Below are 51,653 nucleotides of genomic sequence, written 5' to 3' on the forward strand. Positions count from 1 at the left end.
TTGTAATGCATAGCAAATAAAAAAGCCTCCCGTTTTGCAGGAGACTTGATTATATGGATGGGTTAGTAAGTATCGGGAATTAAATTTCCCAACACAATATTAAAAATAATTTTTTCTAACAAGAAAAATTTTCGATTAATTTTTATACACATTTTCATTCACGGGCTTGTGGATATCAGTAATTTCTTAAAAAGGCGTTAACGGATATCTTCAGTTCTGCAATTTTTGTCTTCCTCTTTTCCCGGCTATAAATACGCCCCCTGAAAAAAAATTCCATCCTCTTTAAAAAAGCACTGCTTGTTGCGATTTGATTTTACTTTCATTGTAACCATTGCTACTACTGCGTTACCGGCAGTTTATGTATTATCGTACGCAATTGAAAAACCATTAAACAGACTGGCATAATTAGTTTAGTGAAGTTGTATAAGCTGCTTTACTTTTGCCAAAACTTCGCTCATGAAATTTCCATCTCCCGTTTCTGTTCAATGGATAGCTTCATTAATTGACGCCAGCATAGCAGGTAACATTAACGGTTCAGTAACGGGTATAAATGAAATTCACAGGGTAGAACCCGGCGATATTGTATTTGTAGATCATCCCAAGTACTACGATCAATGCATTCATTCTGCGGCAACCTGCATCATCATTAATACTATAACGCCCTTCCCTGACGGGAAAACTTTACTGGTAACCGAAAATCCCTTTGAGGCCTATCTTACCATCGTCCGTCATTTCAGACCCTACACTCCGGCTGTTAAAGCGATTAGTGATACCGCGGTAATCGGACAGGGAACATCGATAGCGCCGGGTGCGGTTATTGGAAACGAAGTAACCATTGGAAATAATTGCATCATCCATCCCAATGTTACGATCCTTGATCATTGCACCATTGGTAATAATGTAATTATACAGCCGGGTACGGTCATTGGTTCTGACGCGTTTTACTATAACAGCAAAAAGAACCGTGAAGTATGGTATAAGAAAATGGAAAGTTGCGGAAGGGTGGTAATAGAAGATGATGTGGAAATTGGAGCAGGCTGCACCATTGATCGTGGCGTAACCAATGATACCGTAATTGGCCGCGGCACCAGGATAGATAACATGGTGCATATTGGGCACGATACCATTATCGGTAAAAATTGTTTGCTGGCAGCGCAGGTGGGTATAGCGGGTGGCGTGGAAATTGGGAATGGCGTAACATTGTGGGGGCAGGTAGGTGTAAGCAAAACATTAACTATAGAAGATAATGTAACCGTACTGGCACAAAGTGGTGTTGGTGGCTTATTAGAAAAGGGAAAAACCTATTTTGGTTCTCCCGCAGATGATGCGGGGATAAAAAAACGTGAGCTGGTTTGGATAAAACGCATACCTGAAATATGGAAGAAGGTAATGAATAACAATGAATAATGTTGTTAGCTATGTGGTGAATGGGCAGTAGGCAATAGTGAAACGACAACGATTCACTTTTCACATCTCACGTTTTTCCTTTCACCACTTCTCACCCGGCATTAGTTATTGGCTGTGGGAATATTTTCATTTTCTTCAACCTTTTCTTCTTTTGCTTTTTCGGGTTCTATGTTCATATCTGCATCTATCTTCCCGCCAGTATCGGTATCCGGGTGATAATCATAGGGCAGGGAATCGGCCATTTTTTCCCAGGCCCAGTAGCCCAGTGTAAGCACATCTTTCTGATCAAAATAATAACCGTTTTCTTCAACAATAATTCCATTGGCAATATCCAGTATGGATATTTGCACCGGTGTGTTCATGGGCAGTTTATTTGCAGCAAGGTAAGCAGGGCCCGGCTTTTCTTTTGCATATACCACCCTGAGCTTGCCCGGAAAGAAAAGTTCCACTCTTTTAAACTGAAGGGTATCGTAATAGAGCGTATCATAAGGGTTATATATAGGCGAAGACTTACTGTTGCCATCGCCAATAAGCTCAATCCTGAATCCATCGCCATTTAATGTACTGTCGTGGTATGCCCGCAAAAATTGCAGTACAGATCCGTTATACGCTGTTTTTCTCTTTTCTTTCCATACCAGCATTTCCTCCTCACTACCTTCCATTTGCTCGTAAAAGGGATAGCCGGCATACAGCGTTTTGCCATTATCATATTCATGCACAAAAGAATCCAGTTGGTATTTAATAACATAGCCCAGCGCTTTGTTATTAATGATCAGAACGGAATCGCCTGTAACTTTCAGCCGCTTTCTCTTCCTGCTGTAAAAAAAACGCAGTATTTCGGGGTTTACAATTTCACATTCTTTACTATTAACGGTTTTGCCTATAAAATTGTCTGTAAGAAACTGCCCGTATTTTTCCCAGCCGTTCGCAACTTCGTTGGTAGCAACAATAGCTACCTCTTCAAGGCTTTTTTCCTTTTGGTGTAGTGCTATGGTAAGATGGGCTACTTCGGGCATGGTATTACTGATGCGGATGGATTGTGTTTCAAGTCCCATGAACGAAATCACCAGGTCATACCCGCCATTGCTTAAATTAAGCCGGAACTCCCCATCGGCATTGGTAACTGTACCTATCGTAGTGTTTTGGCAAAACACCGAAGCGCCCTGCAAGGGTTGTTGGGTGAGGGAATCTATTACTTTTCCGGCTACGCGAAAGTTACCCTGTGCCATTACAAAAAAGGGTAACAATAATACCGGTAATAATTTTACTATTCTTATCATTAGCTAATAGTTATGAAGCGCAATGTAATTTATAACGAAAGAGAACCTGTTGCATCCTACCCCCTTTACAGGTTATCAAATGACAAATGCCCTGCCATTTCAGCTTTTCTGCAAAATATATACATAACATTAACGTCGCGAAATTATTGCATGGACCTGTATTCATCGCAATATTCCTGAATAGTTTGCTGCAGCGGCCGGTATGCAAAATGCGGTAATACTTCCAGGAGTTTGCTACTGTCAAAATATACTTTCCGTTGTGCGGTGTCTGTGGCTGTTTTGGTAAGCAACGGTTCGCCTCCGGTAAACCATCCTCTTATCTTTTCTATCCGCCACAATAAACCTGCCATATAAGGAGATACTTTTTTATAAGGAGGCTTTTTGCCAAAAGCCATTGCCATTGCAGTAAACAATTTTTTGAATGACCAATTTTCGGCGCTGATGATAAACCTTTCGTTAGCGATATTGCTTTCCATGAGCCATACCATGGCGGTGGCAACATCAGCGGCATCTACCATTCCGCTAATGCCTTCGGTATACCAGGGAAATTGATTCCAGGCTTTTTTAAAAATGCCGGAAGAGCCCGTTTCCCAGTTTCCTACGCCCAAAATAAGCGTGGGGTTTACAATAACGGCATTTAGTCCTTCGCTTATACCCCGCCATACTTCCAGCTCTGCGAAATATTTGCTGCGGCCGTAGTCGGAGTTATTACTGTCTTCTTCCCACCTGGTGGCTTCTGTTACCTGCATGTTATCGCGCTTGCGGCCCAGCGCCGAAACAGAACTTACATGCACTAATTTTTGCACGCCTGTTTTGAGGGCCGCATTCACTATATTGGCGGTGCCCTCCGCATTTACCTTAAGCAGTTCGTACTTTTTTTTAGGGTTGAAAGATACCGTAGCGGCGCAATGATAAACCTGCTGCACCTGCTGCATGATTTCTTCCAGCAATACTACATCATGAATATTGCCTTTTATCCATTGTACCTGGTTGGAATAACTGGTTTGCGGAATTTCCTTCCTGTAAAGCGCAATTACTTTTTTTCCACGGGCAACCAGTTCGCGTAAAAGATAACTGCCTAATAACCCTGTGCCACCCGTAACAAAAACCATTTGAATTTATGATTTGAGATTTATGATTTGAGATTCCAACATCCCCATATTTTCATATTAGCATTAAGGCAGTCGGCTATCAGCAGTCAGTTGAATAACTACTAATGATAGGCTAAATCTCCTTCTTTTATTTTACTCCTTTCGCCTTCTCTTCTCCTCTCAGCAGATTTCTGACCTCAGATTTAAAATTTGTATGCTATCAGGTACGGCGGACAGATTTGATTTTTGATACTTTGTATTTGTTCCCTTGCAACCTGTAACCATTTCCCTCATTTTCAAATTTTCACATCTCCACATGCTTCAATCCCTACACCAGCCCTGTAAACTGCCTTAAAAACCTGACATCGTTTTCACTAAACAGGCGGATATCATTAATGCCGTATTTTAAAAGAGCGGGACGCTCAACGCCCATACCAAAAGCGAAGCCCGTATATTTATCCGGATCAATATGGCAGTTTTCCAGCACCTTCGGATGCACCATGCCGCAGCCCAATATTTCAAGCCAGCCGGTGTATTTGCACACATTGCAGCCCTTGCCTTTACATAACTGGCAACTAATATCCATTTCGGCACTGGGCTCGGTAAAAGGAAAATAGCTTGGACGGAACCTGACTTTTATATCATTGCCATACATTTCTTTTACAAAAAAGTAAAGGGTTTGCTTAAGATCAGCGAAAGAAACGTTTTCATCAATATACAACCCTTCCACCTGGTGAAAAAAGCAATGGCTGCGGGCACTGATGGTTTCATTACGGTACACTCTTCCCGGGCATATAATACGCAAAGGCAGAATGCCTTTTTCCATTTCCCTGATCTGGATATTGCTTGTGTGGGTGCGTAACAGCCAGGCTGGATCGGTTGAAATATAAAACGTATCCTGCATATCGCGGGCAGGATGATATTCGGGCAAATTGAGCGCGGTAAAGTTATGCCAGTCGTCTTCTATTTCGGGGCCTTCGGCAACCGAAAAACCCAACCGCTGAAAAATGGAAACAATGCGGTTGCGCATCATACTAATAGGATGGCGGCTGCCAACGGGAATAACATCGCCCGGCAAGCTCAGGTCAATAGCTGCAACAGATGATCCCTGGCTGTTTGTCCCGGCTTCTTTCAGCGCATTATACCGCTCTTCTGTAAATTGCTTGAACTCGTTTAATATTTGGCCAAACTCCTTTTTCCGGTCTGCAGGCACCTGCTTCATTTCACCCATCAGGTTTTTTATCAAACCTTTGGTACCCAGATAAGTAATGCGAAACTGTTCGGCAGCTTCTGCTCCAGTGGCTGTATAGGCAGTTATTTCCTGGCGGTACGCCTCAATTTTTTGTAACAACGCTTCCATTGCGCGAAGATAAGAAAAGGAAAATCTTTAATACAGATCATCCAGCTTCATCTTCAGGTATTTGGTTACGCTCCGGTGGGTGCTAATGAAGGTAATAACGATTCCAATGATAATGAGTCCCAAAAAAAGAAAAGCTAAAAGGGTGTAATCGCGCAGCGCCTTAATTTCGGGCAGCCACTTTTCAACGCTAAAAATAAAAATAAGTACCACCGCTATTGCTATGAGGGCGCTTACAAAACCGTTTACCACAGCTTTTAAATCAAAAGGCTTGGAAATAAACCAGCGGGTAGCGCCTACCATTTGCATAGTTTTAATCAAAAACCGGTTACTGAACATAGCCAGTTTAATCGTATTATCAATAAGTATCAGTACTAATATACCCAATAAGGTTACCGCCCCCAGCAAAACCCAGCCCACTTTGCGCACTACATTATTAAGGTTGCTCACCACTTCATCGGGGTACCTGATATCGCTGACAATAATATTTTGTGAAAGATCTGCCGTTATATTGGTAAGGGTGTCTTTGTTTACGTACTCCGACTTCAGATTAAAGTCAATACTCGCGGGCAGGGGATTGTAGTCAAGCACTTTATTCCAGTCTTCATTACCATCCTTTATAAATTTCTCCCTGGCTATTTCTTTAGTAATATGTTCCGTGGCCAAAGCATAGGGTTTTGACCTGATATAAGAAATCAAACTGTCAATATCTGCCTGGGGGGCATTTTCACGTAGGTATACCTGCACCTGAACGCTTCCGCGGAAATACCGTTCCAGCTTGCTACCATTTATAACAAACCAGCCTAAAATACCAACGAGGATCAGCAGGGAAGCTACGCCAAGAATACTAAAGAAATAAGAAGGTTTACTCCTTCTCATGGAAGTTTTACTGATTTCAATCATTGAAACAGGATTAAATAAGTTCTGTAATGATAGCATTTTGCTGAAAAAGAGAGCAGCATTTTTTTACTTCTCATTTTTTAAACATCATGCAAATTTCCATTTTATTACTACAAACGTAGTGAAGGCCCGACCAGAGCCGGGCAAAAATAACAGTTTTATAGCTGCATTCCGTAAATTTGCCCCCCACTTAACGGCCGATTGAATTGAATATTTTTTACAACGGCCATTTACTTTGTACGATAAGGGATTTTTAACATTATGGAATACAATTTCAAAGCCATAGAGCAACGCTGGCAGCAGCAATGGAAAAAGGAAGAAGTATATAAGGTGAGCAATAATGCTTCCAAACCTAAATATTATGTTTTGGATATGTTCCCGTACCCAAGTGGCGCGGGTTTACATGTAGGTCATCCTCTGGGCTATATTGCCAGTGATATTTTTGCGCGCTACAAACGGCTGAAAGGGTTTAATGTGTTGCATCCTATGGGATACGATGCGTTTGGACTGCCTGCGGAACAATATGCTATTGATCATGGCATTCATCCCGCTGTATCTACCGAAAATAATATTAATACGTTCAGGAAGCAGTTAGATAATATTGGATTTTGCTACGACTGGAGCCGCGAGATCCGTACCAGTGACCCTTCTTACTACAAATGGACCCAATGGATTTTTTTGCAGTTATTTAAAAGCTGGTATAACAGGGATACAAAAAAAGCCGAAAGCATTGATAAGTTAACTACCATTTTTGAAGCAGAAGGCAACGTGAATTATGAAATCCCTAATCCTAAATTTCAAATCCCAAATTTCAAATCCCAAATTTTTTCTGCTTCCGCCTGGAAGGGATTTGATGAGGCAACACAGCAGGCCATCCTGATGGAGTACCGTTTGGCGTACTGCGGCTATGGTGAAGTGAACTGGTGCGAGGCCCTGGGAACTGTATTAGCCAATGATGAAGTAATAAACGGGGTAAGTGAGCGCGGCGGATACCCGGTGGTAAAGAAAAAGTTGCGGCAATGGTATCTGCGCATAACGGAATATGCCGATCGCCTGCAGGGCGACCTTGATACATTGGAATGGAGTGACGCTATGAAAGAAATGCAGACCAACTGGATTGGTAAAAGTAGCGGAGCGGAGATTAAATTTCCTCTCGCCTCACCCCCATCCCCTCTCCTCCCGGAGAGGGCCGATGCGGATTCCCCCCGTACAGGCAGGTTTTTCAAAACGGCAGATACAAACTGGCATATTTTGAAAGAATACGGACGGCTGAACCGGCAAAATCCGACAGCAGCCGAAGATGCATTATGGCAGCATATACGCAACAATAAATTGGGTGTAAAAGTCCGGAGGCAACATGCTGTTCAGGGATATATCGTTGACTTTGCTTTGCTGGAAGTAAAATTAATTATTGAAGTAGATGGTGAATACCATAATGTGGAGCAACAAAAAATATATGATGAAGCAAGAACAGGTTATTTAAATGAATTTGGTTTAAATCTCATAAGATTTAGTAATGATGAAGTGTTGAACGATATCCACAGTGTAATTGGAAAAATACAAGAAGAAATACAAGTTCAAAAGAAAAATAGCAGTGATCATGCCGGGTTTCCCCTTGTCAGTAAGGAGAAGGGGTTAGGGGATGAGGCAAAAAGAGAGGCGGAGGTGAAGGTCTACACTACCCGCCCCGACACCATATTTGGGGTGGATTTTATGGTGCTGGCGCCGGAGCATGAACTGGTGGAACAAATAACTACAGCGGAGCAGAAAGCCGCGGTGGAGGAATATGTGGCCTATGTAAAAAGCCGCAGCGAGCGGGAACGCATGGCCGAAAAAAAGATCACCGGTTGTTTTACAGGCGCCTATGCTGCCAATCCCGTAAGCGGAAAACACATTCCGGTATGGATCAGTGAATATGTATTAGCCGGCTATGGTACCGGCGCTATTATGGCCGTGCCCTGCGGGGATGAACGCGACCATAAATTTGCAAAGCATTTTAATATACCCGTTACCAATATTATAGGTGATTATTATAATGGAGAAGAAGCCAATTCTACCAAAGAAGCGGTATTACAAAACAGCGGCTTTTTGGATGGTATGGTAATGAAAGATGCAGGGGAAGTAGTGATACAATGGTTAGAAGACAATGAAGAAGGGGTAAGAAAAGTGAACTATAAAATGCGCGATGCTGCGTTCAGCCGCCAGCGTTACTGGGGCGAACCCTTTCCCATTGTATGGAAAAATGCCGGACTGAATGACGCAGTTGGGCAGGGTATCGCCTATCCGTTGGATGAAAGTGAGCTGCCGTTAGAACTGCCGCATGTGGAATCGTATAAGCCCGGGCCGGAAGGCGAAGGCCCTTTGGCCAATATTGAAACGTGGACAGTGCAACACCTGGAAACCAACACCATGCCCGGTTACGCCGGCAGCAGTTGGTACTTTTTACGCTATATGGATCCGCATAATGATACTGCGTTCTGCGATAGAAAAGTATCCGACTACTGGAACCAGGTTGATCTGTACATCGGCGGCACTGAGCATGCCGTTGGGCATTTGCTGTACAGCCGCATGTGGACAAAAGTTTTATATGACCTGGGCTATATCGGTTTTAATGAACCGTTTAAAAAATTGCTGAACCAGGGGATGATACAGGGGAGCAGCAGGCTTGTGTATAGATTGAACAAAATACAAAGATCAGATCCTTTTTTGCATGGGTCGTCTGAGATTATAGAGTTAACTCAGAAGCCCATTTTCGTTTCATCAAATTTAGTATTTGAACCCCAAGACGAAACAGTAATCGATCCTATATTTGATAGTATCGGAGAAAGGATTATGCAACTTCTGCGGAACTCAAAGGAAAACTATGACTCCTTTTATTTTGATAATAGTTATTGCTCACGTTTGCACGCGGATGTCAACGATGTTGATGGTGCAGCACTAAATATTGAAGCTTTTAAAACATTTAAAGGTGGTGAATATGCTAATGCCGAATTTGTATTAGAAGATGGTTCTGTGTATTCACATGATTTGAAGAAATCTGAAGCTTCTTTTTTGTGTGATGCGGAAATTGAAAAAATGTCTAAGTCAAAGTACAATGTCGTAAATCCGGATGTTTTAGTAGAAAAATACGGCGCCGACACTTTCCGCATGTATGAAATGTTCCTGGGCCCGGTAGAGCAAAGCAAACCCTGGGATACCAAGGGTATTGAAGGTGTACACCGTTTTTTGAAAAAACTATGGCGCTTGTTCTATGATGAGCAGAAAGGAAAGGTTTGGACAGCGGAACAACCCACTGCTGACGAATTGAAAGTATTACACCGTACCATTAAAAAGGTTGAAGAGGATACCGAACGTTTTTCTTTCAATACGGCAGTGAGCGCCTTTATGATCGCGGTGAATGAGCTGTCCGATTTGCAATGCCATAAAAAAGAGATACTGGAAAATATACTGGTGCTGTTAACACCTTATGCGCCGCATATTGCAGAGGAGCTGTGGCAACGGTTGGGCAATAGTGGCAATGTGCTGGATGCTCCTTATCCGGTGTTTGAAGAAAAGTATATAATAGAATCATCTAAATCGTACCCGGTAGCTATTAATGGCAAAACCCGTACCGATATCACTATTGCGTTGGATGCCACCCAGCAGCAGGTGGAAGAAATGATACTTGCAAATGCCGTAGTACAAAAATGGCTGGAGGGTAAATCACCCAAAAAGATTATTTACGTAAAGAACAGGATGATTAACGTGGTGGTGTAGGTAGGTTACAGGTTTCAGGGTGTATCCCTGCAACTCACTATTCACAACTGACTACTCACCACTCACTTTCTTTTACAAACCGTATCATCGCGCTGCTGCCTTCATTGCTTTCGAGCCGGGCCTCATAGCGTTTCTCACCTATATAGGCAACCATAAAAGAGGTATTGGGCGGAATGGATCCGAGGTTTTCGGCCACCATTACCAGTTCATTGCTTTGTAGCAATTCACTCACAGGCAACTTTACAGTAAACGGTTTATCGGTAAGATAAATATGTTGAAAAATGAGCCTGTTGTTTAAAAAGAGCGTAATCGAATCTCCGTCTATTTCGGCATTGTCATAAAAATTCAGTTCAATGGAATCGCCAACTATGGGTATTTCTAATACAGGTATTTTTTGCCGTTGCGCAAACTTCTGTTCAATGGTAAGTGGCGCTGCTATACTTACGGGCGGCGCCTTTGGTTGCACGGCAACTACAGGTGGTGGATTTGCTTTTTCCTTTACAACCGGCGGTTTAAATACCACCGGCTTTTCTGTTTTTACAGGAACGGGATGCCTTGCAATCAACCCAACACTATCTATGATATACGGATCATTAGCACCGGCAGTAAAGTTCTCAATTACAAAATCCCATTCATCGTAAAAAGAAGGCTGATTGGTTTTATCTAAGTGTACTTCTCCTTTTGGCCTGTTTTCGTCTTCTTTCAGGTTGGCTTCACCTTCTAATTTCATAATACCTTCGCCAGGACAATTAAAATCAGCCTGCGAGCGCAACGCTTCTTTGCCCGGCGAACCAATGCCCGCTCTTCCACTTTTTTCCTCTAACAGTTCATCGTCCCACCATATAGCAAGATTGTTCGGTTCATCAAAAAAACCTTTTATACTGTAACGGCGGTAATTGTTGGGCGATTGATAATAATAAGAAGTACCCCTAAGGCTGTCTCCTTTTTGTATGATCTTCAATTCCACTTTTTGCCGGTTGATTTTTCCACGCCATACCCCTGTGATCATTTGGGCAGCAGCCTGCTGCCCAAACAGGGAAATAACAATAATAAAAATAGTATTATTCAGTACGCTCCGTTTCAAAGGCCTAATTTTGGATGTAACGGATAGTAACTGCGATTATTTTGCCAGGATGGCTGGACGAAAACCTTTTAACTAAATATTGTTTTAAAATTAGCAACCAGGCAACTTAAATATACGCCTTATCTTTGCTGCTCCTTACCAATGCCCGCGCAGTAATATTAACTGTAAGGGCGGATTTGATATAAGATGAATTTGAATGTGTTGCTGGAAGCGTATTTAGAAGATACCCGCATTTTTCAGATTGCGGACAGAATCGTATTGTCTAAACCCCAGCGCATTTTTCTTAAAAACCTGTATGGCAGCGCTTCCCAATTTGTTTTCGGATCTGTTTTTCGCCACGACCTGGCTTCCCAGTTAAACCATCTTGTTATATTAAATGACGCGGAGGAAGCCGCTTATTTTCACAATACCTTAGAAAATCTTACCTCGGCGCTCAACGTCTTTTATTTCCCTTCTTCTTTTAAAAACAGGAAGAACTACAAACAGCTCAACGCCTCGCATGTAATGCTGCGTACGGAAATGCTTACCCGATTTTCTACCGCAACGGGCAACAGGGTAGGTGCCATTATTACACACCCCGAAGCGCTGTTTGAAAAAGTGGTATTACCCAAAACACTTTCAGGCAATATCATTCGTATTAAAGCCGGCGACAGTATTAATGTAAATGAATTACTGGCCCAGTTTGTAGATTATGGTTTTAAAAGAACCGATTTCGTATATGAACCGGGGCAGTTCGCGCTGCGCGGCGGTATATTAGATATTTATTCTTTTGGTAACGAAAAGCCCTATCGCGTTGAATTGTTTGGCAATGACGTGGATTCTATACGCATATTTGATCCTGAAACACAGTTAAGCGAAAGAAAGTTATTGCAGGTAACCATTATCCCCAATGTGGAGACACAGTTTGATTCGGGAGAAAAAGTTTCTTTGCTGGAATTTCTTCCTGAAAATACGGTAATATGGGTGCAGGACTGGGATGTAGTAAAAGAAAAGCTGCAGGTGCAGGAAGAAGATCTTGAAATATTTTTCAGGGTACAGGAAACAGTAAAAAAGCCACAGTACGATGATGATGATAATTTAGAAAAGAAAGCGGTAAGCAATGATGACTTTGTACCTGTAGCCGCCATTGAAGCACAATTACAGTTGCGGCATATTGTTGAATTTGGTCATACTCCTCATTTTGGCGGTATAGAAATAGCCTTTGATACTAAAGAACAGCCTTCCTTTAACCGCCAGTTCGATTTTTTAATCAAAGACCTGAAAAACTGGGAAGCAAAAAAGTATACCATTTACCTGTTTGCGGAAAACCCAAGACAATTAGAAAGAGTGCACAGCATTCTGGCAGACCTGAAAGCGGAAATACAGTTTACCCCTGTACCCATTTCCATTCATGGTGGGTTTATTGCGCATGACCTTAAGGTGGTTTGCTATACCGATCACCAGATATTTCAGCGCTACCACAAATACAGGATCAAGCAGGCTTATAATAAAAACAAAGCGCTTACGCTTCGTTCCCTCCGCGAATTGCAGCCGGGCGATTATGTTACGCATATTGATCATGGCGTAGGTATTTACAGCGGACTGCAAAAAATTGAAGTGAACGGTAAGCTGCAGGAAGCTGTTAGAATTATATACAAGGATACGGATATCCTGTATGTTAATATCAACTCGCTTCACAAAATAGCCAAGTATACAGGTAAGGAAGGCAGCGTACCCAAGGTGAATAAATTAGGCAGCGATGTATGGCAGCGGCTGAAAGAAAAAACAAAAATCAAAGTCAAGGAAATTGCCTTCGATCTGATTCAATTATATGCCCAGCGCAAAGCGCAGGTGGGCTTTGCACACAGCCCTGATAATTATATGCAAACCGAGCTGGAGGCTTCCTTTATTTATGAAGACACACCCGATCAGAGCAAATCATCTGCCGATGTTAAAAAAGACATGGAAATCCCGCATCCTATGGACCGCCTGGTTTGCGGCGATGTAGGCTTTGGTAAAACAGAAATAGCGGTTCGCGCCGCTTTTAAAACCTGTTGCGACAATAAGCAGGCCGCCGTGCTGGTGCCTACCACTATTCTTGCTTTTCAGCATTATAAAACATTTAAAGACCGGCTTAAGGATTTTCCGGTAACAGTGGATTATATTAACCGCTTCAAATCATCCAAAGAAAAAAAAGAAACCCTTAAAAAATTACAGGAGGGCAAAATTGATATTATTATCGGAACACATGCACTGGTGGGTAAAGAAGTGAAGTTCAAAGACCTGGGCCTGCTGGTGATAGATGAGGAACAAAAATTTGGTGTAGGGCATAAAGAGAAGATCAAAACGCTTAAAACAAATGTAGATTGCCTTACACTAACGGCAACGCCTATCCCAAGAACGCTGCAGTTCAGCCTGATGGGTGCACGGGATTTAAGCATCATTAATACGCCCCCGCCTAACCGTCAGCCTATACAAACAGAAGTGCAGGTATTTAATGAAGACAATATCCGTGACGCGATATATTATGAAACGGAAAGAGGCGGGCAGGTATTTTTCATTCATAACCGTGTGCTGGGGTTGAATGAAATGGCTAACATTATACAGGGCTTATGCCCCGATTTGAGTATAGGCGTAGCACACGGGCAATTGGAAGGCCATATACTGGAAGAACGGATACTGGATTTTATTGAGCATAAGTATGATGTGCTGGTATCTACCAATATTGTAGAAAGTGGCGTGGATATACCCAATGTAAATACCATTATTGTTAACAATGCGCACCAGTTTGGTTTAAGCGATCTGCACCAGTTACGCGGACGCGTGGGCCGAAGCAATAAAAAAGCTTTTTGCTACCTGCTTGCCCCGCCCATGAGTACATTGCCGGACGATTCGCGCAAGCGCCTGCAAACGCTGGAACAGCATAGCGAGCTGGGGAGCGGCTTCCAGATTGCCATGCGCGACCTGGATATTCGTGGCGCCGGCAATTTACTGGGTGGCGAGCAGAGTGGTTTTATGGCCGAGATTGGTTTTGAAATGTACCAGAAAATCCTGGATGAAGCTATCAGGGAATTAAAACGTACATCATTCCGGGATGTGTTTAAAGAAGAAATTCAGAAACAGGAAGATTTTGTGCAGGATTGTACCATTGATACCGACCTTGAAATACTGATACCTGACGCTTACGTGGAGAGCATCAATGAAAGATTGTCGTTATACACCCGGTTAGACAATTGCGATGATGAAGAGGCGCTGCAATATTTCCATACTGAAATGGCAGATCGTTTTGGCCCCATACCCCCGCAGGTGGAAGATCTTTTTACTACTGTGCGTTGCCGGAGACTGGCGGTAGAACTTGGATTTGAAAAAATGGTGCTGAAAGGAGAAACCCTGAGATGCTACTTTATTAATAATCCCGACTCGCCTTATTTTGAATCAAACACCTTCAATAAGATGCTGCAGTTTGTTCAAACCCTTACGCATAAAGCAAAGTTAAAACAAACGGGAAGAAACTTCCTGCTCGTTCATGAAGATATAGGCGGGATGGAGCAGTTGTATCATTTCCTGTTTAAAATGCATAAGTATACAAGAGAACAGGTTAACGTGATGTAAAATACGGGATAAGCCGACCCGGAATAGATTATGAGATTTCTGTGAATTGAATTATATTTCCATACAAATATAATATCATGGAACAACAAAATTCTTTCCTTGGAACAGATGAACAACCGCTTGTACAGCCTACAAGCGATGAAAAAACATTGGCCATTCTTTCGCATGTACTCACTATAGTGGTTTGGTTGTTTGCGCCACTGATCATTTACCTCATAAAAAAGGATGAGTCTAAATTTGTTGCTGCGCATGCAAAGGAATCCCTGAATTTCCAGATAACGGTTACCCTGGTCTGTATTGTATTGTTTATAACCATTATTGGCATTTTTTTATTGTGGATCGTGGGTATCATTGCTTTGATTCTTGTAATTGTAGCCACTATTAAAGCCAATGACGGGAAATTATACCGCTATCCTTTTACATTAAGACTGATCAAATAATAGCATAGCGGCATTTGATAACGACAGGGCATTCACAACCGGGGGTATTGTGTGTGAAATGACTCCGGCGAATACTGGGTACCGGGGTCTGCTATGAAAAAGTAAAGTGCTTCGGTATGATGAGAAGATAACTACATGAAATTTGTTTAGCTGAACGAATTAAAAAAGCTCCGTCTGCTGTAAGCCGCGCACTTACGATAATTAAGTCCCGCCAGCTTTTGTAATAGCTATAAACGGGTACGCCAACCCACAGAATGTTATTGTATAACCGACCCCGCCGCTGCGTTTTCCCGTTAAACAGTTGAGTATGTCACTAATCGTTCAACTGCGATAAAGCAACAGTCTTTTCAATAAAGACCAGTTTTATACACACTTTTAGGATTGCCTTTTTATTATTTCTACCGGCATGTTTTTATAATACCTAAGTAATGCGGGACTCAGCCGGATGGCTTGCCACGCGGCTTCAATAAGCAGTAGTCGCAGTATCCGGTTACAACGGGGTTAAGTGTCATTGCTATACACCCCGTTCCCACCGCTTCGTTCGGCAGGTACCATCCCTAAACTGGAGGTAAATTCATTAAGTGCCTTATCAAACCGGTTAAGATCACCCGTATCCGCTAAAAAGCCTGTGCTGCTTTGTGCCACGCATGCCCGCCGGGCAGGGCTGGGGACATGCACAAATTATTAACCGGGTTTTCAGTAAAACTATATTAATTCGTGCATTCATGGCGTAATAAATCTAAATAGCGAATAGCCATTACATTTTGTTTATCTTAGAAACCGGATTGATACTATATGAAAAAAAATTATTGGTGGATCATCATAATCCCGATGGTGCTATGCATTATTGCCTGGGTAAATACCGGTAAACCCGCTGAACAGGAAACTTTAACCACAGGGAGCAGTGATCTTTTTTTAAGCCAGGACGAGCAATTGGGTACTATTTCAGTTTTCAGGAAAGGTTCAAAAGAGCCTGTGCTGGTGCAGCATGCGGAGGAAGGCTTCAGACCCTATCTCCATCCCCTTGGCGCTCCCGATGGTAAAGGTGTACTAACCGAGTACAGCCCGGCGCATCATAAACACCAGACAGGTATTTACTGGGGATTCACCCGCGTAAATGGCCGCGATTTCTTTCATAACCCGGGAAATGATTACTGGAAAAAAGTATCGGCCTATATAACAGAAAAGGAAGGAAGCGAAGTAAAATGGCAAACCGTATACGACCTGCTGGATGAGAAGGGAAATGCTATACTTACAGAAACCCAGAAATGGTCTATGCGCAATGACAGCGGGAGGTTTGTGATTTCGCTCGAATGGAGAGGCGAAGCTAAAACCGATATAACGATAGGGGAATATGATTATGGCGGATTATTTATCAGGATGCCATGGAAAGAAGGTATTAAAGGGGAGGTGGTAAATAGCGCCAGGCAACGCAATGGGCATGCGGAAGGACAGCGCGCTACCTGGGTAGATGTGGGCATGCAGGTACAAGGAAGGGATAACCTTGCACACATTGCGGTATTTGATCATCCCGGAAACAAAGGTTACCCGCAGCCCTGGCGTGTAGATTCGCAAATGGGCATTGGTCCGGCACGCTCCCGGGAAGGAGACTGGCAAATAAAAAGCGGGGAAACAGAAGTGATCCGCCACCAGTTGGTGGTGTATACGGGTGATCTTAATGATGTAAAATTGAATGAGCAGTGGGTTGCATTTTCCGGTAACGAAAATCCACTTTATGCCGGTGCGGAGATGTGGAAAATTGCACAGCAGGAAGGGCTTGAGGCTAAATTCCTGGCACCGGAAGAGGCTGTTAAAGCTATGACGGTAAAAGACGGGTATAAAGTAAATGCCTGGGCGGCCGAACCGCTGATGACACAACCCATGGCCTTTTGCTGGGATGACCGGGGGCGAATGTGGATTGCGGAAAACAGGGATTATGAATCAAGAGGACAAGGGTTCTCCAATTCGGGCGACAGCCGCATACTTATTTTAGAAGATACCGATCACGATGGTGTGGCCGATACCAGGAAAGTATTTATGGAAGGACTTGCTTTTCCGGCAGCCATTGCCGTTGGGTTCGATGGTGTTTTCATTGGCGCTCCGCCCAACCTGCTTTTCGTTCCTGACCGCAACCACGATGATGTGGCGGATATAGAAGATATTGAAGTGCGCCTAACGGGGTGGGGCATACGCGACCGGCACGAAACGCTTAACAGCCTGCACTGGGGCCCGGATGGCTGGCTATACGGCTGCCAGGGATTTGCCACACCGTCTAAAGTAAGAAAACCGGAAGGCAAGGGCCGCCTGTATAAACATAAAGACCCTTTTCCTGAAAATATACTGGAAGGAGAGGGAACAGATATCAATGGAGGCGTGTGGCGGTATCATCCAACCAAAGATAAGTTTGAAGTAGTTGCCCATGGATTCAGTAATCCGTGGGGGATTGATTATGATGCCAAAGGTCAGCTATTTATCAGTGCCTGTGTAATTCCTCATATGTGGCACGTTATCCCCGGTGGAATTTACCACCGCCAGGGCGGCCGGCATTTTAATCCCTTTGTGTATGACGATATCAAAACAATAACCGATCATAGCCACAGGTCTGCACATGGCGGGGCACGCATTTACCAGTCTGACGCGTTTCCCGCATCGCAAAAAGGAAGGATATTCATGGCCAATATACACGAGCACGCTGTTCTTTCAGATATCCTGAAGCCGCAGGGTTCAGGCTTCGTAGCCAGTCACGGTGATGATTTTATGATGGCCAATAATGCGCAGTGGGTAGGGTTCAGTATGGAGATAGGACCCGATGGGGGCGTATACGTGCTTGACTGGCATGATGCGGATATATGCGGACAGAAAGTATTGAACGCCGAAACGGGCCGCATATTCAGGATTGTGCCGGAGCAATCGGGAGCAGAAAACTGGCCGGGAAGGTATTCGGATCTTACCAAAATGAGCGATAAGGAACTGGCGGCGCTGCAAACCAGCAAGAGCGACTGGCATGCCCGCCGCGCAAGGGTTATACTCCAGGGCAGGGCCGCCAGGGGGGAAACTGATCAGCAAGCGCACCGTGTATTATTGGAAATATTTCAATCTAATCCTGATACTGATTTTCGGTTAAAAGCCATGTGGGCGTTGCATGTAACAAAAGGGCTTAGCGGGGATATGCTTTTAAAAGCGCTTGATGATAAGGAGCCATATATCCGTGCCTGGGCAATACAGCTATTATGTGAAGACCGCTCCGTATCATCCAAAGTAGCTGATCAATTTATTGCTATGGCAGCGGGGGATCGTTCCCCGGTGGTGAGACTTTACCTGGCTTCAGCGATGCAACGGCTGGAAAAAACCATAAGCTGGAGCATAGCCGGCGAACTGGTAAAGCATGCGGAAGATATCAGTGATCACAACCTGCCAAAAATGATCTGGTACGGGTTGGAGCCCATGTTTAAGGAAGACCCTGCCCGTGCATTGAAAATTGTATCGGAATCGAATATACCGCTGGTTGCCAGCTATACTGCCCGTCGTGCGGTAGATGGCGGCAAAATGAACGAGCTGGTTACTACTATCGGAACCCGGCCGAAAACCCTTGTTAGCTTACTGGAGGGAATGCGGAATGGAATGGAGGATCGTACGGATATTAAACCTCCGCCTGCCTGGCAGCAGGTTTTTGCTACACTTAAAAAAAGGAACGACAAGGCAGGCCAACTGGCTTTACAGGTTGCTGCACTTTTCGGCGATACGGAAGCTACACAGCGTTCGCTGGCTACGCTAAAAAATAAGCATTTGGAACCGGGGCAAAGAAAAAAAGCGCTCCAAGCGCTTACGGCGCAGCAACGAAAGGAGTTGTTGCCTGAACTTCCCGCGTTGCTCGAGGAACCCCAATTACGTATAGAAGTTATCAAATCTATTGCGGCTTTTGATGAGCAGCTCCTGGGATCATTACTGATTAAAAAGTATAAAGGTTTTAATGAAGCTGAAAAATCAGCCGCTGTTCAAACACTTTCTTCCCGTCCTGTATATGGCTGGATACTTAGCCAGGCGCTCAAAGAAAATATAGTTCCCAAAAGAGATGTATCTGCAAATGTAGCAAGGCAGTTACGGAGAGTAGTAGGCAGCGGTTTTGTGGAAATATGGGGGCCTATTGATGATAGTCCGCGTGATGATAAAGCGTATACCCGGTATAAGAATCTTTTAAGCGGCCAGGCAGCAAAAAATCCGGATGTAAACAATGGCCGGCAGTTGTTCATGCGAACCTGCGGAAGCTGCCATAAAATGTATGGGCAGGGCGGAGAGATTGGTCCTGAGCTTACCGGCTCCAACCGGTCGAACGTGGATTACCTGCTCTTCAATATATTAAACCCAAGCGAAGAAATTCAGGATGATTATAAAATGGTAGTGGTTACCACCCGCGATGGCAGAACATATTCCGGGAACCTGGTTGGGGAAAACCAACGCCAGGTAACCATGCGCGTGGTAGGGCAAAATGATGTGGTTATCAACAAATCATCTATTCAGTCGAAGGAAGTAACACCCGTTTCCATGATGCCGCAGGGATTGCTAAATACCTTAACGGATAAAGAAACCATTGATCTGCTGTCTTACCTGCAAAAAGCAGGCAAATGATTTTCAGGATCAGGCAATGACCTTTGTAGAAATAATCATGGTTAGTACTTTTTAAAACATAGGTGTAAAACATGCAGAACATTTGTAGCCTCGACAGGAATCGAACCTGTATCTGGAGCTTCGGAAACTCTTATACTATCCATTGTACGACGAGGCCAAAACAAATGGGAAAATATGAAAATGTGGAAATGTAATTTCTACAGTCTTCAAATATTATCACCAAAGAGCTTTTGTTTGAAAAGGGAACCGGTGTATTTCACTTATCACATTTACACATCTCTCACATTTACACATTACTTAATCAACCCATGCGCGTTTTCCGCGAATATCTTTACGGCAATGGCGAGCAAAACTACGCCAAAAAATTTACGCACCGCAATTAATCCTGCATTTCCTAAAATCCTGGCTATCAAATTCAATGATCTTAAAACCACGTAAATGATAATAAGGTTAATAAAAATACCCAGGAATATGGTGAAGTCGGAAAAATTGGCCTTAAGCGACATAATGGTGGTGAGCGTTCCGGAACCTGCTATCAGTGGAAAAGCAATAGGTACCAGTGTTGCAGCTTTTACATCTTTCTCGCTTTTGAAAAATTCCAGCCCCAGCACCATCTCCAGCCCCAATATAAAAATAACCACAGAACCCGCAACGGCAAATGTTTTGATGTCTAAGCCGAGGATACGTAAAAAGCCCTCCCCTGCAAACAGGAACAGGATCATTAATGCACCGGAAATAAGGGTGGCGCGCAACTCGTGAATACCACCAATTTTTTGTTTCAGCGAAATTAATATGGGCACAGACCCGATAATATCAATTATCGCGAAAAGCGTAAATATAACCGTTACCAGTTCACTAAAACTAAACGACATAATTCCGGGTTTATACAAAGGTATTGTTCCGGCAAGACAGATCACCGCATTAATGCTAAAAGTACTTACTCAGCCCGGGAACAACAGATATTAACCTTATGACTTCCGTAACACCCGTAACTCACTCACCACTTACTACTCACTGCTCCCCCTCATCACACCCTTACATAAATCTTTTTCCTGTCCATCCAGTACCCAATCAGCCAGCATAAAAGCATATAGCAAAGGGCGAAGGCAAGAGAGCCCCAGGCTCCGGGTAACACTTTTTGGAAAAAGGTATTATTAATCCCTTCATAAAGGGGCGTACCCGAACCTGTTTTGATCATATAAAATACGGTATACAATATCTCCGACAGGAGATAAATGAAAAGCGGGTTTTTGCCAAATACCTGGAAAAAATAAGCGCCTTTGGTAATAGCTTTGATTTCCAGGATAAAAAGGAGTACTCCCAATATAGCCAGGTCAAGTCCCACAGTATATAATACAAAAGAGCTGGTCCACAGTTTTTTATTGATAGGAAAAACGAAGTCCCAGAAATAAGCGATACAAAGCAGCCCAAACGCGCTAATTAAGAGTTTGGCTACCGATTCAAAGCTTTTCCCTTTTTGCTGAATAAAAACGCCGGCATAATAGCCCGCTATTACGTTCACAATAGAGGGTATGGTGCTCAGCAGCCCTTCGGGGTCAAAAGCTACGCCTTCACCGTGGTATAAATGGCTTTCTCCAAATAACAGTAAATCTAATTTATGCCCCGCATTGCCCGTCATGCTGTAGTCGCCGCCTGCATATAGTATCAGCCAGTAACCCAGCAAAAAAATAGTACTCAAAGCCCAAACCGCTTTCTTCGGTAAAAAATGGATCATTAATCCGGCGGCACAATAAGCCAGCGCAATGCGCTGTAATACGCCCATGATGCGGGTATTGCTAATGGGAGAAAGGTCGTACCCGCCCCCCTGGGTTTCCTTAAAGAAGGGAAACCAGTACATCAGGTATCCCAGTAAAAAAATAATAACCGTACGTTTAAATATTTTGCCCAGCACGCTGCCCGTACCCAACTGCCTGTATTTGGGCATGGAAAAACTCATGGCGTTGCCTACAACAAACATAAAAGTGGGAAATACCAGGTCGGTAGGCGTAAAACCATTCCAGGAAGCATGCAATAATGGAGCAAATGGTTCGGCGCCGCTTCCGGGATTGTTTACAATGATCATAAAGCAAATGGTCATGCCCCTTAATACATCAAGGGCTAAAAAACGGGGAGAAGCAATTTTGGTCATATAATGAAAGGATTATTATACTTTAATATAGATTTTTCTTTTATCCAGCCACCAGGCTATAGCCCAAAAAATAAGAAGATGAAAAACTGCATACAACAGCGAGCCGTTCATATGGCCAAATAAGGGAGCAAACATATGGTCATACATCCAGCCGCCTAATGCTTTATACACTGTTTTGCCATCCCTGGTTCCATCTGCTATCCTCACTAATCCGTATAGTCTCACCCAAATGCCGCTCAGTACAAAAATGAACAACGGGTTTTTACCAAATACATCAAAAAAATGGCTCCAGGCACCATGCCATTTTTTGATTTCAATACAATAGATCATCACTGCCAGTACAACAATAGCCAGTCCTGAAGTGTATAATACAAAAGAACCCGTCCATATTTTTTTGTTAAGCGGAAAAACGGTACTCCAGCAAAGCCCGGTAAAAACCAGCAGCACGGCGGCAATGAAAAGCTTTGTTAGTAAAGGGTAAAGACCATTTACCGGTTTATTTTCTCCTTCTGCCGCAGCGTCTTTTTTCCTAACAATGAAGCTGCCTGCCCAGTAACCCAGCATTACCTGTACTACGGCGGGCAGCGTACTCATTAAGCCTTCAGGATCAAAAGCTACGCCTTCGCCATGATACATATGACTTTCGCCCAGCACAGCCCTGTCAATACCCGTTCCGAACCAGCCCTGCAGGCTAAAAGGATCATTGCCACCCCAAAGCAGGCACATCATCCAGTACAGCAGCAATAACAGGACGCCCGCTGTAAAAAGCCAGGCAGGGCGTAAATAATAAATCATCACAGCGGCAAAGCCATAACAGAGTGCAATTCGTTGAAGCACTCCCATTATCCGCAGGTTTTGAAAAGCTTTTAGCGCTATAACACCATCCGCATTATAGCTTATAAAAGGGAACGCATTCAACAGGAGACCAATGAAAAATATTAATACTGTTCTTTTGGTTATTTTTTTCCACATCATGGCATCGCCGCCCTGCCGCAGCCGGGGTATAGTAAAAGCTAAGGCGTTGCCTGCCGCAAATAAAAAAAAGGGAAACACCAGGTCTGTAGGTGTGCAGCCATGCCATTTGGCATGATCGAAGGGTGGATATATATACGTCCAGCTTCCGGGATTATTGACCAGTATCATAAAAGCTACCGTGGCGCCTCTACATACATCTAAAGCGTAAAAACGTTGTTTCAAAAATCAGGAATTGAAGAGAACTAAGTTACACATTGTATGTAAAGAACGGATAAGAACAGACACTAAGTGTATTTTCCAGGATGAGATACATGGTTTTTCTTGTGCAACAGGATGCCTGTATGGCTTATATTCCACCGGGAGCAATTTAAGGTTGTTCAGCATTCAAAATAAAAAGAAATAACCCGGTAACATTGGGTATTGGGGAGGGATATTATACTCGTATAAAGAACAAACACGCATTATGCGCGTATAGGAATAAATGAATAACAGTTCTTTAAGACATTTTTGCAAATCATTATGAGTATTTTAGTTTCTTTTTGCTGACCTTTGTATTCAGAAACAATGGCATTGTAATTGCAATTTAATTTTGTATATTACGTTTAGAAGAAAAGTTCTTTAGAAATATTTAACAAAACAGGAATAAACCTTTATTCATCGTTTTGCGTCTTAATATAAAGAGATTGTAAAAACAGTCAATTTTCTCATAAGCAGTTAGTTTTGGTTGCGGCCTCTATTTCTATAGAGGCCAATTTTTTTTATACTACTTCCTGCTTCTTTAAAAAATAATACCGGTAAATCAGCCATCCAGCCATAGAACCGGTTATATCGGCCAAAATATCTCCCGTTTCAAAACCTCTGTTTGCTATCCAGTATAGCTGAACATACTCCATTACGATACCATAAATACACGAAATGAGGAAAATGAGCAAAAATATCCACAAAACATGCGGCGTTTTGATGCGATCAATAAACCTGCACCATAAAAACACCTGTACGCCAAATAAAAAAACATGAATGACCTTGTCGAGGAAAGGAATTTTAGGGCCGGCAGGAAAGTCCTGTCCCGGAATAGTCAATAAAATAAAAATGATAACAGACCACACTATGGCGGGCCATATAGCGTGCAGCAGGTTTTTTTTCATACTCCAATCGCGTTAGCCTTGTACAAGGGCGGCATAAGCATCTGCCTGCAGCAAGGTTTCCACATCGGCGGCATCATCTACTTTAAGTTTAACCATCCAGCCTTCCCCGTAAGGATCGCTGTTTACCAGTTCGGGCTGATTGTTTAATTCCGGGTTAATTTCAATAATGGTTCCTGTTACAGGCAAAAAAAGATCACTTACCGTTTTTACCGCCTCCACTGTACCAAAAACAGAATCGGCAGCCAGGTGCTGATTGAGTGTTTCTATTTCAACATACACAATATCGCCCAGCTCACTTTGTGCAAATTCGGTAATGCCTATTACGGCTACATCGCCTTCCAAACGAACCCATTCGTGGTCTTTGGTATAGCGTAAGTTTTCAGGAAATTTCATGTTTAGTATTTTTGTGTTGCAAAGATTACAAAAAACAGTTGGAATAACCCGGTTACTGATCCGAATCTCACGGCAGCATTAAAAAGAGTAGCACTTCGGCAACAGTGTTATTCCGGAAAATGATTGTTTTCAAAATACAGTAAAACATGGTCCTTCATAAAATTTTCCTGTGCTATAAGGTCCATTACCGGAAGGGGTTTCAATTGTTTGAAATGCGGCCAGCCGTCATCATCCACTTTTTCGAGTTCATAATAGCCGCTTTGCGCAAACAAGCTGCAAACAGCCACATGCATTAAATCCTGCTTTTGTTCTTTTGTAAACTTAGGACGTAGCTCTCCAAATTCCTGTACACCAATCAAAAATAATATAGCTTCCATATCGGGCTTCTTGCCAAATCGCTCCACTAATTGCGCTTCAAGGTTCCACCAACGCGCTTGCAAATCACTTTCAATATTATTCATAGGGGGCAAAAATACGTTGATTTGAGATTAATGGGTAGAAATCGGGTATCAGATATCAGGTATCAGGTTGCCGTTAGATGTGTAATTACTAACAACAGGCTACATAAGCCTTCTTTCACTTCTCTCTTTTCGCCTCTCACTTTTTCTTCTCCTTCGGATTTCCGGCTTTGTATTTTATTTGGCGCTTACCTTTTGGATGCTTGGTTCTTTTGCATCAACAACTACCTTTGCCTGAAATTGCTGTAGATGTTACAAATAAATATAATCAGGCAGGATGTGGCCCGCGTAAAAGAAAAGCTGGCGGTTAAAAATTTTTCCGGTGTTGAACTGGTTGATCAGATCATTGCCTTAGATGATGCAAGGAAAGCCCTTCAATTTGAATTAGAAACCCTCCAATCCCAGGTAAACAGCCATTCCAAAACCATTGGACAACTTATTGCGAAAGGGCAGAAGGAAGAAGCGGAGAACGCAAAAAAAATAGTGGCTAATTATAAATTGCAGACCGGTGCGTTGAATGTAAAGCTGGCCGAAACGGAAAAGCTGTTGCAGTATGAACTGGTAAAGCTGCCCAATCTGCCATCTGATAAAGTACCTCCGGGCAAAACACCTGAAGATAATGTGGTGATGCGGGAAGGTGGCGCGAAACCTCATTTACCCGAACAGGCGCTTCCTCACTGGGATTTGATAAAAAAATACGACATCATTGATTTTGAAACCGGGGCCAAAATCACCGGGAGCGGTTTCCCGCTATATAAAGGGCAGGGCGCCAGGCTGCAAAGAGCCCTCGTACAATATTTTTTAGATTATAATATTGCCGCAGGCTATACCGAATACCTTCCTCCTTTTATGGTAAATGAAGCCTCCGCGTATGGCACCGGCCAGCTACCCGACAAGGAGGGGCAGATGTACTATATGCCTGCTGATAATTTTTATATGATCCCTACTTCGGAAGTGCCGCTTACCAATATTTACCGCGATGAAATTATAAAGGAAGAAAACCTGCCGGTGAAAATGACGGCTTATTCGCCCTGCTTTAGAAGGGAAGCAGGCAGTTTTGGTAAAGATGTGCGGGGGCTAAACCGGTTGCACCAGTTTGAAAAGGTGGAAATTGTACAACTTGCACATCCCGGTAAAAGTTATGAAATGCTTGAAGAAATGGTAGCTCATGTAGAAAAACTGCTGGTAAGCCTCGAACTTCCTTACCGCATTTTAAAATTGTGTGGGGGCGACATGGGCTTTACTTCGGCACTTACCTACGATTTTGAAGTATACAGCGCCGCCCAGGAACGCTGGTTAGAAGTGAGCTCTGTAAGTAATTTTGAAGCCTACCAGGCTAACAGGGCCAAGATCCGGTTCAAAGATCAAAATGGCAAAAACCAGTTGCTGCATACCTTAAACGGGAGTTCGCTGGCCCTGCCCCGTATTGTGGCCTGCCTGCTCGAAAATAATCAACAGCAAAATCATATTGCACTGCCTGAAGTATTGCATGCCTATTTTGGATCCGATAAAATTGCGTAGTTACCCGCAATATGCACCCCGGGCATTGCAGCGCTACAGCAATGTAAAAAGATAAGGGCTATAAAACCGTTTGGGCTTTTCTAAAACTTGGGACAACCCAGCTTTTTTCTGCCCGGATCGGAAGGCTTCCTGATAAAAATGAGTGAAATTTCATTTCCCCCCCTGCTGTTAGAAGCGGTTTTTAGCGAAGAATTATTAATATCATAGCTGTAGCCTAACCTGAACCCTGAAAATTCAATGCCTACATAAGGAATAAAAGCATCGCCAAAACGATACCACAATCCGGTGTATAAATTGGTTTCTATGTCTTCATCATCACTCAGGTTAAAAGCTATGGCACCGCCCAGTACGGTTTCTGTGGCGCCCGCCTGGCGCTGGTGTATAAAGCTGCCATGAAAGGTAGTGATGCGGCCAATAGGCACGTAACCTCCGCCGTGAACGGTGAGCCGCTGATTGAGAATGAACTTTTCTCCTGTGGATGTGAACTTTTCTTCCGGACGGCTGATGTGATAGGTGGAGGCGCCTAAGTAAAAATTATTAAAGCCATTGGTGCTGCCCGAATAAAGCATTCCTGCGTTTACATCAAAGTAATCTATGGTAACATTACTGTTATTAAATACTTCATCGGTAGCACGAGTAAAGCCGAACGCAGTAAGCTGATCCTCAAAGGTTACCCTGGTGAGATCAAGCCGTTTGTTGGCGTAGGTCCCCTGGAAGCCAACGGTTAGGGTATGGTATCCGTTTTCATCTAAGGCTTTATGATAGGCAGTAGAGACCGAAATAAAATTGTTGTTGAGTATTTTATTACCACTCTGGTCATTCAATCCCATGATGCCAACGCCCCAGGTATCAAATTCAGGAATACGGTTTTGCAGCAGCGCAAAGTCAACCGAAGCGGTAGCAGTAGTAAAAGCGTTATTAATAGTGGGCCATTGATTGCGGTAATTGCCTGCTACACGAAAAGTGCCGTCAAACTTACCTGTATAAGCCGGGTTTAATGTGAGCGGTGATGAAAAAAATTGTGAAAAATGCGGATCCTGCGCATATGCACTAATACACACCATAAGCAGCAGCGGTACAAGGACTTTTTTCATCCTGGTTGAATTGTTTGTCAAGTTACGAAATTTCGGTTAAGATTGCGTTTTTGAGCCAAATGAAAGATCGCCTGCATCGCCCAATCCGGGCACGATATAGCCTTTTGCCGTTAGCTCATCATCAATAGCGCCGCACCATATTTTCACGCCGGGATTTTCCCTGCGAACAAATTCAATACCCACCGTACAGGCAATAGCCGAAACAATATGAATTTCCTTTGGTTGTCCGGCTGCTTTTAAAAACTGCAGCGTTTTAACTAAAGATGCGCCCGTTGCCAGCATAGGATCTGAAATGATCAATACACGGTTGTCCAGATCGGGACAGGAAACGTATTCAACACTAATCTCAAAGGACCCGTCCCGGTGGTGCTTCCTGTAGGCAGATACAAACGCATTATCCGCTTTATCAAAAAAATTCAGTACGCCCTGGTGAAAAGGCAGGCCGGCACGTAAAATCGTGGCCAGCACAGGCTGATCCTTTAGTACCTTACATACCGATATACCCAATGGAGTAGGAATTTCTTTTTCCTCCCATTCCAGCGTTTTACTTATTTCGTAAGCCATTACTTCGCCTATACGTTCTAAGTTCTTTCTAAAACGCATCCTGTCTGTTTGTATATCCGTATGCCTTAACTCGCTTACCCAGGTACTCAGTAAAGAATAGGCTGCACTAAGATTTATAACCATAAAACATTGTTTGGGTTACCAATAGTTCCGTGTAAATCAATAGTTTTATGTAACAAATCTAAACGCAGTAATTTGTAATCTAAAATTTCTTTAATGATTTACCGGGCTATTGGCCTTATGAGCGGCAGTTCATTAGACGGGCTGGATATCGCTTACGTTCATTTTCATGAAAACGCAGGGACATGGAGTTTTGATATAGAGCATGCGGATTGTTATCCGTATACGGCTGAATGGGCCAACAAATTACAATCTGCCATACAACTTAATGCGCTGGATTACCAGTTGTTGCATGCCGAATATGGTCATTTCCTGGGAGAACAGGTAAATGCATTTATTAACATACATCAATTGCATTACCAGGTACAGTTCATAGCCTCGCACGGGCATACTACTTTTCATGTACCGCACAAAAAAATGACCGCACAATTAGGAGATGGTGCAGCTATTGCCGCTGAAACCGGTATACCGGTTATTAGCGACCTCCGGGCATTGGATGTGGCGCTGGGAGGGCAGGGCGCTCCTATTGTACCTATAGGCGATAAGCTGCTTTTCGGCGGGTACCGGTATTGCCTGAATATCGGGGGTATCGCTAATCTCTCGGCTCACAGCGGTAATACGTATGTATCGTTTGATATTTGCCCGGCCAACCGCGTTTTGAACCTGCTTGCGGCTAAGGCGGGTAAAGCATATGATGAAGGCGGAAGAATGGCAGCCTCCGGCAAAGTGAACCCAACGCTGCTGGAAGCTTTAAACGGCTTCCCTTTTTACCAGGCACAGTACCCCAAATCTTTGTCTAACACTTTTGGAAATGATGTGGTATATCCACTGGTACTACAGGAAGAACCGCACTTGGCAAATGCGTTGTGTACGTACACGGAACATATAGCTGTTCAGGTTAAAGCGGCGGTGGAGCAAATAAAAAAAAGCCTGAACCCCGGAGCCGGACCTGCAAAAATGCTGGTTACCGGTGGCGGTGCCATGAATACCTTTTTAATAGACCGCATACAGGACCAGGTGAAGCTGTATGATATTGAGCTGCTGGTTCCTGATGAAAAAACGGTTAAATACAAAGAAGCGCTGGTAATGGCTTTAACAGGCGTGCTCCGCTGGCGGGAAGAAAATAATGTATTGTCAACTGTAACGGGCGCTGTGCGTAATAGTATTGGCGGCGCCATATGGATGGGGCAGGAAGCATGAGTAAGTGCCGGCGCCTGGCAACCATTTGGAATACGCCCTTGCAGGCATTGATCTTATTTTTTCTAAAAAACTTATATTAACTTACTTCTTATTGTAAAATGGAGGTATTCATTCATTTGTATGACAGGTAAAAATCAATCTTATAAAAGAAAAATCACAAGGCAGCTTTATTTTTTTAATCTGCTTTCCTGTGCCGAGCTAAGCCATAAAATAGATAAAAGTCTTTCACTCACTACCAAAATACTGAATGAACTTATTGCAGAAGGTATAGTTGTTGAAACAGGTTATGCGCCTTCCAGTGGCGGCAGGCGTCCGTTAATGTATTCGCTTAAAGCAGATATCCTGTATATCGTATCCGTGGCTATGGATCAGTTTTTTACCCGTATTGCCATCATGGATATGCAAAATAAGCACGTTCTTCCGGTGGAAAAATTTGAGCTCAGGCTTGCCGATAATCCAATGGCTTTATCGCTGCTTACCGATAAAATTGAATACGTTGTTGAACAGTCGGGTATCAGCAAGAGCAAAATTGCAGGTATTGGTATAGGTATGCCCGGCTTTGTTGATCCGCAACAAGGGGTTAATTATAGTTTTTTGCAAACAAAGGGCGAAAGTATCACGGCTTATATATCAAAAAGAACGGGGCTTCAAACCTATATTGAAAATGATTCGGGTATTGTTGGTTTGGCAGAGTTAAGATTTGGCGCTGCGCGAAACAGGAGAAACGCAATGGTTATTAATGTTGGATGGGGTGTAGGACTGGGTATGATATTGGAAGGTGCGCTTTTTAGAGGAGATAACGGATTTGCCGGAGAGTTTAGTCATATACCGCTTTTTAATAATGGTAAACTATGCAGTTGCGGCAAAAGTGGTTGCCTGGAAACAGAAACATCGTTATTTGTAATTGTAGAAAAAGCAAAAGAAGGCATACAGGCCGGAAGGGTAACCGCTTTAAAGCAATTACTTTCGGGAAAAGAAGAAGACCTGGAAAAAGATGCCGAAGCCATCATTCATTCTGCTGGCAGGGGCGATCGGTTTGCTATAGAACTGCTCTCGGAAGCGGGTTATAATATAGGAAGAGGGATTGCTATATTAATTCACCTGCTTAATCCAGGCATTGTAGTGCTGAGCGGCAGAGGAGCGCTGGCCGGAAAAATATGGCAGGCGCCTATACAGCAGGCGCTCAATGAACATTGTATACCCCGGCTTGCCATTAATACGGAAATTGGTATTTCTACCCTGGGGTATGAAGCGGAGCTGACTGGTTGTGCCGCATTGGTTATGGATAAGCTAGGCGAACCGGTAAAAAAAAGTCCCAAAACAAATAAGGTAATAAAACCTGCCTATCGCTGAATGTAAAAAAATATCCCGCACATTTACTTTCACGGAATGCTTATTTTAGCGCCCTATGTTATTTAAGGATGTTATAGGACAGGGAAGTGTAAAACAGCAGCTTTTGCAATTGGTACAACAAAACCGCTTAAGTCACGCTTTGTTGTTTTTAGGAAAAGAAGGCTCCGGCGCTTTACCCCTGGCACTGGCCTTTGCCAATTATGTAAGCCTTTTTTCATATGCAAAAGCCGGCAACGCTGCCGGTGTTTCCACATCTCTTTTTGGTGAACTAGGCGCCGAACAGGGCAATACGCCGCCTGTAAATGAAAGCTGGCAGCAGGCTGATGCCTGGATGCAGCAACAGCCTGCATGGTCCAAAGCAGCAGGACTGATCCATCCGGATATTCACTTTTCCTATCCTGTTGTTCCACGGAAAAGCGGAGATAAACCTTTAAGTTCGGACTATAGTACTGAGTGGAGGGAATTTGTAAAACAATATCCCTATGGTAACGGGTACGACTGGTTGCAGTTTATAGGAGCCGAAAATAAGCAGGGTAATATCACAGCATACGAATGCAATGATATTATTCGCAAGCTGAGCCTCAAAAGTTTTGAAAGCCGGTATAAAATTTTGCTGATGTGGTTGCCCGAATACCTGGGTAATGCCGGAAATAAATTGCTTAAGCTAATAGAAGAGCCGCCGCAGGATACCTTATTTCTGCTGGTAGCGGAAAATGAAAGTCTTATTTTGCCTACTATTCTTTCCCGTACTCAACTGGTTAAGGTTCCGGCATTGGATATAAAAGATATAGAAACCGCCTTAACCGGAAGAGGTAAGGTGGCGGAGGAACAGGCAAGGCAGATTGCGTTGGTGAGTGAAGGTAATTATCATGAGGCGCTGCAATTGCTGCAGCATTCGGGTGATGACTGGCAGGGCATATTACGGGAATGGCTAAACGCTATTTTAAAAACCGGCCCTGTTGCACAGGTAAAATGGATTGAAGAAATAAGCCGGCAGGGCAGGGAAAAGCAAAAACAATTCCTGCGCTATTTCAATCATTTACTGCAGCAAACCATCCGCCTGCAGGCCATACCCGAAATAAGCGCCCAATTACCGGATGCGGAAAGAGATTTCGCGCTACGGTTAAATAAAATCGCTTCCCTGCATCAGCACCAGGCTATAATAGAAGAATTAGATAAAGCGGCGTATTATATTGAAAGAAATGCCAATGCTAAAATTCTTTTTCATGCGCTCACTATTAAGCTATATCACATCATAGCAAAGAGCGAGGTGGTGGAAATGAAGTAATGATTTTGTTTATGTTTCCGGATCAGGATAATGGGTGGCTATAAACCGGATCAGGTTTTTCCGGGCATTTTTTTGTACGGCTCTTTTCATAAAGCCGGTCCAGCCAAACAATGTGCCTTTCCATCCAAAAGCCTGCGCCAGCCAGGTGCTGAGCCTGAAAGCATCGCTGTGCTCTATGATCTTCCCGTTTTTTAAACGCATAAAGGCTTTAATATGGTTCGTTACCTTACGGCCCGTTTTGGAAAAGGTATAAGTGGCTTTCCATTGGCAGGTAGCGTACCCTTCATCCAGTAATTCGATACCGGAAAAGCTGAGCGAAAAATCTTTTGCATTGGTACAAAGCATTTCCCACATTACTTTTACATCGTCACCTTTTAATAGGCCAAATACCGGGTCGCTGAAAATGATATCATCGCTGTAGCATGCATTCATGCTGCCGGCATCTAAGCGCTGAAAGGAAGTGTAAAATTTTTCAATAACCGCCTTGTTGTCGTTCATAATTCATGCGTTCCTAAAAATGATTCGCAGTTGAATATTATTTCTCGTCAGCCATGTTGTTGCACTATCGTATGCTAAGCTATTTTCGCTTAAACCAATTTTCCATTTTTATTCCTTCTAACCGCTCAAAGTCTTTAACATTGTCTGTCACTAAAATAAGCCTGTTTTCAACTGCTGTAACGCCAATTAAAAGGTTAAATTCATCGTGCATTGGTTTCCCCATTTTTCTAATTCTAACTTTCTCCTTTGCGTAACGTTTAATTGAGCCATAGATTGGAATTATTGAAAGCCCGCTTACGAATGCATCAACGGATTTGTGAGATTTTGCTGGATTGTCGCTGTTTTCTGCGCCATAACGAAACTCTGCATCTGTAATTTCAGAAATAAAACAATTATCCCGGCCCTTTTGTCTAATGATGACATCTAGATTGAGCTTTCCCCATAAAAAGAAAACACAGATGCTTGTGTCAAGTAGATATTGCATTAGAATTTCAATTCTCTATTTCTAAATCTCCTGCTTGATTTAATGTCTGCAATTATTTCTTCAGTTGATTTTTCAGAGGAGAATGCTCCAAAAGATTTGTAAAACCGGGTGTCTTTTTTTGTCTTCTCAGTTTTTAAAGACTTTGACAGGCTTTCAATTAATTCAATCTTACTCATATGACTTAACCCCTCAAATAAACCTGAGTAGGTTTCAATTATATACCTGTCTGTGTAAGTCATTTTGTTTTTGTTGTGAAGTTAAGTATTTTTTATCTTCTACATGGCCGTATTGAGGCATAAAGAACAAACGTTGATATTTATCACAAGGTCCCGTAATGGAAATAGTTATGTTCTTTCAATAGCCTCAACAATAGTTTCGCAGGCTTTCTTAATTGTTTCATCGCTGATATTAAGCGGGGGAGCGATACGCATACATTGCGGGGCAAATAAAAACCAGTCGGTAAGAACGCCCATTTCAATACACCGGTCAATACAGGCTTTATTCTTTTCAAAATTTTCAAATTCAACGGCAATCAGTAATCCCGCTGAACGTACGGTTTTAATGTGCGGATGTTTCAGTAATGAAAGGAAAAGGCTTTCTTTCGCCCTTACCGTTGCTATCATATTTTCTTCCTGTAAAGCCTTCATGGCGGCCAGTCCGGCGGCGCAGCTAACCGGGTGTCCGCCGAATGTGGTAATATGTCCAAGAACGGGGTTACTGGTAAGGCTCCGCATTAGTTGCTTATCGGCAACAAAGGCGCCCAAGGGCATTCCGCCGCCCAATGCTTTACCCAGCAAAACAATATCAGGTATTATTTCCAACTGTTCAAATCCCCACAGGCTGCCCGTTCTTCCAAACCCGGTTTGAATTTCATCTAATACCAGCAGGCAGCCGGTGTTTGTACATTTTTTGCGCAATGCCTGCATCCATGCTTTGGAAGGAGCAATAACGCCACGCTCTGCCTGCACGGTTTCGGCAATTACGCAGGCCGTTGTTGTATTGATATGTTCAAGGTCATCAAATGAATTATAGTTCAAATGCAAAATGCCCGGCAATAACGGGCGGTAGGCGTTGCGCCAGTATTCATCCCCTATGATACTTAACGCGCCCTGCGTTGATCCATGGTACGATTGATTAAAGGCGATGAGCTGTGTTCTGTTGGTATAACGCTTGGCCAATTTCATAGCGCCTTCCGTGGCTTCTGCGCCTGAGTTGGTAAAATACACCGAGTTCAGTGAAGCGGGCAAATGTTGTGTAAGCTTATGGGCATAAGCTACCTGGGGTGTTTCAACAAATTCGCCATACACCAGCAAGTGCAGGTATTGATCCACCTGCTTTTTAATGGCTTCCGTAACAGCCGGGTGCCGGTGACCAATATTGCATACGCTGATGCCGGCGATCAGGTCTGTAAACGTCTTACCATTTACATCCCAAAGGGTAGATCCTTCCGCCTTTACTATTTCAAGTGCAAGCGGCGCGGGTGAAGTTTGCGCTACATGCTGTAAAAAAAGTTGCCGTTGGTTCACAGTTAAGATTTATAGGATGATAAGATAGCAGGATGAGGGATAATGGGAAGGCTGAATTTTTAAACGCCGGGTTATAGCGGCGTAAAATTGCATAGCGGCCTGCTTCGTTTTCCCTGTACGTCATTGCAATTTTACCATCAGCACTTCAGGTGTTATGCCCGCTAATACAGCAGCTTAGTTTTCTCCTTCCACCACAGCGGTTTTATCAATCTTTACAATCAGCCCCTGTAATACTTTACCCGGACCCACTTCGGTAAACCGCGTGGCGCCATCTGCAATCATTTTTTGTACGCTTTGTGTCCATCTAACGGCGCCGGTTAACTGATCTACAAGGTTCTTTTTTATTACCCCCGGATCAGTAACGGGTAAACCTGTTACATTCTGGTATACCGGGCAGGAAGGGATGCTGAAAACCGTAGCTTCAATAGCTGCAGCCAGTTCCGCTTTGGCAGGTTCCATTAGCGGGGAGTGAAACGCGCCGCCAACAGGCAGTGGCAATGCCCGTTTAGCGCCAGCTTCTTTCATGCGCTGGCAGGCTATTTCAATTCCTTTTACCGATCCGCTTATGACTAACTGTCCGGGGCAGTTGTAATTGGCAGGCACTACAATCTCGCCTGTTTCCTGCTGAATAGCGGCGCATATTTCTTCTACCTTAGCATCGTCTAATGCAAGAACGGCAGCCATAGCAGAAGGCCGGAGTTCACATGCTTTTTGCATTGCCTGAGCCCGAACAATTACAAGTTTCAATGCATCTGCAAACAAGAGGGTTTTATTGGCAACCAATGCGGAAAACTCACCCAGCGAATGACCCGCCACCATAGCGGGATTAGCCGCACCCAGTGTTTTAAACCGCAGTACCGAATGCAGAAATACGGCAGGCTGGGTTACTTTCGTTTGCTTCAGGTCTTCATCTGTGCCATGGAACATGATATCGGAAATGCGAAAACCGGCTATATCATTCGCGCTTTCAAATAAGGCTTTCGCAGTGCTGCTGGTTTCATATAGTTCCTTTCCCATTCCCGCAAACTGCGAACCCTGTCCCGGAAATACATAGGCATGCTTCATTATAAATATTTTACTGGTTTAACCGGCGTAAAAATTATGCCGGGTTGAATCATCATCATTTAATCTTCCAAAAATAAAGGGATTTTATATATGATACACCGCCACCTGCTTTATATATAACAGTACCAATCAAATGTATTATTGCCTGAAGAAGGATGTAAACTCCTTTTCTGTTATACTAAACACCGTACCATGCCTTGTTCCTGCAGGAAAAGAAATCTTATCAGAAATATCGGTCCATTTTTTGAGATTGGATGAAACCACCGCTCCATACCGGTGGCTGGCATACTTATCAAAATATACAAACCACTGTTCCTTTATCTTAATAGCGGTTGGGCCTTCCGCCCAATAATTGCCCGTAACCGGTCTGGAGGGTACACTATACCCCGAACTGATTGCATTGCTTATAGCAATCCGTATGTTTTTTTGCGGCACTGGTTTTTTGGTTTCATCTTTCAAAAACATAATAAACCTTTTACCATCCGGCTGAATGCTGGCATCAATTATATTGAAGCCTTTATTGTACAATATTTTTGCAGGCAGCAATTGCATAAAATCTTTTGTGGCTGTATAGTACATCCGGTGATTATATTTTTCATCGCCCGTAGTATCGGTTGCCGGAAAACGACCCGGTATAGTGGTTGCCCAGTAAATAATGTATTGGCCGTTCCCGCGATCATACGTAATCTCGGGTGCCCAGCAGTTCAGCGCGCCGGGCTCGTGCTCCATAACGGGAAGATAACGCTGCGCACTCCAATGCACCAGGTCGGGCGATGACGCATACCCTATTCCCCGCTCGCCCCAGCTTACCGTCCATACCATGTGAAACAACCCGTCTGCCCCGCGTATAATACAGGGGTCGCGCATGAGCTTATCTTTTCCAACCAGCGGCGTTAAAAAAGAACTGTCGTGTTTGAGCGCGGTAAAGGTATATCCATCCTTACTGTATGCCAGGTGCAGACCATCTTCGCCGTTGTTTTTAAAATAGCAAAACATAAACACCTCATTATCCTGCGCCCCAACAAAGGAGACACCTGTTATAAGAAGGCTCAAAAAAACAACAACCTGCTTCATTGGTTAAATCTGAAATATAAAATGTGCCGCGTCAACACAAAAAAACGCCCGGTATTTTTCATTGGCTTTGTTATAATGGCTAATGCAGCGCAGAACCAATCAGCCTGATAAATTCGCTACGGGTTTCACCTTTCTCAAACTCGCCGAAAAAAGCGGATGTAGTGGTTACGGAGTTTTGTTTTTGAACTCCTCTCATCATCATACATAAATGGGATGCTTCAATAACAACGGCAACGCCTAAGGGTTGTAATGTGGTTTTAATAGCATCTAAGATTTGCGTGGTTAGTCTTTCCTGCACCTGCAAACGGCGGGCATATACATCCACAACACGGGCAATTTTACTGAGTCCGGTTATCCAGCCATTAGGAATGTATGCAACATGCGCTTTACCAAAAAAAGGCAGCATATGATGTTCGCACATACTGTATATCTCAATATCTTTTACTATGATCATTTCGCTCATAGGCTCATGAAATTTAGCTGAATTCAGAATGTTTTCAGCGCTCATATTATAGCCCTGCGTAAGATACTGGATCGCTTTTGCCATACGTTCAGGCGTTTTTAACAATCCTTCTCTTTGTGGGTTTTCACCCAGAAGCGTGAGGGTTTTGGTATAGTTTTCCGTTAGCAACAAAGTAGATTCTTCATCGTATTGCTCTATCTTTTTATATGCCATAGCCTTATTTAAGAAATTAAAAAGTGTAAAAGTTAAAATTATTCCGAAAATTAAGCAGGATATTCTACAAAATTCCTGGGTGTTTCATATAATCTCACCTGCAGGTCATGCTTTTCGTTAACATACGGACGGAGCAGACCATAAATTACCATAGCTATATTTTCTGCGGTAGGATTAAGGTTTTTAAATTCCGCCGTATCCAGGTTCAGGTTTTTATGATCAAAACGCTCTACCACGTATTGCTGAATGAGGTTTGATAAAACCTTCATATCCATTACAAAGCCTGTGTCTTCCTGCGGTTCACCTGTTACCTTTATCTCCATCTCGTAATTATGACCGTGGTAATGCGGATTGCTGCATTTACCAAACACGCGAAAATTGGTGGCGTCATCCCACCTGGAATTGTATAGCCGGTGAGCCGCGTTGAAATGCTCCCTTCTGTACACTGCTACTTTTTTGCTCATACACTTTTATTCATTAGCTTAAAAATACATACTGCATCTGAAAACGATATGCCTCCCCTTCACTCAATGGTTTATCGGCCATAATATTCTACGAAAATTCGTGGCGTTTCATACAACTTAATGCAATGCAATTGCACCGCCACAGGAAGGAAGCGTTCTAACTGCCCCCATATAGCTATGGCCAGGTTTTCGGTTGAACACATTTTTCCCTGCATAAAATCAACGTCCATATTCAAATTAAGGTGATCTAATTTATCCAGCACCTGCCTGCCTATGATTTCGCTTAGTTTTTTTACATCCAGCACAAAGCCTGTATCCGGATCAGGCTCCCCTTTAATGGTTACGTGTAACTCGTAATTGTGACCATGCCAGTTCTCGTTGGCGCATTTACCAAATACCGCTTCATTCTGCTGCCTGCTCCATCCGGGGTTAAATAATTTATGCGCCGCGTTAAAATGTTCCACACGGGTGAGATACACCATACCTGAAAAATTTTGGCAAAGTTAGGATTTAACAGGGAAGCCCGGTAAAAAGCTCATGACCCGGCGCCATATCATAGCCGAAATGCAGACATTTGCGTAATGAATATCCTGTTAACAGCGGCCACTCCAGGTGAAATTGAAGCTACCCGGGAGTACCTCGCCGAAAAAATGTATTATCGTAAAAACTGCAGCGTTAATACCCTGATAACAGGCGCGGGAATGGTAAACACCATTTACGCGCTTACCAAATATATAAGCGGAACCAGGCCCGACATCGTTATCCAGGCAGGTATTGGAGGCAGCCTGCATCCTTTTTATCCGCCGGGCACTGTTGTGATGATTCGCGAAGAGGTAATAGGCGATTTGGGTGTTGAAGAAGACAGCAGGTTCAAAGATATTTTTGACCTGGAGCTGGCGGAAGAAAATAGCTTTCCTTTTTCGGGAAGAATACTGGTAAACCCGCACCAGCAACTTTTGGAAAAAATAAAATTGCCCGCGGTAAGGGGCATCAGCGTTAACGAAATAACCACCGATGCCGCCAGGATGCAGCAGTTGATAGAAAAGTATGGCGCGGTGATTGAATCTATGGAAGGCGCTGCTTTACATTATGTTTGCCTGCAGGAAGCCGTTCCTTTCATTCAGTTGAGATCTGTTTCCAACTTTGTGGGGGAAAGGGATAAAACAAAATGGTATATGCAGGAAGCCATTGATCATTTAAACAGGGAGCTGATTGCAGTTATGCATCAGTTTTTGAGCCGGGATTAAAGGTTATTTAAACAACTTCTTACATATGAAACTTACACTTGGGTTTTCTCCATGCCCTAACGATACGTTTATTTTTGACGCGCTGGTTAATGGCAAAATCAATACCGGAGGCTTGTCTTTTGAGGTTGTGCTGGAAGATGTACAAACCCTTAACCAGTGGGCAATAGAGGGCAGGCTGGATGTAAGCAAGGTAAGCTATGGCGCCTTACCCCTGATGCTGCCGCATTATATTGCGCTGCAGAGCGGCGGGGCCCTGGGAAAGGGAGTTGGTCCGCTGCTGATATCCGCACAACCTGCACAACCCGGCAGTAGTATACTCCATATGGATGATTATACAATTGCCATTCCGGGAGAAAATACTACCGCTCATTTACTTTTTTCATTGGCCTTCCCCAATGCAAAGAAAAAAATATTTAAGATTTTTAATGAAATCGAAGATTTTCTGCTGAACGCACCGCCTTCATCAGGCCCTACTGCCGGCGTAATTATTCATGAAAACCGGTTCACTTATCAAAAAAGAGGGTTATTTAAACTGATGGACCTCGGCAGTTACTGGGAAAATAAAACCGGTTATCCTATACCGTTAGGCGGCATAGTAACGCGCCGCAGCTTTGACCCGGCAATACAATCAAAGATCAATACCCTGATCAGGCAAAGCGCTGAATATGCATCCGGTAATTATCCGTTGCTTCCTCCTTATGTAAAACAGCATGCACAGGAAATGGAGGAGGAGGTAATGCGCCGGCACATTGATTTGTATGTTAATCAATATTCCATAGACCTGGGTGCAGACGGGAGGAAAGCGGTACAGCAATTCATTGAAATATACAGGCAGGAAAAAAACACACAGGAAGTGAAGAATAATATTTTTGTAACCATCTGACTTCCACAAACAAAACCATATTTCCGGTGAACCACTTTTTTGACATTAATACCGAGTTTTTTACAATACTGGCGTACTCCATGAGCTATATTGAATTTTTTGGAGTACTTTTTGGGTTGCTGGCGGTATGGCTTTCGGCAAAGGCCAATATATGGAGTTGGCCAACAGGTATAGTGAATGTTATACTGGCTTTTATACTGTATTACCAGGTGCAGCTTTACCCGGATATGTTTTTACAGGCCTTCTTTTTTGTAACCAATTTAATCGGCTGGTGGCGCTGGGCTAATCCCCGGCCGGGCGAAGCAGACAGTAAGCAGGAGCTAAAAGTAAGCTACATGAAAAGAGAGCAGTTACTGCTGACTATTGTTATTGGCATTGCCGGTACATTTATACTGGGCAAATTTGCCAGCAACCTGCATCATTGGTTCCCCGTTGTTTTTGCATTGCCCAGCGCTTACCCTTATGTTGATTCCTTTATTATGGTGATGAGCATTGTAACTACCTTTTACATGATACAAAAAAAGATTGAATGCTGGGTGATATGGATAGTAGTGGATATAGTTGCCACCTGCCTGTACTTTATAAAGGGCGTAAAATTTTATAGCGTGGAATATTTTATATTCACCTTAATTGCTTCGTTCGGGTTGTGGCACTGGGTAAAGGAATATAAAAGCTATACGCTAAGCGGTAATAAGCAGCCCACTGTGGTTTAATTATTAGTGTCAAGTCAATCAAATGATGCCTCTATATTATCTTGAGAAGTGAAAGTTCATCTCGCCTCTCACATAGCACTGGTGCTTTGCCAGGTTAATTTCCTAACAAAGGCCGCAACAAATTTTGCCTCATTTCCATTTATCCATCAGCAGGCTGCGCATTTCCTTTGTAACGGAAGATGAATAACTGCGGTTCCTGCATTGGCCAACAGCACGTATACCCTTAACCGCGTTGGTGAGGAATATTTCATCGGCGTTCAGAACATCATCCGGCGTTAGTGGCTGTTCATTAACTGTATAACCGGCCGCGGGAAGCTGCTGCAGCAAAAACCTGCGTATAACGCCTGCCACCCCGCCTTCTGACAGTGGCGGCGTATATATTACTTTGTTTTTAACCCAAAAAACATTGGCTATAGTTGCATCAGCGATCCGGCCATATTGGTTCAGGACAAGACAATCACCCAGCCCATTTTGCCGGGCGTACATGGCCGCCATTACATAAATCAAAAAGTTATTGGATTTTACTTCGGAAAAAATATTACAGGCCTTTGATGCGTCCGGGTAAATATCTATAACAAGTCCGCCATTACCGGCCGGAGCTACGGGGTATTGTTGCAAGGCCATGCTTTGTATGATATAATTGGGCCGCATATCTTCCAGGTCATAAAGTCCGCCATCGCTTCTGAATACAACCAGCCGTATAACAGCTTTATCTGCTATCCTGTTCTTTTTGCACAGCGATAAGATGTCTTCTTCAAGCTGTGCGGCAGTAAAAAATTCGGGAATATTAAATTGCAGCAGTCTCATGCCGCGCAATAATCTTTCAAAATGCAGCTCTTTCAGTAAAATATTACCGTTGATGATGCGCATGGTTTCAAACAACCCATCGCCATAGCGGAACGAGCGGTTATCGGGAGAAATAACGGCTTTCCCTTCCCGGAAAAGCTGACCATTGTGAACAAAATAACCAGGCATAGTATAAAAGCAATTAAGTAAGTATCCAAAATATAAGATAAAATTACTTATTCTCAATGATACCTGACTTAACGGCATACATAACCAGCCCTGCCATGGATTTTACGCCGGTCTTAGATTTGAGTTTATCCCTTATAGCTTCTACTGTACGCGGGCTGAGATCTACCATATCGGCGATCTCCTTAGTGCTTTTTTCATCGCACATTAATTTTAATATATGTTTTTCCTTATCGCTTAACTTCACTTCTGTGGGAGAAAAGGTATCTGCATTACGCTTTGTACGCAGCCCGTCCAGCAGCGCTTTATTGGTAAGATCATTAAAATAATACTCATTGGTATAGCAGGTTCTGATAGCCTCATAAATAACTTCAGAATCTGAATTTTTTGTAAGATAGGCGTTGGCACCTAATTCCATTAGCCTGGAGATCATGGAATGATCGTTATGCATGGTGAGCATAATGATCCTGATATGGGGGTAAAGTTTTTTTATTTCCGGGAGTGCGGTAATGCCATCCATTACAGGCATTTGAATATCAAGCAAAATCACATCGGGTTCAAGATGCCTGAGCAAATACAATAACTGCTGGCCATTATCCGCCTCGCCTATTATCCGAATGTCTTTTTTAAGACTAAGCGCTGTTTTTACACCGGCCCTGAACAGTACATGGTCATCGGCTATAATTACATTAAGGCTGGTTCCGGAATCCTGGGTTTTCATTAAAATATTTCTTTTACTACTTCCTTTTAAAATGTTCAGCTATAAATAACAGGTGCAATTTCCTAACAAAAAAGGGAAACTACTATTGTAAAAATACCTGATTATTGCTTCAGTAAATTTACTAATTCCGCATTGCTTTTTTAAAATATCAGTCAATCAGCCTGTTGCGCATGCCGTACATTACCAAACCTGCTATGGTTTTGGCGCCCACTTTTGTTTTCATGTTTTGCCTTACGGTTTCTATGGTACGCGGACTGAGATATACCTCTTTAGATATTTCTTCTGTTGTTTTATCTTCCGAGATCAGTTTTAATATTTTCAGTTCTTTTTCATTGAATTTTACCGGGTTGGGATAATACTGCTTGATCTGCTTTTTATGCTGCAACTTTAGCAAAACGGCTTTGTTTACAAGATCATTAAAGTAAAAATCATCATTCATGCAGGTTAAAATGGCATTATATATCTCTTCGGGGTCGGTAGTTTTGGTAAGATAGGCATTAGCACCCATTTCCATCATTTTGGAAATCATTTCCTGGTCATCATACATGGTAAGCACAATAATTCTTATTACTTCATATTCCTTCCTGATCAGCGAAATAGCATTTACACCATCCATTTCAGGCATTCGTATATCCATGAGTAATACATCCGGTAGTTTTATTTTCATCTTATGCATCAGGTCCTTTCCGTTCTCCGCTTCCCAAATTATCTTAAGATAATTTTTTCCTCCCATTGCCATTTTGATGCCATCTCTGAAAATTTTATGGTCATCGGCGATAGCTACTTTAATCTCATAATTGTTGGTTGCTGCCATGGGATATTAAATTGGTATAAGTTACTTTTTATTAACGCCTGATACTTAATTAAATTACTTGCAAACTTCGTAAATCACAAGAATAATACTATAGTAATACCACTTCGTTAAAATACTAACACCTTCATTAACTACACGTAGCCTGGCTTAAGTACAACAATCAGGCAGTAAGTATTTACTGAAAGAAGCAAAAAGAGGAAAACTGCTCTTGACAAAAAAAAGTAGTTACCCTACTTTTGTTTTGAAGTTGATTGGCGAAGATTCAGCAACCTCAAATTGAATCCAAATGTCCTGAAACCGTCCAATAATTCATTCCAATACCTGTGAGGAACTGAAAGCAAAAATCCAGTGTCAATCAACTTTCATTTTCCCCGAAAGAAAAGAATCAATTCCCCGTTTCAAATCCGTTTTCCTTAATTTCACACGCTTTTATTCCTTACCGCAGCATAACGTTATACCGCAGTAAACCACCGGTTTTTTAAAATTTCTAAACGTAGCGTTAAGCCCATCATACCCTCCGGCAGGAAATCTTACGTTTAAAAGTATAGTAAAAATACGAACTTGCAAAAGTATATTTACCTTATTTTGCCCCGCTCCCGGCCTCCGTTCCCCTCCTGAAATTCAGTCTACCCCTGCATTACAGCACAAAGCATCGTTTTTATGCTTTTTTAAGCTCTTGTAAATCTGATCGTTAGCAATCATTTTTGACATACATCAATCCTTAATATGCATAAACCACAAAACTTTACAACTATGACAAAAAATGATGTTCCTGTACAACAAAGCCAACGCTTACACGAAAACATTGGCGAACACATTGGTTTTGAACTGGGAGCCAAAATGGTAAAAGACTACTACGACAGCTTTGGCGAAAACAAAGCGCATTTTGTAGGCCGTACTATTATCGAAAAAATTCTTGCCCAGCCCGATTGCATAGGCATAAATATGTATAAAGCGCTTAATGCCAAAGGTGAGCAAACCTATGTTTTTGTAGGTGTTGACAGGTTCGGTAAAGCTATCCTGGAATATACTGCTGTAAACGATAATGGCACCCTGTCTAAAGAAATTGGTATGATTGCCAACAAGTTCTCTCCGCAAAAACCCGGAGATGGCTGGTTTGAATGGAGTTTTTAATTTCCCGCTATAGTTGTTATATTTGGAAAAACATACCATTATAACAACTGTTTTAAGAAATATTGCCGTTTTATCTGATCTGTTACCCTTAATTCTTTTCATTTTTTTTGCAAGGTCAAAAAAAAATATAGGATTAAGGGTAGCTTTTTATATAGTAGTTTTTAGCGCATTTATTAATCTTTTTGTACTGTCCAACCGGCAGGCCAGGGAATATACCTTTTTAATTGGCCGCATAACCACCCTATTTGAATACAGCCTGCTTTCCCTGCTTTTTTTTAATATTATAGTGTCTAAGGCGTTTAAAAAGGGGATGATTGCCGTAACCGTATTAATTGGGGCATATTTACTCTATGACCTGTTTAGTGCAGTAAATAATTCCTTTGACTCCGTACCTTCAGGTATTACCTCGTTAGTATTTCTTATCTATTGTATCTTTTATCTTTTTGAAAGAGTAAACGACCCCACTTCACTTTTTCTATACTCTTCTCCTGTTTTTTGGGTGGTTGTAGCATTAATTATTTATTCGGCAGGCACTTTTTTCCCTTTTATTTACGCGCAAAGCCACATGAAAGAAGATCAATTTATAAGCGAATACGATCTTATTCATGATGTCCTATATATTTTTAAGAATATACTTCTTGCCTGTGCTATGCTTGTAAATGATAAGACCCTTAAATCGCCCTATGCTACGACTAAGAAAAAGTAAAATAATTTTATTCCCAAACCCACGTTGATTAACCAATGATATTGCTGCAGATCACAAACCAACCCGGCCCGTTGAACATCTCCGGTGTGCTGTTTTTCGGCACTATGGGCATGCTGGCTCTTGCAATAGGTTTGGTGCTTTTTATTATTTTTCACCAGCGCCGGGTTATCCGGTACCAGTTGCAGTTGAAAGAGATGGAAGAAGAGCAGCAGAAAATTCTGTTAAACGCTTCTATCAGGTGGCAGGAAGAAGAAAGACAAAGGATAGCCGCAGACCTGCACGATGATGCCGGACCTTTACTGGCTACAGCCCGGTTATATTTAAATGAAAACCTCGTTAAGCAGGATATCAATACCCAGTTGCAGGCTATTTACAACGCCAAGCAGATTATTGACGATACCATACAACTTATCCGGAATATTTCGCACAGCCTGATGCCGCCTACATTAAAGAATTTTGGACTGGAATCGGCGGTAAATGATCTTTTTCAAAAGATCAGCGGTTCCGGCAGCATGAACGCCAGCAGCCGGTTTCACGATTACCGGCAAAGACTGAGACCAGAGCAGGAACTGCTCGTATTCCGGGTTATACAGGAACTGGTGAATAATATTTTAAAGCATAGCAACGCCAGCTTTATACACGTTACACAAAACTATAACGAAGACAAGTTTTTTATCCGCCTGCATCATGATGGCAGAGGCATTACCCAGGCGGATGTGGAAAGGCTCAATAAAAGCGCTTTAGGATTGGGACTAAAAAACATTCAAAGCCGTGCCAGGGTATTGCATGCAAAAATTGATTTTGAAAAAGACATGTCGCAAACCTATTATAAGGTTACATTGGAGGTTCCAGTTGAAGAATATGAAATGATAACTTAACATTCATCCTATACCGTTAAAAACCAACCGATGCTATGAGTATTATTAAAGTTGCCATTGCCGATGACCACAAAATATTCCGCAAAGGTGTAATCCTTTCGCTACGGCAGTATACCAATATTAAATTTGTACTGGAGGCCGAAAACGGTGAAGATCTGCTGATGGGCTTACCCGCAGCGGAACCCGATGTGGTACTAATGGATTTGCGCATGCCTGTAAAAGACGGCATAGAAGCAACAAGAACGATCAGCAAACAATACCCCCATCTTCACGTTATTGTGCTTACCATGTATGAAGATGAAAGATTTGTGTCGCACCTTATGGAAAATGGAGCCAACGGGTACCTGCTCAAAAGTGCCGATCCGGCTGAAATTAAAAAAGCCATCGTGGAAGTAATGGCCCGGGGTTATTACCTCAACAACTTCGTGAACAAAGTACTCTTAAAAAAATCGCATGCCCGAACAAAATCTATCCCTTCCTTAACCAATGAAGTGGTAATAAGCGATAAAGAAAGAGAAGTACTCCGGTTGCTGTGTATGGAATTTACCGCTACGGAAATTGCACAAAAAATGGAGATCAGCCCCCGCACCGTAGAGGCCATCAAAGACAGAATGATGGAAAGATATAACGTAAAGAATACGGCCGGACTTGTATTTTTTGCGGTAAAGAATAATTTAATTGATTAAGCGTTTTACCGCGGATACAATACAAGTCCGGGATATGTTATGCAATAGCATTCAATACATGATTTACTAAGCGGTCGCAACGGGTGAGGTGAAATGTGTATACGTGTTCTTTCATATCATTGCTAAGGCTTTGACGCAACATGGCTTTGGCGCGGTTGAGGCGCACTTTTACATTGGCTTCTTCTATTCCAAGTATATCCCCTGTTTCTTTTACAGGCAGCCCTTCAATTTCTCTCAACACAAATACAAGCCGGTACTTTTCCGGCAGGTGAGCGATAGCCGTTTCCAGGGCAATACCCATTTCCTTGTTCATTAAAATATTGGAAGGGGTTTTCATACTACCCATATTTTCAGGATGACATTCAATATTAACAGACTTCAAATGTGCCTTTTTGTTTTTTTGCGCCAGGCACTCATTTATCAATATTTTTATCAGCCAGGTGCTTAATGACGCTCTGTACTCAAATTTATCCAGATGCTGATATGCTTTTATATAAGCGTTTTGCATGGCGTCTTCCACCTCCATATCATCGCCGAGTATAGATATGCCCGCCCGGAAAAGGCGCTGATTGTAACGGCGCATGATCCATTCAAATAAATGTTTTTCTCCCGATAGCACCCTGCTTACCAGCTCCGTATCGGAAAGTTGGGATAGCGGTAAGGTAGTTAGATCATCCATTTGCCCATTAGATTATAAAAACAGTAAAACGTTACAATTTTTCCAAAAAATATTTTGTAACCCTTTCCTTACTTATGAATCTAAACTGTATACACAAACACTACTTATGGCAACAATCAATTAGTTTTAGTTACAAAACACGTTAAAGATCACATATGGCATTGCTCCCGTAAATGTACCATATTTATGAAAATCGCAGGGAGCATAGAAATCAAAAGTCAAAAATAATAATTATGGAAATAGAAGAAATACTTGGCCGGGCCATTCCGGTACAGCAATTATCTGTAAACGGAAAGATAAAACTCATTGCGCACCATTTCGAAAAGATCATGCGTATACTGGAACTTGATATGGATAATGGCAGCCTGAAAGATACTCCGGAGAGGGTAGCCAAAATGTATGTAAAAGAAATATTCAGCGGGCTTAACCCCGCTAATGAACCGCAGGTTACGCTTTTTGAAAAAGAATATAACTATGATGAGATCATACTGGAAAGAAACATCCCGGTATATTCTTATTGCGAGCATCATTTTGTGCCTATTATAGGAAAGGCACATGTGGCTTATATAGCCAAGGGCAAAATAGCAGGTTTATCTAAGCTCAATCGCGTGGTGAACTATTTTTCCAGGCGGCCGCAGGTGCAGGAACGGCTAACTTTTGACATTGCCGGTTTTTTGAAAGCAAAGCTCTGCACAGAAGATGTAGCAGTTATTATTGAAGCCGAACATTTGTGCATCGCATCCCGCGGTATAAAAGATGCGGGCAGCACTACGATTACCGGCAGCTACCATGGCAGGCTTGCGGCAGAGAAAAAAAATGAGTTGATGCAATTATTAAAGCTTTAAGCTGAAATACTTATTATTACAGGTATCCGTGGCGTGATTTGCTTATTTCATTATATTATTGCTAAATATTTCACCGGCAATACTATTCTGCCGCTCCTAAAATCATGGTCATGACATTCAAAAAAACATTGCTCTTTGCAGCGTTGTTCTCCTGTATTCACAGTATAGCGCAGCAAGATTTACAATTGTGGTATAACAGCCCGGCAAAACAATGGACAGACGCTTTGCCCATTGGCAATGGACGTATAGGCGCCATGATATTCGGTAAATATGATCATGAGCGTATTCAGCTCAATGAAGAAAGCGTATGGGCCGGAAGTAAAATCAATAATAATAATCCCCGTGCTGCGGAGCATTTACCGCAAATACAAAAGGCTTTATTTAACGGAGCATATAAAAACGCACTCAATCTTTCAACCCAATATCTTGTGGGTACGCCGCCCAGGGTACGCTCCTATCAGCCACTCGGCAATCTCTTTATTAACTATGCATGGAAAGGAACGGTGCAGCAATATAAGCGCTCCTTAACGCTTAATACCGGCATAGCCGCAACAACCTATACGATAGATGGCAATACAATAATCCAGGAAGTATACGCTTCAGCTCCGCAGGATGTGATTGTAGTAAGCATCCGCGCCACCCGCCCTTTTGATACGGAACTTTTCCTGTCGCGTGAAAAAGATACCCACGAATATAAAAGTGAAGGAAATATGGCCTGGTTTAACGGGCAAATTGAAGACGGGGAAGATCCGGAGGCTGGCCCGGCAGGAAAGCATATGCGCTTTTCGGGCGCTATGAAAATTATACATACCGATGGAAAAGCAAATTCATTCCTAACTGATTCATCTGCGGGTTACCGGGTAAATGCTGCAAAAAATATAGTGCTGCTGGTAACGGGCGCTACCGACTATGATTTTGATAAATTAAATTTCGATCCTGCTATTGATCCGTTAGCCATTTGCAAAACAAAGCTCAACAAGGCGGCCGGTTTTTCTCCCGCTGTATTAAAACAAATGCATGTAAAAGATCACCGTTCGTTTTTTGACCGGGTAAATTTTACGCTGGGAGAAGATACCTACAACAAATTACCCACTAACAAAAGGCTGGAACAGGTTAAAGCCGGAACAACAGACCATGGACTGATTGTATTATACTACCAGTATGGCCGTTACCTGCTGATGGGCTCATCGCGGAAACCCGGCAAGCTGCCTGCCAACCTGCAGGGCATCTGGAATGAATTATATAACGCTCCGTGGAATGCCGACTTTCATACCAATATCAACCTGCAAATGAATTATTGGCCTGCGGAAACCGGTAATCTTTCTGAAACGATCATTCCTCTTGCGCATTTCATGCAGGCGCTAACCGTTCCGGGAGCAGTTACTGCAAAGGAAATGTATGACGCCAAGGGGTGGACGCTGCACCACTTAACGGATGTTTTTGGCAGAACCGGTGTAGCAGACGGCGTTTGGGGTGTATCGCCTATGGCCGGTCCCTGGATGACCTTCCCGCTGTACAGGCATTATGAATTTACCGGCGATACCAATTACCTGCGCCATACTGCTTATCCTGTTATTAAAGGATCAGTAGCATTTGTACTCGACTTCTTAGTTCCGTCTCCACAAGGTTACCTGGTTACCAATCCATCCCACTCGCCTGAAAACGCTTTTTTTGTGCCGGGCACCAACCGAAAGGAAAGTTCACAATTATGCTACGCCAGCACAATAGATATAGAGATCATTCACGGCCTGTTCAATAATTTTATACAGGCCGCTACGCTGTTGCAGGCTGATGGGGATTTGGTGAATAAAGTTAAAGCGGCGCAACAGCAGCTTCCGCCCATTAAAATTGGTGCTAATGGAACCATACAGGAATGGATAGAAGATTTTGAAGAAGTGGAGCCGGGGCATCGCCACATGTCGCACCTGCTGGGGCTGTATCCCTTAAATCTTATACCGCCACAAACACAGGACTTATACGCTGCGGCAAAAAAAACGATTGAACGGCGGCTGGCTAACGGCGGCGGGCATACGGGATGGAGTAAAGCCTGGATCATTAATTTTTATGCCCGTCTGCAGGATGGTGAAAAATGTGGCGAACAGGTACAATCCTTGCTGCAGAAAAGCACACTGATCAGCCTGTTAAGTACACACCCGCCATTTCAAATTGACGGAAACTTTGGCGGTGCGGCAGGTATAGCCGAAATGTTATTGCAGTCGCAGAACAACGAGATACACCTGTTACCCGCCCTGCCTTCTACCTGGCCCAGCGGAAACATAAAGGGCTTGCGTGCAAGAGGCGGCTATACCATTAACATGAGCTGGCAATCGGGCAAACTAACGCGGCTTATTATAACGGCCGACAGGGCAGGAAACCATACCATCCGCTATGGAAATAAAGTATTGCAATTGCAGCTAAAGAAAGGAGATAATACTGTTGCGTTTTAACCGCATGGCTGAATAAGGGGCTTTGAACAGCGGTTGAATGTATTTACCGGGCAGCAAATCAATTCAATACTTCTTATAGTGCATTATAGTAAAACCCCGCGGCGCCGGGTATGCCGCTATTATGCAGTTCAGACAGCTCAATACGCAGCCGCGGGAACGATTTTGAAAAGGCAAAGCTGTTAATGCGTTCTCACAGGGTGTGCTGAAAATAGAGATAAGCATGCTGCACGGAGCCGCCAAAAATAATCAGTAGGGGGTCATTTACCTGTTACCAGCCCGCCCCGGATATTCGTTGCGCCAAGGTCAATGCCGATGATCATTTCCCGGTTCATATATTTTCTTTGTAAAGCTTCAGGAGCCATCAATGAACGGAAAAAAGAAATAGACGAAAAAATAGAAGCATTGAAAAAAGACGGCTACGCTTTAGGTTCAGAATCATTTTCAGGCTTCGTTTCTTCCCGCTCCACCGTAATGGAACATTCGCCAATTAAAGCCGCTAATGCCCCAATAGCGGCAAATACAGGGGCCAGCAAAGCACCTACCACCCCTATTGTTAGCGGAAAAGTAACTAATTCCTTTCCTGATTTATCGGCAATAGTGATCTTCCTGATATTTCCCTCTGAGATCAGTTCCTTTATTTTTTTAAGCAGGTTTTCACCATGCAGGGTGAACGTTTCTTTTATGGCCATGATACAAATGTATTTAGTGATCAGTAAAGTTAAAAATTTCAGAATGCAGGAAAGCAATTAAAATAAGCAGGACGCCTGGTTTTGGACAGGTAAACTTCAGTACAAACCCAAATTGAGCTGTTCTTTAAAAAACTTTTTGGGGAGAAGCCAAAAATCCTATCTTTGCCGTCCTGAAAAATACGGGTAGTAATACCCACATTTAAGGATCGGTAGTTCAGTTGGTTAGAATGCTGCCCTGTCACGGCAGAGGTCGCGGGTTCGAGTCCCGTCCGGTCCGCTTTTCAACTCCATAAGTCGCTGTTTTGCAGCGACTTATTTATTTTTGGTCTCAATTCTGGTCTATAAACTTTTGCCGTGCAACTTCCACGAACCTTCTATAATAAGTTGTCCGGAACTCCGGACATAAGCCATAATTGGATGCTGTGATAGCTTAGCTATACTTTAAATGTTTTTATCCGGGAAACAGTTTGATTGGAAAATCCACTCAAATTGACCCCCGTTCGCCAAATCAAAGTGACCCCGGTCTGCCATTTTAAAATGACCCCCTGATACCGGCTTAAATTGACCCCCTGTAAAAAGAAGTAAAGAGCAGTTGTTTTTGTAGGATAATAAGCGGTTGTTTTAAACAAAACAACCCAGGTAAAAATGTCCAACAAACCA

46 protein-coding genes and 2 tRNA genes (1 of these 48 only partly in view) are annotated in these 51,653 nt (G+C 42.9%); 19 read left to right on the forward strand and 29 right to left on the reverse strand.

The genetic code is table 11. The annotated features are described in order from the left end of the window. Positions 1-11, reverse strand: partial view of a pseudouridine synthase gene (locus VL121_RS14050; RefSeq protein WP_325406363.1) — the 5' end (the start) only. The gene continues 580 nt to the left of window position 1, outside the view; the window shows 11 of its 591 coding nt (coding positions 1-11); it begins with the start codon at positions 9-11; its stop codon lies beyond the left edge, outside the window. Between the two features lie 445 nt (positions 12-456). Here VL121_RS14050 and VL121_RS14055 point away from each other — a divergent pair, with 445 nt between their 5' ends. Next, positions 457-1,407, forward strand: a complete 951-nt coding sequence (locus VL121_RS14055; protein ID WP_325406365.1) for a UDP-3-O-(3-hydroxymyristoyl)glucosamine N-acyltransferase — start codon at positions 457-459, stop codon at positions 1,405-1,407. Between the two features lie 101 nt (positions 1,408-1,508). Here the strand turns inward: VL121_RS14055 and VL121_RS14060 are convergent, their stop codons facing one another. The 4 genes from VL121_RS14060 to VL121_RS14075 form a co-directional block, all read right to left on the reverse strand. Then, the gene (locus VL121_RS14060; RefSeq protein ID WP_325406367.1) at positions 1,509-2,687 is read right to left on the reverse strand and encodes a carboxypeptidase-like regulatory domain-containing protein; all 1,179 of its coding nucleotides are present in this window, start codon (positions 2,685-2,687) and stop codon (positions 1,509-1,511) included. 143 nt (positions 2,688-2,830) lie between these two features. Next, positions 2,831-3,799, reverse strand: coding sequence for an NAD-dependent epimerase/dehydratase family protein (locus VL121_RS14065; protein ID WP_325406369.1), 969 nt, complete (start codon positions 3,797-3,799; stop codon positions 2,831-2,833). A gap of 307 nt (positions 3,800-4,106) precedes the next feature. After that, positions 4,107-5,138 carry a phenylalanine--tRNA ligase subunit alpha gene (locus VL121_RS14070; protein WP_325406371.1) on the reverse strand — a complete coding sequence of 344 codons (1,032 nt, stop codon included), beginning with the start codon at positions 5,136-5,138 and terminating at the stop codon, positions 4,107-4,109. A 27-nt stretch (positions 5,139-5,165) separates the two neighbouring features. Beyond that, positions 5,166-6,014: a cell division protein FtsX gene (locus VL121_RS14075; RefSeq protein WP_325406373.1), complete on the reverse strand. Its 849-nt coding sequence runs from the start codon at positions 6,012-6,014 to the stop codon at positions 5,166-5,168. A 282-nt stretch (positions 6,015-6,296) separates the two neighbouring features. Here VL121_RS14075 and VL121_RS14080 point away from each other — a divergent pair, with 282 nt between their 5' ends. After that, entirely contained in the window at positions 6,297-9,791 is a 3,495-nt protein-coding gene (locus VL121_RS14080; protein WP_325406375.1) for a leucine--tRNA ligase, read from the forward strand. 55 nt (positions 9,792-9,846) lie between these two features. Here VL121_RS14080 and VL121_RS14085 read toward each other — a convergent pair whose 3' ends face one another. Beyond that, the gene (locus VL121_RS14085) at positions 9,847-10,875 is read right to left on the reverse strand and encodes a hypothetical protein (RefSeq protein ID WP_325406377.1); all 1,029 of its coding nucleotides are present in this window, start codon (positions 10,873-10,875) and stop codon (positions 9,847-9,849) included. Between the two features lie 186 nt (positions 10,876-11,061). Between VL121_RS14085 and mfd the strand changes: the two genes are divergently transcribed. The 3 genes from mfd (at position 11,062) to VL121_RS14100 (ending at position 19,532) form a co-directional block, all read left to right on the forward strand. After that, positions 11,062-14,466, forward strand: a complete 3,405-nt coding sequence (gene mfd, locus VL121_RS14090) for a transcription-repair coupling factor (protein WP_325406379.1) — start codon at positions 11,062-11,064, stop codon at positions 14,464-14,466. 77 nt (positions 14,467-14,543) lie between these two features. After that, a complete protein-coding gene (locus VL121_RS14095) occupies positions 14,544-14,906 on the forward strand; it encodes a DUF4870 domain-containing protein (protein WP_325406381.1) in 363 nt (120 codons plus the stop codon). A gap of 795 nt (positions 14,907-15,701) precedes the next feature. Further along, positions 15,702-19,532, forward strand: a complete 3,831-nt coding sequence (locus VL121_RS14100; protein WP_325406383.1) for a PVC-type heme-binding CxxCH protein — start codon at positions 15,702-15,704, stop codon at positions 19,530-19,532. A gap of 85 nt (positions 19,533-19,617) precedes the next feature. Here the strand turns inward: VL121_RS14100 and VL121_RS14105 are convergent. From VL121_RS14105 to VL121_RS14135, 7 genes are all read right to left on the reverse strand, one after another. Next, a tRNA-Arg gene (locus tag VL121_RS14105) sits at positions 19,618-19,689 on the reverse strand. Between the two features lie 136 nt (positions 19,690-19,825). Beyond that, positions 19,826-20,404, reverse strand: coding sequence for a MarC family protein (locus tag VL121_RS14110; protein ID WP_325406385.1), 579 nt, complete (start codon positions 20,402-20,404; stop codon positions 19,826-19,828). Positions 20,405-20,559: 155 nt separating this feature from the next. After that, positions 20,560-21,681: an acyltransferase family protein gene (locus VL121_RS14115; RefSeq protein WP_325406387.1), complete on the reverse strand. Its 1,122-nt coding sequence runs from the start codon at positions 21,679-21,681 to the stop codon at positions 20,560-20,562. A gap of 15 nt (positions 21,682-21,696) precedes the next feature. Beyond that, positions 21,697-22,878 carry an acyltransferase family protein gene (locus VL121_RS14120; protein WP_325406389.1) on the reverse strand — a complete coding sequence of 394 codons (1,182 nt, stop codon included), beginning with the start codon at positions 22,876-22,878 and terminating at the stop codon, positions 21,697-21,699. Between the two features lie 536 nt (positions 22,879-23,414). After that, entirely contained in the window at positions 23,415-23,801 is a 387-nt protein-coding gene (locus tag VL121_RS14125; RefSeq protein WP_325406391.1) for a VanZ family protein, read from the reverse strand. Between the two features lie 12 nt (positions 23,802-23,813). Continuing rightward, positions 23,814-24,194, reverse strand: coding sequence for a glycine cleavage system protein GcvH (gene gcvH, locus VL121_RS14130; protein ID WP_325406393.1), 381 nt, complete (start codon positions 24,192-24,194; stop codon positions 23,814-23,816). A 107-nt stretch (positions 24,195-24,301) separates the two neighbouring features. Continuing rightward, positions 24,302-24,655, reverse strand: a complete 354-nt coding sequence (locus tag VL121_RS14135) for a hypothetical protein (RefSeq protein ID WP_325406394.1) — start codon at positions 24,653-24,655, stop codon at positions 24,302-24,304. Positions 24,656-24,901: 246 nt separating this feature from the next. Here VL121_RS14135 and serS point away from each other — a divergent pair, with 246 nt between their 5' ends. Continuing rightward, positions 24,902-26,173, forward strand: a complete 1,272-nt coding sequence (serS, locus tag VL121_RS14140) for a serine--tRNA ligase (protein WP_325406396.1) — start codon at positions 24,902-24,904, stop codon at positions 26,171-26,173. 80 nt (positions 26,174-26,253) lie between these two features. On the opposite strand, the gene VL121_RS14145 is transcribed toward serS, so the two are convergent. Both VL121_RS14145 and upp read right to left on the reverse strand, forming a co-directional pair. Further along, a complete protein-coding gene (locus VL121_RS14145; protein ID WP_325406398.1) occupies positions 26,254-27,267 on the reverse strand; it encodes a PorP/SprF family type IX secretion system membrane protein in 1,014 nt (337 codons plus the stop codon). A 36-nt stretch (positions 27,268-27,303) separates the two neighbouring features. Then, on the reverse strand, positions 27,304-27,954 hold the full coding sequence (gene upp, locus VL121_RS14150) for a uracil phosphoribosyltransferase (RefSeq protein ID WP_325406400.1): 651 nt from the start codon (positions 27,952-27,954) through the stop codon (positions 27,304-27,306). Positions 27,955-28,047: 93 nt separating this feature from the next. Here upp and VL121_RS14155 point away from each other — a divergent pair, with 93 nt between their 5' ends. From VL121_RS14155 to VL121_RS14165, 3 genes are all read left to right on the forward strand, one after another. Further along, entirely contained in the window at positions 28,048-29,151 is a 1,104-nt protein-coding gene (locus VL121_RS14155) for an anhydro-N-acetylmuramic acid kinase (RefSeq protein WP_325406402.1), read from the forward strand. A 120-nt stretch (positions 29,152-29,271) separates the two neighbouring features. Beyond that, positions 29,272-30,504, forward strand: a complete 1,233-nt coding sequence (locus VL121_RS14160; protein ID WP_325406405.1) for an ROK family protein — start codon at positions 29,272-29,274, stop codon at positions 30,502-30,504. A gap of 55 nt (positions 30,505-30,559) precedes the next feature. After that, positions 30,560-31,792, forward strand: a complete 1,233-nt coding sequence (locus VL121_RS14165) for a DNA polymerase III subunit (protein ID WP_325406407.1) — start codon at positions 30,560-30,562, stop codon at positions 31,790-31,792. A gap of 9 nt (positions 31,793-31,801) precedes the next feature. On the opposite strand, the gene VL121_RS14170 is transcribed toward VL121_RS14165, so the two are convergent. From VL121_RS14170 to VL121_RS14210, 9 genes are all read right to left on the reverse strand, one after another. Continuing rightward, positions 31,802-32,290 carry a nuclear transport factor 2 family protein gene (locus VL121_RS14170; protein WP_325406409.1) on the reverse strand — a complete coding sequence of 163 codons (489 nt, stop codon included), beginning with the start codon at positions 32,288-32,290 and terminating at the stop codon, positions 31,802-31,804. Positions 32,291-32,369: 79 nt separating this feature from the next. Beyond that, on the reverse strand, positions 32,370-32,774 hold the full coding sequence (locus tag VL121_RS14175; RefSeq protein ID WP_325406411.1) for a PIN domain-containing protein: 405 nt from the start codon (positions 32,772-32,774) through the stop codon (positions 32,370-32,372). Beyond that, entirely contained in the window at positions 32,774-33,013 is a 240-nt protein-coding gene (locus tag VL121_RS14180) for a hypothetical protein (RefSeq protein WP_325406413.1), read from the reverse strand. The genes VL121_RS14175 and VL121_RS14180 overlap by 1 nt, the downstream gene beginning before the upstream one ends. Positions 33,014-33,118: 105 nt before the next feature. Further along, positions 33,119-34,300, reverse strand: a complete 1,182-nt coding sequence (locus VL121_RS14185) for an aspartate aminotransferase family protein (protein WP_325406415.1) — start codon at positions 34,298-34,300, stop codon at positions 33,119-33,121. A 174-nt stretch (positions 34,301-34,474) separates the two neighbouring features. Further along, positions 34,475-35,365 (reverse strand): ACP S-malonyltransferase, encoded by an 891-nt coding sequence (gene fabD, locus VL121_RS14190; protein WP_325406417.1) that lies wholly within the window; start codon positions 35,363-35,365, stop codon positions 34,475-34,477. A 138-nt stretch (positions 35,366-35,503) separates the two neighbouring features. Next, positions 35,504-36,439 carry a glycoside hydrolase family 43 protein gene (locus VL121_RS14195; RefSeq protein ID WP_325406419.1) on the reverse strand — a complete coding sequence of 312 codons (936 nt, stop codon included), beginning with the start codon at positions 36,437-36,439 and terminating at the stop codon, positions 35,504-35,506. 79 nt (positions 36,440-36,518) lie between these two features. Further along, on the reverse strand, positions 36,519-37,115 hold the full coding sequence (gene folE / locus VL121_RS14200; protein WP_414635421.1) for a GTP cyclohydrolase I FolE: 597 nt from the start codon (positions 37,113-37,115) through the stop codon (positions 36,519-36,521). A 50-nt stretch (positions 37,116-37,165) separates the two neighbouring features. Beyond that, entirely contained in the window at positions 37,166-37,579 is a 414-nt protein-coding gene (locus tag VL121_RS14205; RefSeq protein ID WP_325406421.1) for a 6-pyruvoyl trahydropterin synthase family protein, read from the reverse strand. Between the two features lie 71 nt (positions 37,580-37,650). After that, the gene (locus VL121_RS14210; RefSeq protein WP_325406423.1) at positions 37,651-38,061 is read right to left on the reverse strand and encodes a 6-pyruvoyl trahydropterin synthase family protein; all 411 of its coding nucleotides are present in this window, start codon (positions 38,059-38,061) and stop codon (positions 37,651-37,653) included. Between the two features lie 99 nt (positions 38,062-38,160). Between VL121_RS14210 and mqnB the strand changes: the two genes are divergently transcribed. Genes mqnB through pnuC form a run of 3 tightly spaced genes read left to right on the forward strand, consistent with a single transcriptional unit; the run spans position 38,161 to position 40,422 of the window. After that, on the forward strand, positions 38,161-38,826 hold the full coding sequence (gene mqnB, locus VL121_RS14215; RefSeq protein WP_325406425.1) for a futalosine hydrolase: 666 nt from the start codon (positions 38,161-38,163) through the stop codon (positions 38,824-38,826). A gap of 25 nt (positions 38,827-38,851) precedes the next feature. Then, positions 38,852-39,709, forward strand: a complete 858-nt coding sequence (locus VL121_RS14220; protein WP_325406427.1) for a 1,4-dihydroxy-6-naphtoate synthase — start codon at positions 38,852-38,854, stop codon at positions 39,707-39,709. A 26-nt stretch (positions 39,710-39,735) separates the two neighbouring features. Continuing rightward, positions 39,736-40,422 (forward strand): nicotinamide riboside transporter PnuC, encoded by a 687-nt coding sequence (gene pnuC / locus VL121_RS14225; protein ID WP_325406429.1) that lies wholly within the window; start codon positions 39,736-39,738, stop codon positions 40,420-40,422. A 129-nt stretch (positions 40,423-40,551) separates the two neighbouring features. On the opposite strand, the gene VL121_RS14230 is transcribed toward pnuC, so the two are convergent. From VL121_RS14230 to VL121_RS14240, 3 genes are all read right to left on the reverse strand, one after another. Next, positions 40,552-41,397 (reverse strand): aminotransferase class IV, encoded by an 846-nt coding sequence (locus tag VL121_RS14230; RefSeq protein WP_325406431.1) that lies wholly within the window; start codon positions 41,395-41,397, stop codon positions 40,552-40,554. A 43-nt stretch (positions 41,398-41,440) separates the two neighbouring features. Continuing rightward, a complete protein-coding gene (locus VL121_RS14235) occupies positions 41,441-42,115 on the reverse strand; it encodes a response regulator transcription factor (protein ID WP_325406433.1) in 675 nt (224 codons plus the stop codon). A 148-nt stretch (positions 42,116-42,263) separates the two neighbouring features. After that, positions 42,264-42,929, reverse strand: coding sequence for a response regulator transcription factor (locus VL121_RS14240; RefSeq protein WP_325406435.1), 666 nt, complete (start codon positions 42,927-42,929; stop codon positions 42,264-42,266). Positions 42,930-43,682: 753 nt separating this feature from the next. Here VL121_RS14240 and VL121_RS14245 point away from each other — a divergent pair. The 4 genes from VL121_RS14245 to VL121_RS14260 are packed head-to-tail and all read left to right on the forward strand — an operon-like array spanning position 43,683 to position 46,333. Then, the gene (locus VL121_RS14245) at positions 43,683-44,063 is read left to right on the forward strand and encodes a hypothetical protein (RefSeq protein ID WP_325406437.1); all 381 of its coding nucleotides are present in this window, start codon (positions 43,683-43,685) and stop codon (positions 44,061-44,063) included. A 22-nt stretch (positions 44,064-44,085) separates the two neighbouring features. Beyond that, entirely contained in the window at positions 44,086-44,769 is a 684-nt protein-coding gene (locus tag VL121_RS14250; RefSeq protein WP_325406439.1) for a hypothetical protein, read from the forward strand. A gap of 35 nt (positions 44,770-44,804) precedes the next feature. Beyond that, a complete protein-coding gene (locus VL121_RS14255; RefSeq protein WP_414635422.1) occupies positions 44,805-45,647 on the forward strand; it encodes a sensor histidine kinase in 843 nt (280 codons plus the stop codon). Positions 45,648-45,682: 35 nt separating this feature from the next. Then, entirely contained in the window at positions 45,683-46,333 is a 651-nt protein-coding gene (locus VL121_RS14260) for a response regulator transcription factor (protein ID WP_325406443.1), read from the forward strand. A gap of 37 nt (positions 46,334-46,370) precedes the next feature. On the opposite strand, the gene VL121_RS14265 is transcribed toward VL121_RS14260, so the two are convergent. Further along, positions 46,371-47,012: an RNA polymerase sigma factor gene (locus tag VL121_RS14265; RefSeq protein ID WP_325406445.1), complete on the reverse strand. Its 642-nt coding sequence runs from the start codon at positions 47,010-47,012 to the stop codon at positions 46,371-46,373. Between the two features lie 233 nt (positions 47,013-47,245). Between VL121_RS14265 and folE (VL121_RS14270) the strand changes: the two genes are divergently transcribed. Together folE (VL121_RS14270) and VL121_RS14275 are read left to right on the forward strand one after the other, a co-directional pair. Continuing rightward, a complete protein-coding gene (folE, locus tag VL121_RS14270; RefSeq protein ID WP_325406447.1) occupies positions 47,246-47,857 on the forward strand; it encodes a GTP cyclohydrolase I FolE in 612 nt (203 codons plus the stop codon). A 110-nt stretch (positions 47,858-47,967) separates the two neighbouring features. Further along, a complete protein-coding gene (locus VL121_RS14275; RefSeq protein ID WP_325406449.1) occupies positions 47,968-50,304 on the forward strand; it encodes a glycoside hydrolase family 95 protein in 2,337 nt (778 codons plus the stop codon). A 416-nt stretch (positions 50,305-50,720) separates the two neighbouring features. On the opposite strand, the gene VL121_RS14280 is transcribed toward VL121_RS14275, so the two are convergent. Then, positions 50,721-50,993 (reverse strand): DUF4342 domain-containing protein, encoded by a 273-nt coding sequence (locus tag VL121_RS14280; RefSeq protein WP_325406451.1) that lies wholly within the window; start codon positions 50,991-50,993, stop codon positions 50,721-50,723. 203 nt (positions 50,994-51,196) lie between these two features. Here VL121_RS14280 and VL121_RS14285 point away from each other — a divergent pair. Further along, positions 51,197-51,270: transfer RNA gene (locus VL121_RS14285), tRNA-Asp, on the forward strand. The last annotated feature ends 383 nt before the right edge of the window (positions 51,271-51,653 follow it).

The sequence above is a fragment of the Agriterribacter sp. genome, assembly GCF_035497235.1.
Taxonomy (GTDB): Bacteria; Bacteroidota; Bacteroidia; order Chitinophagales; family Chitinophagaceae; genus Agriterribacter.

What these genes read in the sequence shown, in the direction of transcription:
- VL121_RS14080 (WP_325406375.1), top strand. Translation starts at nt 6,297, where the DNA reads ATGGAATACAATTTCAAAGCCATAGAGCAACGCTGGCAGCAGCAATGG.
- gcvH (WP_325406393.1), bottom strand. Translation starts at nt 24,194, where the DNA reads ATGAAATTTCCTGAAAACTTACGCTATACCAAAGACCACGAATGGGTT.
- VL121_RS14075 (WP_325406373.1), bottom strand. Translation starts at nt 6,014, where the DNA reads ATGAGAAGGAGTAAACCTTCTTATTTCTTTAGTATTCTTGGCGTAGCT.
- VL121_RS14170 (WP_325406409.1), bottom strand. Translation starts at nt 32,290, where the DNA reads ATGAACGACAACAAGGCGGTTATTGAAAAATTTTACACTTCCTTTCAG.
- VL121_RS14205 (WP_325406421.1), bottom strand. Translation starts at nt 37,579, where the DNA reads ATGAGCAAAAAAGTAGCAGTGTACAGAAGGGAGCATTTCAACGCGGCT.
- VL121_RS14175 (WP_325406411.1), bottom strand. Translation starts at nt 32,774, where the DNA reads ATGCAATATCTACTTGACACAAGCATCTGTGTTTTCTTTTTATGGGGA.
- folE (WP_414635421.1), bottom strand. Translation starts at nt 37,115, where the DNA reads ATGGCATATAAAAAGATAGAGCAATACGATGAAGAATCTACTTTGTTG.
- VL121_RS14180 (WP_325406413.1), bottom strand. Translation starts at nt 33,013, where the DNA reads ATGACTTACACAGACAGGTATATAATTGAAACCTACTCAGGTTTATTT.
- VL121_RS14210 (WP_325406423.1), bottom strand. Translation starts at nt 38,061, where the DNA reads ATGGTGTATCTCACCCGTGTGGAACATTTTAACGCGGCGCATAAATTA.
- VL121_RS14265 (WP_325406445.1), bottom strand. Translation starts at nt 47,012, where the DNA reads ATGGATGATCTAACTACCTTACCGCTATCCCAACTTTCCGATACGGAG.
- VL121_RS14160 (WP_325406405.1), top strand. Translation starts at nt 29,272, where the DNA reads ATGACAGGTAAAAATCAATCTTATAAAAGAAAAATCACAAGGCAGCTT.
- VL121_RS14070 (WP_325406371.1), bottom strand. Translation starts at nt 5,138, where the DNA reads ATGGAAGCGTTGTTACAAAAAATTGAGGCGTACCGCCAGGAAATAACT.
- folE (WP_325406447.1), top strand. Translation starts at nt 47,246, where the DNA reads ATGGAAATAGAAGAAATACTTGGCCGGGCCATTCCGGTACAGCAATTA.
- VL121_RS14095 (WP_325406381.1), top strand. Translation starts at nt 14,544, where the DNA reads ATGGAACAACAAAATTCTTTCCTTGGAACAGATGAACAACCGCTTGTA.
- VL121_RS14260 (WP_325406443.1), top strand. Translation starts at nt 45,683, where the DNA reads ATGAGTATTATTAAAGTTGCCATTGCCGATGACCACAAAATATTCCGC.
- mqnB (WP_325406425.1), top strand. Translation starts at nt 38,161, where the DNA reads ATGAATATCCTGTTAACAGCGGCCACTCCAGGTGAAATTGAAGCTACC.
- VL121_RS14115 (WP_325406387.1), bottom strand. Translation starts at nt 21,681, where the DNA reads ATGACCAAAATTGCTTCTCCCCGTTTTTTAGCCCTTGATGTATTAAGG.
- VL121_RS14110 (WP_325406385.1), bottom strand. Translation starts at nt 20,404, where the DNA reads ATGTCGTTTAGTTTTAGTGAACTGGTAACGGTTATATTTACGCTTTTC.
- VL121_RS14135 (WP_325406394.1), bottom strand. Translation starts at nt 24,655, where the DNA reads ATGAATAATATTGAAAGTGATTTGCAAGCGCGTTGGTGGAACCTTGAA.
- VL121_RS14235 (WP_325406433.1), bottom strand. Translation starts at nt 42,115, where the DNA reads ATGAAAACCCAGGATTCCGGAACCAGCCTTAATGTAATTATAGCCGAT.
- VL121_RS14230 (WP_325406431.1), bottom strand. Translation starts at nt 41,397, where the DNA reads ATGCCTGGTTATTTTGTTCACAATGGTCAGCTTTTCCGGGAAGGGAAA.
- VL121_RS14275 (WP_325406449.1), top strand. Translation starts at nt 47,968, where the DNA reads ATGACATTCAAAAAAACATTGCTCTTTGCAGCGTTGTTCTCCTGTATT.
- VL121_RS14065 (WP_325406369.1), bottom strand. Translation starts at nt 3,799, where the DNA reads ATGGTTTTTGTTACGGGTGGCACAGGGTTATTAGGCAGTTATCTTTTA.
- upp (WP_325406400.1), bottom strand. Translation starts at nt 27,954, where the DNA reads ATGGTTATAAATCTTAGTGCAGCCTATTCTTTACTGAGTACCTGGGTA.
- VL121_RS14245 (WP_325406437.1), top strand. Translation starts at nt 43,683, where the DNA reads ATGACAAAAAATGATGTTCCTGTACAACAAAGCCAACGCTTACACGAA.
- VL121_RS14145 (WP_325406398.1), bottom strand. Translation starts at nt 27,267, where the DNA reads ATGAAAAAAGTCCTTGTACCGCTGCTGCTTATGGTGTGTATTAGTGCA.
- VL121_RS14125 (WP_325406391.1), bottom strand. Translation starts at nt 23,801, where the DNA reads ATGAAAAAAAACCTGCTGCACGCTATATGGCCCGCCATAGTGTGGTCT.
- VL121_RS14155 (WP_325406402.1), top strand. Translation starts at nt 28,048, where the DNA reads ATGATTTACCGGGCTATTGGCCTTATGAGCGGCAGTTCATTAGACGGG.
- mfd (WP_325406379.1), top strand. Translation starts at nt 11,062, where the DNA reads ATGAATTTGAATGTGTTGCTGGAAGCGTATTTAGAAGATACCCGCATT.
- fabD (WP_325406417.1), bottom strand. Translation starts at nt 35,365, where the DNA reads ATGAAGCATGCCTATGTATTTCCGGGACAGGGTTCGCAGTTTGCGGGA.
- VL121_RS14240 (WP_325406435.1), bottom strand. Translation starts at nt 42,929, where the DNA reads ATGGCAGCAACCAACAATTATGAGATTAAAGTAGCTATCGCCGATGAC.
- VL121_RS14220 (WP_325406427.1), top strand. Translation starts at nt 38,852, where the DNA reads ATGAAACTTACACTTGGGTTTTCTCCATGCCCTAACGATACGTTTATT.
- serS (WP_325406396.1), top strand. Translation starts at nt 24,902, where the DNA reads ATGTTACAAATAAATATAATCAGGCAGGATGTGGCCCGCGTAAAAGAA.
- VL121_RS14195 (WP_325406419.1), bottom strand. Translation starts at nt 36,439, where the DNA reads ATGAAGCAGGTTGTTGTTTTTTTGAGCCTTCTTATAACAGGTGTCTCC.
- VL121_RS14055 (WP_325406365.1), top strand. Translation starts at nt 457, where the DNA reads ATGAAATTTCCATCTCCCGTTTCTGTTCAATGGATAGCTTCATTAATT.
- VL121_RS14280 (WP_325406451.1), bottom strand. Translation starts at nt 50,993, where the DNA reads ATGGCCATAAAAGAAACGTTCACCCTGCATGGTGAAAACCTGCTTAAA.
- VL121_RS14060 (WP_325406367.1), bottom strand. Translation starts at nt 2,687, where the DNA reads ATGATAAGAATAGTAAAATTATTACCGGTATTATTGTTACCCTTTTTT.
- VL121_RS14255 (WP_414635422.1), top strand. Translation starts at nt 44,805, where the DNA reads ATGATATTGCTGCAGATCACAAACCAACCCGGCCCGTTGAACATCTCC.
- VL121_RS14165 (WP_325406407.1), top strand. Translation starts at nt 30,560, where the DNA reads ATGTTATTTAAGGATGTTATAGGACAGGGAAGTGTAAAACAGCAGCTT.
- VL121_RS14100 (WP_325406383.1), top strand. Translation starts at nt 15,702, where the DNA reads ATGAAAAAAAATTATTGGTGGATCATCATAATCCCGATGGTGCTATGC.